This is a genomic window from Candidatus Hydrogenedentota bacterium, from assembly GCA_019637335.1.
Taxonomy (GTDB): domain Bacteria; phylum Hydrogenedentota; class Hydrogenedentia; order Hydrogenedentales; family JAEUWI01; genus JAEUWI01.
In genome coordinates, this window is the sequence record JAHBVV010000018.1 from 1 (window position 1) to 57,671 (window position 57,671).

Here is a 57,671-nt window from a genome sequence, read left to right on the forward strand (position 1 = left end):
ACGGATAGTAGTACGGATGACACAGGTAGAAAATCGTTCCGGTCGTTGTGGCCCGCCGGTGGTTGTGTGCGATTTCCGGCGCAGCCTGCGCGGATTGTCAAGCGTCGGAATTGTAGCGGGGTTGATCGGGCGGCTACTCCGTCAATCGGCTATGGCGTCATGCGGTAATTGCGCTGATGGTTGCGGGACGCGGTGAATGGTGAAGTTTTCGGATGCGAATACCCGATCGAGGCCCGGGAACCTTTCTTCCGTGATCCAGTCTCGTTGTTCGGCTTCGGCGAGGACGTGGGTCACGCCCCAGGCCGCCGCGAGATCGTGGAAGGCGTCCGCGCCGTTTTCGCGCAGGGCGGTCCAGAGCTGTTCGCGCGCCGCCGCGCCGGGCTCCCAGGGTACGTAGAGATTCCAGAAGAAGGGATCGCAGGACACCACGCGCGCACCCGCCGGGGCGACGCAGTAGATTCCGGGGCGGTCGTTGCAGAGGAAGACCGCTCCCTTTCCGGCATTCGCCACGATCCAGCGGTATGGCGCGAAATGGTCCGTCTGATCGAGGCGGCGCAAGGCCACGCCGCGGTCGCGGGTGAAGCCGTGCCAGACGCGGAAGTCGCGGTAGTGGGCCGCGAACAGCACGGCGATGGCAACGAGCAGGATCCCCTGCCGGAGGCGCGCACGCACTCTGGCGTCGTCCGGGATGTGCGCGCGATTGGCGAGGGCGGTCGCGCTGGCCCGGGCGATTCCGGCGATTCCCAAGCCCGTGTAGAGGTGTCCCGCGGCGAGCAGGTAGAGCACGTAGTGGTATCCCGGGTTGATCTGGCGGAGCGTGATGCCGTGGGATTCGGCCCATTGCGCCAGGTAGCTGTAGGCCAGGAAGGCTCCCGAGACGGCCGGCCAGGCGATCAGGACTTGCTTCACCGCGCGCGGGGCTTTGCTTCGCCAGAGCGCCACGGCGCCCGCCAGCATGAGCGCGGTTTGCCAGTGGAGGAGCCCCCACAGTGTCTGGGGGAGGCGTCCCAGCGCGGCGCCCTCCCAGATCCAGGTCGTCGGGGTGGGATTTTTGATCTGGAGTTGGTATCGGAACAGGATGGATATGGTGAACGGCAGGCCGGCGACAAAGGCGGCGCCGAGCGCCAACGCCAGGAGCCGGAGGTGGCGGGCGCGGTCCGCGCCGGCAAGGGCGGACGTGAGGACCATGACGCACCCCAGCAATACGGCTGGCGCGGTGTGCCCCAGGAACGTAAGGCCGAGCATCAGCCCCGCGAGCAGGGCGGTGTGGGCCCGGGGGCGCTTCAGGTGGCGCATCCAAACGAGCAGGGACGCGTAGAACACTGCCTGGGTGAGGTGCGGGGCCAGCAGCCAGGGCGAGTAGCTTGCGGAGACGTAGCTGGGCCGCTCCTGCGGGAGGAAGAAGAGAAACGAGAGCAGCGCGGCCAGTGCGGCGCCCGGACCGGCGACGCGCCACGCCAGGGCGAAGAAGAGGAGGGGCGGCAGCAGGTTGATCCACGGCGCCATCCGGACGTTGGCCTGTGGTGGCGCGAGGCCGGTGGCGCGCGATACACCGGCGATGAGCGCGCCGGTAAGGGGGTTGTACCAGAGCCAGGCGTCGGGTACGAGGTAGTCCGCCGGATAGTCGCCGTCGAGGATGATCTGGGCGAGCGCAATGTCCCGGTAGGCGTCGGATCCGGGGTGCCAGTCCAAGCCGCGCGTGGCCTTGAGCCCGTGGTAGAGCGCGACGGCGCAGAAGAAAAGCGCGCAGGCCAGCGCCACCGCCGTGGGGCGGGGCCAGGGTGTTGTGGGAAGCTTCATGGCGTGTCTCGCGGCGGGCGCCCGCCGGGGCGAATCGGGTGCGCGTCACGGTACGTCGCGCCGGAGACTGGATGCAAGCAGGGCAATCGCATTTAAACTTCGTGTCCGAGTTAATCGCCCGATCAGCCACCTGCATTTCAGAAAAAGGCGCGTGTTGGAGCGCTGGCATTTCGCCTGCGGCGAATCCCTGACCCTGCCGGCAGAGATGCCGGCGCTCCAGCACGCTCACATTCCTTGATTCGAGGTTTCCAATCCTCACCCGCAAACGATCATCTATCCCGATCCGGTTTACATGCGATTGTCCTGCGGATTCAAGCGTTCGCTTCGCGTCCGGCGCCGGAATGCGGTACGATACGCCCGCCCCATCCGGGCTGGTGGATTCCGATGAACAACCCACGAAATCAGGCGCTTCTCTTTGCGGCCGTGTCGGCGGCGGCGCTGGCGCTGTGCGCGCTTCCCGGAACGGCCGACGTGAACGTCTGGCGGGCGTGGTCCGAGGGCCTTGCCGAGGCGGGCTTCCTTACGGGTTACAACGCGGGCGTCGGCCACATCCTCCATCCCCCGCTCGGCATGCTCCTGCTCCATGCAGCGCACGAAATCGCTCCAATTCTGGGCCTTCCGGCGCACGTCTGGCCGGAATACGGGTGGACCGGCTTCAAATTGGCCGTCTGGGTCTTTCTCGTCGGGGGCGGCCTCACCTTCTGGCGCATTTCGGGCGATGGGCGCTGGGCTCTGGCGTTTCTGTTCGGCTACCTGCTGAACAGCGTCGTATATGGCGCGTTCGACCTGTTCGGGATCCCCTTTCTGATTCTGGCGATCCATGCTTTCTCCCAACGACGGACGGCCTGGGCCCTGGCCTGGTATTCGCTGGCGGCTCTGATCAAGTTCCAGTTTCTGATCTTCGCGCCGTTCATCGCGTTGTATGTGATTCGACCGGCAAGGACTTCCGATTTTCCCGCGCCCTGGCGCTGGCGCAATTACCTGCCCGCCGCGCTGATCTGGGCCGTTGTGTTGGTGTTCGCCGGGCGGGGAACGCTTCTGGCCCTCGAACGCGGGATTGCGCACGATACCCTGAGCGGATACGCCTTGAACAGCGGCTGGATATTGACCTGGGCCATGCACGTACGCTGGCCCGAGAGCTATGGCCCGCTGCAGGATGGCCTGATCGAGGTCCTGCGCACCCGGGACACCCGGATCCTGGCGCTCGTGCGCATTACGTTCGGCGCGGCCTTCCTGTTCGCGCTATGGCGGCAGTGGCGGGGGCCGCGGACGACCGACGGGCTGCTCCGGGCGATGCTCGCCGGCTACCTGGCCTATTTCCTGTTCAACAAGGGCGTGCACGAGAACCACCTGGCTCCCGCGGTGGCCGTAGCGGGGTATCTCGCGTGGCGGGATCGCGGCTGGCTTTGGGACGCGGTTTTCCTGGCGTTCGCGTTTAATTTGAACATGTTCTTTTTCTATGCGATCAATGGAATAGACCGCGGGGACGCGCGCGTTGTCGCCGGATTCGACGTGTCTCTGCTCTTGGCGTTTGTGTATGTGGCGGTGCTCGGCCTTATTTACGCGCGCCTGCTGGGGTTCGGGAGGACCCACTGGCCTCCGGGGGCCGCGCACGGGTATGATGACGCCCTAACCACGCCGGGGAGCCGGACTTGAAGACTTCGGGAGGAAGACCGTGCGCGTTACCTTGAGCCAGGCCGCGAAACGAGAGTGCGCGCTGGTGGCCTGCGTGTTTCTCACGGCGGCGATCGCCGGAATGGTCTACGTCTCCACGTGGGGCCAGACGGCGGACATCCTCCAGGCGAGCTTTGGCCCGTCGGTTATGCTCGCGTGCGGGCAGGGCTTTGTAAACCCGAAAGCGGCCGATGTTCCCGAACTTGCGGCGTTCCTCCAGCCGGAGCTCCACCGGGATGGCCCGCCGCTGATCGACGCCTTTGATTGCGCGCTGTTGCCGCCCGATCTCGAGACCGTGCCGTTTACGGGGATTCACCGGCGGACCTGGCACATGTTCTACATCGCCGGCTGGGTCTGGCGCGTTTTTGGCGTGGCGTGGTCGTCGCTCACGCCGCTCTACGGACTGCTCTACGGGCTCTCGGCCGCCGCGGCCTACGGGTTGTTTCGGCTGCTGCTCAACCGCCCGCTGGCGCTGTTCTGTGCGGGGCTGTTTCTGATGTCCCCGGTGCAGCTGCACTTCCTACCGCGCCTGCGTGATTTCGCCAAGGCCCCCTTCATGTTGATAGCGCTATTCTGCCTGGTGCTGCTCTTGACGCGCCCGGCGGGCTGGCGGCGCGCGCTGTGGTGCGGCGCGGCGGCGGGCGCGGCGATCGGGCTCGCCACGGGGTTTCGCGCCGAGGCGGTCATGTACTTGTTCGTGTTTGTCCCGGCGGTCCTGCTGTTCTACCCGGGCTGGCGCCCGCCGGCGATGGGCTGCCGCGCGATCGCCGTTACCGCCTTTCTGATTTGCTTTCTACTGGCCGGGTGGCCCGTGCTCATGAAATTCCAGACCTACGGCGAGCGCACGCACCCGTTTCTGATGGGGTTCGCCGGCATCTACGACGCCCGTCTCGGCGTGGACCACCCCGCCTACCAGGTCGCGTGGACCGACCTCGACACCGAGGCGCTCGCGATGCACAATGCGCACAACCGCTACCTCGACGACGCCGCGAAGCCGATCATTTACGAGACACCGGGGTACGAGGCGGTGGGGGACGATTACTTTTTCCGGAACCTGCTGTGGACGCTCCCGGGCGACCTGGCGACGCGGACGGCGGCGGCGGGCCTGCGTATTCTGGACGAGCTCCGGCCAAATCCCGAGGCGTATATGCCCCGCGAGATTACGCACCACCTGCTTGAACCAATCTACGCGGCGCGGGCGCGGCTGATGGAGACCGTTTTCAGCCGCACCCGGTATGTCGCGCTGGCGCTGCTGCTCATTCTCGGCGCGATCCGCCCCCGGCTTGGGTTCCTCGCCCTGTACCTTGCCTTCTGTCTGGCGGGGATGGCTTCGGTGCAATTCGCTTCGCGCCACTACTTTCACCTTGAGGTCTTTCCGCTGCTCGCGGGGGGACTCGTGCTGCAATTCGGGTGGTGGGTATGCACGTTGGTACGCAAAACCGAACGCGTTCGGTTCTTGAATTGGATCGCGGTGCAGCCCGAAGATCCCACGCATCGCGCGATCGCCGCCGCGCTGCCCCCGGGCCACCGGGCACGGCTCTGGGCGCGCCACACCGTGAAGCAGGGGCTGTACTTCGCCATCGGCGCCGCCGCGTTGGTTCTCGTGCCGTGGTACGTGCTCTGCTGGCATCAGGACCGGCAGTTGCAAGCGCTTTTCGACGCTTACGCGGCCTCCGAGCGCGATACGGTGTGGCCGGTGGTTCGCGAAGTCGCTCCCGGGGAGGATGGCCCCCGCGTTCTGCTCGCCCTGGACCCGGTTACGCGTCCGGGCGGCCTGCCGGAGGCGGGGCCCGCGGGGTATTTCGATGTGGACATGCTGGTGCTGCGGGTGGCGTCCGGCGATGCGCCGGTGCGCCTGACGTTCCGCTACGCCGGGGACACCTCCGAACGCGACCTGACCTGGTATACGGACATCCCGCCCGCGCCGGACGGGGCGCCGGTCGAATTCTACGCGCCGGTGTACAACGCGATCTGGCCGGACACGCCCGACAATGCGACGTGGGGCGATCTGCCGCCCGCGTGGACCCGGTTTGAGGGGATCGAGGTCTCGGCCGGCGATTTGCCCCGGCTGGCGGGGGTCGAGCGGTTTCGGTATGCCGCCGGGTACACGCCGCTGATTGGCGTGCAGTTGAATGGCGCGGCGGGTGCGCCGTGGGTGCAGCGTTTTACGCGATAGCGACCACCGTCTTTCGATTATCGCGCTCGCCCGGGCCAGCATCGGGCGCCAACGTGGGCTGCAAGTCCGCCGCAGGCGGAATAAGCATTCCTGCTTGACGCAAGGCGCGCTCCGGGGTATGAAGGGCGCTTCACGCTGGGCTCAGCCGCATGCCTCAAGCAGGAAAATGGCAACATTCCATTGCCCGGGGTTCTGAACATGGGCGGTTGGAAGAACCAGTAGCCAGCGTTGGCGGTTCGCGCGCCCGACGTGTCAACCGGGGACGGTTAACCAGCCTTCGGCGGACTTCCAGCCCACATTGTCGCCCTTCGGAATGGAGCGCTTCCCTGGAATGTTTGAGGTGGCCTCGCGTGGGCGTGGCATCGCCAGATCACGTGGCATTGCGGTCTACCCCAACCAGTACGGGCTGCTCGGAAACCGGTGTCCCTCAGGCGGTATATTATACGTGGTAGTACGCAAGGCCCCGTGGCAAGTGCGCCGAAACCGAGGATCAATCACCATGCCCGTCATCAGCATTCTACTCGCTTCACTTGCCGGCCTTTCGGCTGCCGTGCAGGTCACGCCCCTGCCCGATGGAGATGAGCACGCAGAAGCGCTTAAGGCGGTACACAGCGACTTTCTTCAGCTTGGGAATACGCCCACGGTCGGCGAGCTTGTCCGGCTGGATGGAGAAATTCGGGTCCTGCGGGAGGCCGTCTCGAACATCGAGCAGAACGTGTTCGGCCCTTTCTACTTCAGAGAGGAATATGCCGTCTTGGGGCTGTCCGCCAACTTCTGGAGCGGAACGCTTGAGTATGACGGGAAACTGCTGAAACTCGCGCATGCGATTAACCCGCATTCGGAATTCCGCGATCGGACACTGTATTCTCAAATCGAGATCGGGTATTGGCGCGAAGGCCTGCCTGGTGTAGCAATTGCGCATCGATATGCGACGGAGTTTCCCGACGGGCCGTTTATCTTCGAGGTGTACGAAATTCTGGCGACGTTCTATGACGATTTGTACAAGTGCGTCCGGTACAACGTTGCGCCGCTGAAGAATGATTCGAGCATATATCGAATGGAATGTTACGAGCCCTATTTCTCGTCCATACCGCTGGACCAGCAGATGTTGCAGTATCAGGCGCTGGCGACGGTTTTCTACGGGCAAGCCCTGGCGCTATTGGACGATGCCAGCGAAAAGTCGGCTGAACTTCGGGCGCAATGCGAGGCGCTACGGCGGGGTTCAACGAAAGATTTCTATTGGTGTGTGGGCTGCTGACGCGCGCACCGACGCAGCGGAAAAACAGCCATCCGGAGGCCGCTTGATGTCATTGACGCCGTGCCTGATTCTGAGCCTGCTCGCCCTGCCTGGCGCCGCGCCGCGGGCGGAGCTTCCGCAGGATAGCGGATATGCGCGGGAGCTGGAGCACATCTACTCGGAGTACGTTCAGCTTGGAAGCCCACCGGAAATCGCGGCTCTGGTGCGGCTCGATAGACTGCTGCGCGACATCACCGCGCGAATCGCGGAGGATGTGAGGGCGAACAGAAGCCTGGAATCCAATTCCGCGTATCGGGAGGCGTTCCGGGATATGGGATTGTACATTGGTCATTGGAGCGGCTACATGCAATACTCCGGGGCGCTCCTGGCCAGGGCGCACCGGCAGGATCCGAATTCACGTCTCCGGCCGCACACGCTGTACGCCGCCATCTCGTCGTCTGACCCGGCGCGTGAACCGCACGGCATGCCGGACATGAACGCGGCATTCCAGTATGCCGCCGAGTTTCCCAATGGGCCATTCATCGCGCAAACCTACGAGGTGATCGCGACTTTCCACGACGATCTCTATAAGGCGCTCCGGAAGTTCATGGCGGAGAAGATCTACGACGACGATGTCTATATGGCGTGCTTCAGGCAGTACATGACGGATCAACCGTACGAGAATCAACGGGTCCAGGCGCAGGTTCTGGCGCACCACTTCTACGAGAAGGCGTTGCTGGCGTCCGGAGAGAACGCGGACCTGTCCGAGTCCATAACGCGGAAACTCGAGAACTTCAGGGAAATGCTCGGGGCGGCGGACCAACACCGTTATGAAGTATGGTACTGGTGCTCCGCATGCTGAAGGGCGCTCGCCGCCCCTTGCCCAAGGGACGTACCCGCGCACGTACGCTTGATCCTGGAAAACACACCCACACGTAAACCGGACTTGTGTTTCCCAAACGGCAAGCGCTCCAGGGCGGGGGTATGTCCCGGCCGGGGTAGCGTTGGACTATGCGGCGGCATCACGGCATTGCTGTCTACCCGGACCGGGACGGGCACGCGCCCTGCGGCCCTTGTGGGTGGCGGCTGGGCCGGTTGATGGACGCGATCGGGCGCCGGGCGCGGGAGGTTACGCGCGCGCGTCCGTCCCTTGCTGACGGAACGGTCACGCGCCCTGCGGCGCTTGCGGGTGGCGGCTGGGCCGGTTGATGGACGCGATCGGGCGCCGGGAGCGGGAGGTTACGCGCGCGCGTCCGTCCCTTGGGCCGGGGACGCGCCCGCGCCAAAAGTTTTACTTTGCCGCCGATCTGTAGTAGGGTAACGCGCAACCCAAGCGGGGATTGCGCGAGGTTTGTCGAAAGAGGAGGCGTCGAGCCATGACCAAATCGGGTGTTGCGTGTGGGATGCTGTGGGCTTGCGGTCTGTTGGTGGCTGCCGGCGCGGAAGGGTCGGCCATGGGAATTCAGGTGGCGCCGTATGGCGAAACGAAGGATGGCGGGGCCGTATCGCAGTACACATTGACCAACGCGAACGGGCTGAAGGCGGTGTTGATCGACTATGGCGCGACGCTGGTGTCGCTGGAGACGCCGGATCGGGAAGGCAACTTCGCCAACATCACGCTGGGCTGCCCGAATCTCCAGAGCTACGAGGAAAACAGCCCGTATTTTGGCTGCGTGGCGGGCCGTTGCGCCAACCGCATCGCCCTGGGGAAGTTCACGCTGGACGGGACCGAGTACACCCTGGCCACGAACAATCCGCCGAACCACCTTCACGGGGGGGAGAAGGGATTCGACAAGAAAGTCTGGACGTCGGAGGGCTTCACGACGGCGCAGGGCGTGGGTGTGAAATTCACGTACCAGAGCGCCGACATGGAGGAGGGGTATCCCGGCAACCTTCTGAGCACGGTGAAGTACACGCTCGGAAACGACAATTCGTTGAGTTTTGAATACGAGGCGACGACGGACAAGCCGACGGTGGTGAATCTCACGCAGCACAGCTACTGGAACCTGGGCGGCCACGGCGCGGGGACGATCCTGGATCACGTCCTGAAGTTGCACGCCAGCCGCTACACGCCGGCGGACGAAACGCTGATCCCCACCGGTGAGATTGCGCCGGTCGCGGACACACCCTTTGATTTTACGGCGCCGGCGGCGATCGGCGCGCGGATCGACCAGGTGGAGGGGGGCTACGATCTGAACTTCGTGCTTGACGAATCGCCCGAGCCGCTCAAGCCCGCCGCGCGGGTCTCCGATCCGAAGACGGGCCGCGTGATGGAGATTTACACGACGGAGCCCGGCATCCAATTCTACTCCGGAAACTTCCTCGACGGCAGCTTTGAGGGTCTGGACGGGGTGATTTACCCGAAGCACAGCGGGTTCTGCCTGGAGACGCAGCATTTTCCGGACAGCATCAACAAGCCCGAGTGGCCGTCGGTTGTGTTGCGCCCCGGCGAGGTCTACCGCCACCACACCGTGCACCGCTTCTCCGCCGAATAGCCGGCGCGCCGGGTCAGATGTAGTACATGTCGATGTTCGACGCCTTTTCCATGAGATTGCGCACGGTGGTTTCGGCGAGGACGGCGCGGATACGATCGGCGACCTCCTCCCAGGCGCGCTTGAGCGCGTCGCTGTGCGGATCGTCCACGGGGAGGGGGTCCAGGGTGGGGCCGTCAATGGCTTCGACGATGTCGAGCAGGCGGACGTCCTCCGGCGGGCGGGCCAGGAGGTAGCCGCCCTGGGCGCCGCGCACGCTGCGCACGATGCCGGAGCGCTTGAGCTGGAGCAGGATGTGGACCAGGTATTTCTCCGGGATGCTCCGCCGCTCGGCGATGTCCTGCGAGGTCATGGTGGTTTGCGCGCCATGGCGGAGTCCCAACTCCACCGCCGCCCGGCAGGCGTATTCACATCGTGCGGATATATTCATCGGAATCCCGTTACAGCGCTGAAATTGGCCAACTGGTTGCGGCAGGGCGCATCCCGGAGCCAGCCCGGAGCCATGGTAGGCGACCCGTGTGGGGAAATCAACGTGGGGCCCGTCCCGGCAGCGCGTCCCTTGACGGCGCGGCGTTGGTTTCGCCACACTGGGCATTGAAACGCGAAACCCCGGAATTCCTGACCCGGCAGCTGGAAGGCGCCGGCGGATCGCGCGCCCGCCGGCGGGGTCCGATTCTTCTTTCCGGGGTGGTATACTTACCACTGCGTATGTGAACCAACCTCGAACCGCGGAGAGCGCCAATGCAGGGCGAGTCAGTTCTGGTCGTGGACGACGACCCGGTGAACCGGATGACCATACAGCAGCTGATACGGCGCCGGAACGACTTCAAGATTCTGGAAGCCGTGGACGGCAAGTCGGCCCTGGATTTTGCGCAGGCGGATCCGGGCCTTGCGGCGATTCTGTTGGACGTTCAAATGCCCGATATTTCCGGGATCGAGGTGTGCCGGCTTCTGAAGCACAACCCGCGCACCCGCGCGGTGCCGATAATCCTGATTTCCGCCGTGCACACGGATGATACGAGTATTGCGGAGGGTCTGGAAGCGGGAGCCGACGGGTATCTGACGAAACCGGTTGCGGAGAATATGCTTAACGCGTGGCTTAATGCGGTCACGCGGATCAACGCGCTGAACCGGGCGCTCGCGGAGAACGCCGGCGGGGCCCCGGGCGGCCAGGTTGAGTTGCTCGCGGACATGGCCCAGCTTTCCCACAACATCAACAATCCCCTGCAAGCCATCATGGCGACGAGCGACCTGCTCGACCTGGACTACGAAGCCGACGCGCGCGTCCGCGAGGCGGTGCGCCAGATCCAAGACAGCGCCGAGAGAATCGCGCAGCTTGTTGGCCAGGTGAGCCAGCGCGCGAAGGCGGTGCGCCAGGCGGGCGGGCAATACTGAGCGGGCTGTCGCGCCGCCGGGAGATACCTTGGAAAACCAGCCCAACACCGCGCTTCCGGGGGCCGTTGCCGTCATTCCCTGCTACAACGCCGGCGGCCGGGTGCGTCCGGTTGCCGAGGGGGTGCTTTCGCGTCTGCCGAACCTGATCGTGGTTGATGATGGATCCACCGATGGGTCGATTGCCTCGCTTGAGGGACTCACGTTCCAGCTGGTGCGTTTGCCCGAGAATCGGGGCAAGGGGCATGCGTTGCTTGCGGGCTTTCGGGCCGCGCTGGCGGATCCGGCGATGGACTGCGTTTGCGCGCTTGACGCGGACGGGCAGCATGACCCCGCGGAGATTCCGCGGCTGGTGGGGGCCTTCCGGGAGACCGGCGCGGACCTGGTCATCGGCAGCCGTGTGTTCGACGGCGCACACGTGCCGTGGCGGAGCCGGTTTGGCAATACGTTGACGGTGACGGTCACCGCGTGGCTACTGGGGCGCCGCCTGCCGGATACCCAGTGCGGCTTCCGGGTGCTGTCGCGCGCCTTTATTGAAGACATCGTCGCGTCGGTCGATGGCGGGCGTTACGAAACCGAAATGGCGATCATTGTGAAGGCCATCCGGGAAGACTGGCGCATCGAATCCGTGCCCATTCAAACCATCTACGAGAAGGGGAACGCGTCGTCGCACTTCCGTAAAATTCAGGACTCGTACCGGATCTACCGGCGATTGATTGGCGCGGCGCGCATGCGTCCCCGAAACTCCCGTTGATTGCGCCGCCGTCCCGGCGTTTTGTAACGCGGCGGGCGGCGGCGGTATTGTGTAGTATTGGGGCGATACCCCCCGACACGAGATTGAGGTAGCCCATAATGCCCGCAGGTGGAACGAACAGGTTGATGGCCGTGCTGCTGGGGTTTCTGGCGGCGCTTCTGCCGCAGGGATGCCCGCTCCCACCCATTTCCAACGCGGAGAATCCCGCGGGCATTGCGATGCAGCGGATTCTGCCGTCCGCCTACTACCCGGGCGATGATTTGTTGGTGACGATTCGTATCACCGCGGAGGATCCGAAGAAGATCAGCGCGATCGGCGTAACCGAGATGCTTCCCGTGGGGTGGGTGTTCGTTTCGGCCGAAGGCCCGCCGCTCTCGCCGCCCGCCGGGGCCGCCGGCACGATCGATTTTGCGTGGATCGCGCCGCCCTCGTTTCCGATCGAATTCCGATACCGGGCGCGGTCGCCGCGCGAGGCCGCGGGCAGCGCCACGTTCAGGGGATCGGTGCAGTACCGCGAAGGGGCGGGCCCGCACACGATCGGGGACGTGATCTCGACGGTTTCGCCCGCGAATCCGGCGGGCGTGTCCCTGGAACGGGCCCACAGCACGGCCTATAGCCCCGGTGGCGTTTTCACGGTGGATATCGGCATTGACGCCGACGATCCGGCGGGCATTTCCGCGATCGGATTGTCCGAGACCATTCCCGAGGGCTGGTCGCTGCGCGCCGTATCGGGCGGGGGCGGCTCCGCGCCGGAGGTTTTTCCCGCGCCGGGCCAGCAGGGCGCCATCGATTTCGCCTGGATCGATCTGCCCGCGTTTCCCGTCCATTTTCGGTACACGCTGGACGTGCCGGAGGACGCGGCGGGCCCGGTGTCCATCTCGGGCTACGCCGCGTACCGCCAGAACAGTGGCCCGCTCGGCACGGAGTTGCTGGTCTCGGAAATTGAAGCCTCCCGTCGGTAGCTCCGGCGGCGTGTCACGGCTGGAGTGGAATGGGTGATGGATCGGGATAACACAATGCAGTCTCTGGCCGCAACCGAATAGATTTGAACCGCGAATGAACGCGAATGAACGCGAATTGTATGGTGGTTCAAGGCGCGGCGATGATGAATGTAGTGGACTCGGGATTCCCGCTCTTCCGGCCCGAAGGGCCAATGCAGCTTCGAGCCCTGGGCAACGCCCAGGGAAGCGTGGTGTAGTTTTTGTTCGCCCTGAAAGGGCAGCGCAGTTCAGCGCGGGAGCAAAAACTCCGCCGTCCGCCTTCGGCGCATCTTCGACCCTTTCAGGGCTCACAGGAAATCTATTCCGTTAACCCCGGGCGTTGCCCGGGGCTCGAAGCTGCCGTGCCCCTTCGGGGCGTTTTCTCAAGGCTTTGCCGATAGATGGCGCCGAATCTCGAACCCGCGCGCCGGCCACGTAACCTGTTTTGTATGAATGGATTACCGCGTGACTTTCCAATAAACTTGCTAAAAAAAACAAGAAAATGACGGATAGTAACACAATGCCATACGCCTCCCCTGGCGGCGGGCCGTTTCGCGCCGCCCTGGCGCTGGCCGCCGTGATGCTGGCCAGCGCGGCGGGGCTTGCGCGGGCCGCGGCCGCCCAGGGAGCGCACAATCCCGCCGGTGTGGTGATCAACCGCGAACACGATGGTCCCTACAAGGGTGGCCGCACGGCGTCGGTCACCGTCTTCATTGCGGCCGCGCAGTGGGATGGGATGACGGCCATGGGGCTCTACGAACGCGTTCCTTCGGGCTGGGCGCTGGTTGACCTCCAGACGATCGCCGGCCCCGCGCCGGCCGTCACGCCCGAACCGGGCTCCGGCGGCGTGCTTCAGTTCATCTGGATTACCCCGCCCCGCGCGCCGCTGGCGCTGCGCTATACCCTCCAGGTTCCCCCGCGCGATGCGGGTCCCAAGCCGTTTTCCGGGCAGGTGGAATACCGGCTGGACGCGGGCAAGCTGGTCTCGGGCGTGGCGCTGTCCCAGGCCGATGGCGTCGCGGACGCGCCGCCGGTGATTCAGTTGCGGGGGAGCGTGGAAATGGCGGTTGCGGCGGGGGGCGAATTCGTTGACCCCGGGGCCAGCGCAACGGACGCGGAGGACGGTGACCTCAGCGCGCGGGTGGAGCGTACCGGGCAGGTGGATACGGATACGCCGGGGGCCTACACGCTGGTCTACAACGTAGCCGACAGCGTGGGAAACCAGGCGGAACCGGTGGAGCGGGCCGTTCGCGTGACCCCGGAAGCGCCTTCCGGGAGTGGATCGGATGCCGGCGGAACGGCCCCACCCGGGCCGGGCGCGCCGGAGAGCTCCGGAGTGCGCCCCGCCGGAAGCCGCCCGCCGCTGCCCGAGGCGCCGCCGGATTCACCCGGGTATAGCGGTCCGCTGCCGGATATCGTGATCCCCGAGGATGCGGGGGACTATACGTTGCCAAGACAGGAAGGCTCAGCAGAGACCAGGCCGGCGAACGCGGCGGAGACGCCGGGCGTTGCCGGGTCCCCCACCGGCGCTTCCGGCGGGGCGTGGCGGGCCGGAGACGCGAGCGCGAGTACCGTGGCCGGCGCGAACGCCGGCGACCGCGCGGGCGGGGCGCGGGAAGGAACGCGGGCGATACCGGCGATCGTGGCCGCCTCCGTCGCCTTCGGGGTGGTGGTGCTTGTGGCTGCGGGTTGCTGGACGGCGCGCGCGGCATCGCGCAGGAGTCGAACGCGTTCATAAAATAGCTTTGGGTGTAGTTTCGGGTGGCCACAGCGAACGCAGGGTCAGCCGCTGGGCGCAACGAAAGAAATGATCACCACGAAGGGCCCAGGGCCGCCCCTGGCCGCAACCAAGAAAATGATCACCACGAAGGGCACGGAGGGCACGAAGAGAAATGGAGAAGGGCTTTAACCGCAGAGAACGAAGAGGGCGCATAGGGTGATTTTTTGTGTGCGGATGGTGTGGGTGGTTGAGTGGCGGCGCGAGTTTTTAACCACGAATGGACACCAATGCACACGAATGCTTTGGGAGCGGCGGCGATTAAGAATTGTGACCACGGATTCCACGGATGACACGGATAGAGAATGATGTCGGTTGTTGGTGTGTGCAGGCGGCTGCGTGCTCTTTCCAAGGTGGCCTGTTCGGATTGTTCAGCATCGGAATGGTAGCGGAGTTGATCGGATGGCGGGCTGTGCGATCTCATCTGGTTGGAGCGTCGCTTCAATCCGTGTCATCGGTGTAATCCGTGGTCAAGAAAAGAATACCAACCACGAAATTCACGGATAGGCCTAGGACTTCTCTCCGGAGATTCCGATTCGCAAATGCTTATACACCAGATGGTTATGGAGTAATTGGAACCTGCGGAAAAAACAAGAAGTTGACGGATAAGTAAAAAACGGATAGAGACAGGTTTTGGCGTTGGCGCGTTTTGACGGCCCGCGCGCCGCTTGCACAATGACACTACGGAATCGGGAGGGGGCTCGCACGTAATCCCGTTGTAAGGCCAACGCTGTGCGTTCGCCATCCTCCACGCTTAACCCTTGTGGGAGCGTGTTCTTGCCGCCTTTAGCGGTAGGGCTCCCACTCGGGTTCGTTCTGGAAGATCCAGTCGTAGTAGCCGCGGTTTTCGAGCTTTGCGGCGGCGGCTTCATCGCAGATGACGGTGCATCGGGGGTGCAGCTGGAGTGCGGTGGCGGAGATCATGGAGGTGATCGGCCCCTCGACGGCCTTCGAGAGGATATTCGCCTTGGCTTCGCCGGTCACGAGCATGATGCAGCGGCGGGAGTCGAGTATGGTGCCGACGCCCATGGTGATCGCGCGGCGGGGCATCTCTTCGGGGTTGTCGAAGAGGGGCGAATTCTGGGCGATGGTGCCGGGGGTGAGGGCCTTGCAGCGGGTGCGGCTTCGGAGGGCGGACAGGGGCTCGTTGAAGCCGATGTGGCCGGTGCTGCCGATCCCGAGCAACTGGAGGTCGATTCCGCCGGCGGCTTCGATGCGATCCTCGTAGTCCTGGCATTCCCGGTCGAGGTCGGGGGCGGCGCCATTGGGGAGGTGGGTCCGCTCGATGGGTATATTGATCCGGTTGAAGAGGTGGCGGTTCATATAGGTGCGGTAGGAGTTTGGGTTTTCCGGCGGAAGCCCGATGTACTCGTCGAGATTGAAGGTGGTGGCTTTGGAGAAATCCAGTTCGCCGGCCTCGAATTTCGCCGCGAGGAGCGCGTAGAGGCTTTCCATGGTGCGCCCGGTGGCCAGGCCCAGCACCAGCCGCGGGTTTGCGACGAGCGCGCTCCCGATCAGATCCGCGGCCAGGCGGGAGGCTTCTTCCTCGGTCCCTCGAATGATAACTTCCATCGGTGTCAACTCTCTCCCACGGCGGACGGCCGAAGCGCCGGAATCCGCCGCAACCGGACATGCTCCGCGAGCGGTGGGGCTTCCCCGGACTCCATTCGCCGGGCGGATTGCCATGCCGGGCCGCCCATCGAGGCGCGCGTCCGGCGGCGTGGCGCGGGCGCAACGGAACAGCTGGGAAACCCGGTACGGGAAGGCCCCCAGCATACCGGCTTCCGCGCTGGAATCGCAACTTTTCGGGCCTTGGGGCTTGCAAGATCGGCGCGTATAGCCGATAATTAGCGTGTAGACGGCGGCGTTGGGCCATACGCGGCCCGGCGCCGTCCGGGCGGCAGCAATACGAAGAAGGGCCGCGGATTTGCGGGTCCCCGGTGAACCTATGAAGCAACATCTACTGGTATGGCTGGCCGCGCTGATTGCGGTGGCGCTGGCGTCCGTCGTGTATATTTCGCGGCAGACGACCGCGCGCACGTCCGATGCACTTGCGAGCCCGGCGGCGGCGGTGGATCAGGCGCTGGCGCTGCTGGAGGTGGATCCCAATGCGCTCCGGGTGGCGACGCAGCGCGCTATCCGTGCGGCGTCGGTACTCGCGGAGGGGGGATCCGTCCCGGGGGCGAAGGGGGCCTTCTTGTTGGGGTACCAGTATATGCGCGAGCACAACTTCCACGCGGCGGAGGGGCAGTTCAAGAAGGCGATCGCGCTTGATCCGGCGTGGAGCTGGCCCTACGCCAATTTGGGGAACCTTCTGGGGCTCCACAGTTTCGGGCGGACGGCCGAGGCGATGGACGTGCTTCAGAAGAGCGTTTCGCTCGACCCCGAATGGGGGCGGCCCTACGGGATTATGGCGGTAATATTGCGCGCGGAGGGGAAGTTCGACGAGGCGCTGGTGCAGGCGGAGCTTGCGCTGAAGTACATGCCGGAGAATATCTCCCCGCTGAACAACTACGCGAATCTGTTGGTCGACCTGAAGCGCTTTGACGAGGCGGAGGTGTATTACCGCCGCGCGATCGAGAGCTTTCCCGAGCATCCGAAGCCCTATTACAACCTCGCGTGCCTTTACGCGCTCGTGGGCCGCAAGGCGGAATCGCTGGACAACCTCCAGGAGGCCTTCCGCCGTTCCGACGTGCTCCGCTACGAGGCCGTGGACGACGCCGATCTCGCCAACCTCCGGGGGGACCCGCTTTTCGAGTCCCTTGTCCACCGCGACCGCGCCGGCGACCGTCCGTCCGGCCACGACGCCGGGTTGGATTGGGAATAGGCGTAATTCTTTAGCCGTCTGAAGTAAGGCGTTCGCCGATACGAGATTCCTTACTTACACTGGATGTATTCGTCATTCCCGCGAAGGCGGGAATCCAGAGGGTTTCCGAGGTTAACGTTGCATGGTCTCTGGATCCCCACTTTCGTGGGGATGACGGTGCTCGATCACCGAGAGCCGCCACCGTTGGGTGCGACGAGGGCGACTACTTCAGACGGCTAAAGTGTTACGAATAGGCGAAGGCGGCGCGGGGGCCCCGGCGTCCCGAATTTCCGGCGACCGGGCGCAAGTTGCCGTCCGGTCCGGGAGTTTGTACACTACGTCGCATTGAGGAACGCGCCGGGTGGCGCGCCACGGCGGGACGGGACGATGAGTCAACGAATCACCAAACGCTGGATTGCGGGGGGCGCGGCCCTGGCCTTGGCCCTTTCGGGCTGTGAAACCCTGCCGGCCCCCGGCGCGCAGGCGGCGTACGAGGCGTACCGAAACGAAGGGGTCCGGCCGGCGTTCAACGTGGGTTTTAACTACAACGACGGTCTGGTCGTCGACAACGCGTTTGTGGCGTCCCAGTACTACGAGGGAACGGCCCGGGCGGGCCGGGCGGAGGTGGCGTTTCAGGCGGGTCTGAAGGAGCAGGCGGGGGCGCTCGCCGTGGAGATCGAGCAGCACCTTGCGCATGTCGAGCAGGCGCTCGGGCGCGACTATCCGCTGCCGGTGCGCGCGTATCTCCTCCGGCGCGATCGTATGCCGGGGACGATTGCGGGGAGCTTCCAGAAGACCAGCGAGGTCTTCCAGTTTCCCCTGTTCGCGGTGGACGGGGAGGAGTCCTTTGAGACGATCCGGTCGACGAATCCATTCTACCCGTACATGTTTGTGCACGAGCTCACGAAGCTGAGCCTGGTCGACCCGGCGCGCCCGCCGCTGGTGCTGGCGGATCAGAGAAGCAATCCGCTGGTGAAGATCGAGTACAACACGCGCTGGTTCCGGGAGGGGCTCGCGAACTACGCCGAGTATCTCGTGTATGAGCGCTTGCGCGCCCGCGCCGAAGCCGAGGGCGACCCGCTGGCCCTCTCGCCGTTTGAATCGTCCCACGTGTACCAGAAACCCCTCAGCGCGCTGGCGGCGCTTGGGCCCGCGGTGCTCGACTGGCCGGCCTTCGGCGAAACCGCCCGGGATCCCGATTACTTCAACGCGAGCCTGGGGCTGTTCCTGCTGGTTGAGGACCAGTTTGGCGAGGGGGCGGTGCGCCGGGTGCTGGATGAGCTGGAGACGGCCGAGTACGTGGATGGGACGGTAATCGAGACGGCGTTCAACCGGGCGCTGAACACGGACATCCGCCGGCTCGCCACCGACTTCGCGCTGCCCGCGCCGGGCGCCGAAACCAGCACGCTGACGCCGGCCACCGCGAAGAACTATGGCCTGCGCGCCGGCAGCGGGCTCTACGTGAACAATGTTGCCGAGGGGGGCCTCGCGAAGGCGGCGGGGCTCCAGCGCGGGGACGTTATCGTCCAGATCAACCGCCGTCCGGTCGCCAATACGCTTGACGCGGAACTCGCGATGCTGGAGGCGAAACGTCACGGAAACGTGTATTTCACGATTGACCGGATGGGCGAGCGGCAGACGCTGGGCACGCGCTTTAACGTGCCGGCGGCGCCGGGAACGGGGCAGAGCGGCGTCGGGCCCGGCCTCGTCACCGGCGATGTTCTGGGGTTCAGCGGCACGGAGTAACCGGGCCGCATTGACCCATTTTCCAGCCCTTTGCTAGACTTCGTGCCGTTGTGTGGGCGCTATTTGTGGGGCGGCCCCGTATTCTCGCAATCATCCGGACGCCGCCGCGCGCGCCGGCACACCCCGAGTGGAAGGACCGTGGACATGGCTGGGAAGACTCCCCTGGTGAAGGCGCAGACGTTGAAGGGGTTTCAGGATTTTCTCCCGGCCGGCGCGATGATGCGCGCGGGGGCCATGCGGCGGATCGAGGCGATTTTCCAGCAATATGGCTTCTCCCCCGTGGAAACGCCCGCGCTCGAATACCTCGACGTGCTGCTCGGCGCCGGGGGCGAGGAGACCAACAAGGAGCTATTCCGCCTCGAAAGCCCCGAGGGCGAGCCGATCGCGTTGCGCTTCGACCTCACGGTGCCGTTTGCGCGGCTGCTCGCGCAGTACCCCGACCAGATCAAGGCGCCCTTCCGCCGCTACGCGATGGGGCCGGTCTGGCGCGCCGACAAGCCGGGCCCGGGGCGCTTCCGGCAGTTCACGCAGGTGGATATCGACGCCGCCGGAGCCGCCACGGTCGCCGTGGACGCCGAGATCATCGCCGTGATGTGCGCGGTAATGGATGCCCTGGGCGCGCCCGAGTACCTGGTATTGATCAATAACCGGAAGCTCATCGACGCGCTCCTCGAGGATTGCGGCATCGTGGAGAGCGGTCGCCAGAAGCATGTGCTGCGCGTGATCGACAAGCTCGGCAAGGTGGGCGTTGAGAACGTGCGGCTTGAGCTGGGCGGCGGGCGCATCGACGATTCCGGCGACCCCATTCCCGGGGTACAGCTCCCGCCTGAGACGATAGAGCGGATACTCGGGTTTGTCGCTATCGGCGGCAATACGCGCGCGGCGGTGGTGGCCGGGATGCGCGCGGCGCTCTCCGGCAGCGCGCTGGCCACCGAGGGGCTGGCCGAAATGGAAGAGCTCGCGGAGTCGCTCGACGCCCTGGGCGTTGCGGACGCGCACACGCGGTTCGACCCGAGCCTGGCGCGTGGGCTGGATTACTATACCGGCCCGGTGTTCGAGATGATCTTGCCGGGGGCGCCGGAATTCGGCACGGTGATGGGCGGCGGGCGCTACAACCAGCTCGTCGAGCGGTTCATGCACCAGGCGATCCCCTGCACGGGCATGTCCGTCGGCCTCGATCGCCTGCTGGCCGCCCTGGGCCGGCTGGACCTCGTGCAGGCCCCCTCAACGCCGGTCGAGGCGCTTGTCGTGACGATGGGGAACGTGCCGAAGGCCGAGACCCTGCGGGTCGCCCAGGAGCTCCGCCTTGCCGGCATACGTACCGAGACGTTCTTCGCGAGCAAGAAGAAAATGCAGATGGGCAACCAGCTGAGCCACGCGGACCACTACGGGATCCCGGTTGCGGTTATCATTGGGGAAGACGAGATCGCGCGGGGTGTCGTGTCCGTCAAGGATCTTGAGGCGGGGAAGGCGGGCCGGGAAGGGATCGACGATCGGGACGCGTACCGCGAGGCGGGCAAGACCGGGCAGGTGACGGTGCCGCGTACCACGATGGTGGCGACGGTACTGGCGTGTCTTGGGCGCACGGGTTGAAGGCGGTCGGGAAAAAGTTGATCTGTCCAACCGTATCCGCGAAGAATACAGGGCGCCGGTAAACGCAGGTTCACGCGGGAACGCGCGCGAAAAGCGTTTTTCCGGGCGAAGATCGGTTGTTTTTGTCAGTTTGCGTCGCTGGCTGTTAAGAAAACACTTGCGGTGAAGCGCCTTAACGTATATGCTGGTCAGAGTACGGAGAGCTATACATTGAGCGGGCCAGGGACTGCACATGCAGGAATCGGTACAAGATTTCCTGTAAGATGTGTCGGGCTGAGTGGCGGCAATGACGGCGTGCTTCACATTGGGAACGGATCAAATCTGGCAACGGTGTAAGGTGTAAACATGTACAGACTACTTAGTGAGAGAACTCTCGGGGCAAGATTCTGGACGGCTGCTATTCTTGGATCGTTCGCCTGCACCGGCGCCATAGCGTATGCGGAGACGTTCACCGTCAACTTTCTCTCCGTCGTAGAGGTGGGGAATGACGATTGGGCGGATGACCCGGATGCGCGGCCTGGCGACGGGATCGCGGAGCGGGTGGTGGGATCCGGCGAGGTAACGTTGCGATCCGCCATCGAGGAAGCCAACGCCCTGCCGGGGCACGACATCATCTTGCTGCCCGGCGGCATGTCGACGAAGCACTACACCCACTACCCGCCACTGACGGATCCGGCGGGTGTGACGATCATGTCAATCGGCGAGGGGCGGTTCACGGTGGATGGAACGAGCGCCGGGGATCGGATCTCGGGCTATGCGAGCCTTCTGAACAGTGCGTTTGCGGCCTTGGATGTGTCTCCCACGGACGACCGATTGAGCATTTCCGAGGCGCGGGGGATCTTCAGCGAAAACCCGGATGGCGTGGCGGACCTCTTCGAAAACCAGCGCTTTGAGCGGGGCCTTAGCGACGAAGACTTCTCGGATCTGGACTTGAATGGAGATGGCTTTCTGACGGCGGAGGAATTGCAGGATGTGAACCCCCGGGAAGGCGGGTTTGTGATTGCGAGCCCGAACAACAAGATCATCAATGTAGCCTTTGCGAACCTACCGGGTGTTGCGATTGAACTCCGGGGCCCCACCGCAAGCAACAATATTATCCAAGGCTGCTATATCGGAACCAATGGTTCGAGCGACGCGAACAACGACGAGCACGGCATTCTGATCACGGGCGGCGCGCACAGCAATTTGATAGGCGGGACAACGGAGGAGGCGCGCAACATCATCTCGGGCAACGGCGACTCCGATGTGGACGCCAACATGGTGGCCAAAGACTACGGGCACGGGATCCTGATCACGGGCGCCGGCACCACCAACAATACGATCATTGGAAACTATATCGGCACGGATGAAACCGGCGAAACGGCGGTTCCCAACGCCTTCAGCGGAATCGCCATCATCAATGGAGCGCACGGAAACATCATCGGCGGGCCGGGCGAGGGTGAGCGGAACATTATCTCGGGCAACGGGATGACCAGCGATGGTTGCGACGACAATTGCGGGTACGGGTTCTATTCGCTTTACGGCCACGGCATTTTTATCGCCAATTCGGCCAACAATCGAATCCAGGGCAACTGGATCGGCGTGAACAGCGCGGGCGAACGGCTGGGCAATTATGTTACCGGCATCCGGATTATTAATTCGGTCAATGATCTTATCGGCGGGCCGACACCCGAGGAGGGGAATGTGATTGCCGGGCACAACGTCTCGGGAATTCGAAACTGGAGCCCCGGCGGGGTGCGGCTTTTAGTTACGACAGCGACGCGGCTCCAAAACAACGTCATCGGTCTCCTGCCAGACGGCGAATCCTTTGGCGGCAATTACCGGGGCCTGCTCGCGGACTTCTGCCTGGACCTCGAAGTCGGCGCGCCCGGCGCCGGCAATGTGATTTCCGGCAACGGTACGCGCGGCATGACAATCATTGACAGCGCGGGCGCGCTCATTCAGGGCAATTTCATCGGGACCGACGTGACGGGGTCCACGGCGATTCCCAATGACGATTCCGGCCTTCAGATTATCGGAAACTTCTTCGGCGTGGACCGGAATCTCGTCGGCGGCTCGGGGGCGGGAGAAGGCAACGTTATCTCAGGCAATTTCGATGATGGCATCATCCTGCTGGACGCCTCGGGGGTGGATATCGAAGGAAACCATATCGGCGTGAGCGCGTCGGGCACGCAGGCTGTGCCCAACTCCGTGATCGGCATCCTGGTGAATTCCGGGTCTCGGGATATACGTATTGGTGGAAGCGGCGCTGGCCAGGGTAATGTTATATCGGCGAACGAGTGGGACGGCATTCGAATTGCGCGCAGCGTCATAGGATCGGCCACGCGGGATATCATCGTGCAGGGCAACCGGATCGGGGTGGCGGCGACGGGGACCGCGGCGCTGCCGAACCGCCTTAACGGCATAACGCTGCTTGAGGGCGCGATCGACAATATCATCGGTGGCGTTGGGCCGGGGGAAGGCAACATCATCGCGTTCAGCGGCGTTGGATTCACGGATGACACGGGCCAGAGCGGCTTCGGGGTTCGAATCAAGGGCGGTAGCCAGCGCACCACGGAGCGGAACACGGTGCGCGGCAACTCGATTTTCAGCAACCGTGAGAAGGGGATCGTCCTCCAGAAGGAAGCGCTTCCCGGCGCGACTCCCGTGAACAATGACATCGCCCCGCCGGTTATCAATTCCATCGGCCCGGTAATCGGGACGGGCCCGGCGAATTCGTTTATTGACCTGTATGGCGACAATGCGGACGAAGGGAGGCTGTATCTGGGTACGGGCGTCTCGGACGGCGCCGGCAACTTCTCGTTTGACCTCGATCTTTCCGCTGTCGCCGCGGCCAATCTCAGCCACATAACGGCGACGGCAACCGACAGCGACGGCAACACGTCCGAATTCTCGGCGCCGATGGTAGTCGCTCCACCCTCGATCGTCACCCCCCCATCGGCGTTGCGCGTTGCGGAAGGCGATCCATTCAGCCTCACAATCGAGGCGGCCGGGTCCGAGCTGCTGGTCTACACCTGGGAGTACGTGGAGGACGGCAGTGACTTTGTTCCAGTGGCCGACGACGGTGTATTCAGCGGATCGAATACGAATCAGCTCCAGAACAACGGCGCAAGAATCGAAGACGGAGGAATCTACCGTTGCGTCGTGACCAACGCCGTTGGAACGGTGTCCACCACGCCGGTAATCGTGGAGGTCATTCCGCTGAACACCGACGTATCCACGGTATCGACGCTGCAGGATGTTGTGGACGGCAACACCATGTCGCCGGCGCACCTGATTGCGAATCCCGGCGCGGACGGCGCGATATCGCTTCGGGAAGCGATCATCGCGGCGAACAACCGGGCGGGCGCGGACACGATCAACTTCGGCGTGACGGGAACGATCCTGCTTAGCGGCGGCCTGCCGAACCTGGCCGATGGCGAGACGACCATCAATGGCGGGGGGCAGATCACCCTGGACGGCAACAGCCTGGCCGGCTCGATCGCGGGTCTCCGGATCGTCTCGGCGGACAACGTGGTCCGCGGGCTGGCGATAGTTCGGTTCCCGGGCAGCGGCGTCGAGATTGACGGCGCTGCGGCCACGGGCAACCTGATCGCGGATTGCTTCATCGGCACCAACGGCCAGGCGCCGCTGGGGAACAACAACCACGGCGTCCTGATCCAGAATGGCGCCTCGGATAACCTCGTTGGCGGGGCGGACGCGGGCGACCGGAACATACTTTCCGGGAACATCCGCAGCGGCGTCTTCCTGACGGGAACCGGGACGTCGGGCAACCGAATTCTCGGCAACTACATCGGTCTTGACAGCGCGGGCGTTGCGGCGGTCGCGAATGGCGCCACCGGCGTCAGCCTGGTGGCCGGCGCCAGCGACAACGCGGTTGGCGGCGTCGAGGAAGGCGAAGGCAACGTCATCTCGTCGAACATCACGACGGGCGTGTTCGTTTCGGGCGCCGGTACGTCGGGCAACCTGATCGCCGCGAACCTTATCGGCCTGGACGCGAATGGCGCCGGGAGCCTGGGCAACGTGCGCAACGGCGTGGCCATCCTGGACGGCGCGACGGACACGACGGTCGGCGGCGACGATCCGCTGGCGGCGAACACGATCAGCGGCAACGGCAACGCCGGCGTTCTGGTCGATGGCGCGGCGAGCCTCCGGAATACGGTGCGCCTCAACAGCATACACGGGAATTTCGCCACGGGCATCGCGCTGACGTCGGGTGCGAACGCGGACATCGCCGCGCCTGAAATCACGATGCTCGGATCGGTGATCGGCACGGCCGCGCCGGGCGCCACGGTGGATATTTACGCAAGCGAGGACGGCCAGGGCCGCCTCTACCTGGATACGGTTGCCGCCGATGGCGACGGGGCATTCTTCAGCGCGATTGATCTGGCTGAAGTGGTTGGCCTCAATGTGACCGCCACGGCGACGGACGCGGACGGCAATACGTCCGCCTTCAGCCCGGCTGTCTTTGTGGATCTTGCTCCGCCCGTCCTGACGCTGAACGGATCCGCGGAAGTTACCGCGCAATGCGGCTCCCCCTATACCGACGCGGGAGTAACGGCGATCGACGATGTGGATGGCGATCTCTCCGGCCAGGTGGTTGTGACGGTCACGCGGAACGGCGTCGCGGTTTCCTCGGTCGACACGTCCGTGCTCGGCGTCTACACCCTGGTTTACGAAGTGTCGGACAGCGGCGGCCAGGCCGCGGTTCCGGTCACGCGGACGGTGACCGTTGTGGATACGGCGGCGCCGGTCATCACGCTCAACGGCAGCGCGAGCGTCACGGTAGAGTGCAACACGGGCTTCACGGACCCCGGCGCCACCGCGATCGACGCGTGCGAAGGTAGTGTGGCTGTATCGGTGGCCGGTGTGGTCGACGTGACTACCCCGGGCGTATACCCGATTGTGTACTCCGCATCCGATGGGCAGGGCAATACCGCGACGCCGGTCACGCGAACCGTCACCGTGCGCGATACGGCGGCGCCGGTTATCACGCTGAACGGGGCGGCTTCCGTCACGATCGAGTGCGGTACGCCGTACCTGGATCCGGGCGCCACCGCGACGGATGCGTGCGACACGGCGGTTGAAGTTGTGGTTGACAACCCGGTCGAGCCGGGCGTTGCGGGCCTCTATACCGTGCTGTACGACGCGGTGGACGCGTCGGGCAACCGCGCGACCCAGGCCTTCCGCGTTGTTGAAGTGGTGGATACGCGCGCGCCGGTAATCCAATTGCTTGGCGCGGCCGACCTCACGGTCGAGTGCGGCGTACCCTTTGTCGATCCGGGCGTTGTGGTGACCGACGCCTGCGATGGCGGGCTACCCGCGATAGTTTCCGGCGGTGTGAACACCGATGTGCCGGGCAACTATACGGTTGTTTACTCCGCCAGCGACAGCGCCGGCAACGCCGCGGAGAGCGTAACGCGTATCGTGCGCGTGGCGGACAACGCCGTGCCGGAGATTCTGCTTAACGGCCCGGCCACGGTGAACGTGCCGTGCGGCGGCGTTTATGAAGAGCTGGGCGCCACCGCGATAGACGGCTGCGAAGGCAACCTGACGGACGAGATCGCCATCGGCGGGTCCGTCAACACGGGCGTTGCGGGCCGCTACACCATTACCTACGACGTGCAGGACAGCCGCGGGAACGTTGCGGCGCGGCGCACGCGCACGGTGATAGTGGCCACGTGCCCGGCGCCGTGTGAGGATCAGTGCGCGACCGACCCGGCCAACCAGGTGGATGAAGACGGCGACGGGCTCTCGGCCTGCGTCGAGGCCTGCCTGGGCACGGACGACACCCTGATCGACACCGACGGCGATGGGGTGCCGGATAATGTGGAAGTGGCGACCGGCACCGACCCGACCGTTCCGGATTCCGATCTGGATCTGGATGGCGACGGGCTGACGCAGCTTGAGGAGTTCATCTTCGATTCGGATCCGCTGGATCCGAACAGCCCGGCGGTATCCTTCTTCGTGGCTCCGAACGGGGCCAACCTGGAGGCGGGCGGCGACTCGGGCGCGCCGTGGGCGACGATCGCCTACGCGATCGAGCAGGCCAACCCGTCGGTCGCGAATCCGGTGCGCATCGTGCTGGCCGACGGCAACTATCCGGAGGATGTGGAGCTTGTGCCGGGCGTTACGCTGGTCGGCGCGGTGGGCAGCCTGCCGCGCATCGAAGGCGCCGTCTTCGGCGCGGACAACAGCGCGCTGATCAATGTCGAGCTGGCGGCCTTCACCAGCGACGACGTGTTGCTGGTCATTGACAATGTGGCGATGTCCGTGGAGAACGTGGTTTTCCGCGGATCGGCGGCGCGCCCCGCGGCGGGTATCCTGGCGATTGGCGCCCGCGCCCGCGGCAGCATGATCGACGGCTGCCTGTTCACGAGCCTTTCCATCGGGATTGACGTGGAGGGCGGGCTGCCGGCCATCCGCCGCTGCACCTTCGAGAATACGTCCATCGCGGGCGTGTTCCTGCGGAGTTCGGCGTCGATCGCCTCCGGGGTTTCGCTGGGCAACGCCAACGATCCATCGACCGGATCCAACCTGTTCAGCGGCGTGACGGAAGGCCGCGCGGTAATCAACGACACCAACACGCTGCTGCTCGCGCAGCAGAACGACTGGGGCGCCGCCGATGTCAACTTCATCGAGCAAAACCTGGTCCGCGGACGGGTCGAAGTGTCGCCGGTGCTTGCGCCGGGAACGGCAGTGAATACCGGCAGCCTGTATGTCACGGTGTGGACCGCCGCGACGCAGTCCCGGATCTCCACGGCCACCGTGGTGGTGACGGGTTCCGGGGGCGCGTCGGTCACGATACCGCTGGCGCGCAACGGCGTCTACGCCGTGCCGGTGTTGCGTTCCGGGACCTATACCCTTGCGGTGAGCGCGCCGCTCTTCGAGGCCAGGACGCAGACGATAACGCTGGAGCCCGGCGAATTGGGATCGCGCATTGTGGCGCTCAGCGCTTCGGCCGTGAAGCCGGGCGGGCCGAGTTGCAGCGCGGCGTCGGGAAGCCTTGGCGCTTTCGGATGGATGGATGGCCTGCTGGCGGCGCTCATGCTCGCGCTGCTGCTGTGGCTGCCCGTTCGGAGGAGCGCCCGCGGCTGAGGCCCGCAGATCAGTTGTAGTGTCCAAAGCGGAGCATGGGCGCCATGCTCCGCTTTGTTCTTATATTGGAGTGCACGAGCACGAATTTGTATAGTCGGGTATAATCCATCCGGGTAGTAACTACCCCGCCCGCACGGGAGTCTGCACTGAACCGAGGCTTGCGCAGGTGCGCCTGGCCCGGAACATTGCTCCGGACGGCCCGGGCTTTGCTCTTTTTTGAGCGGGGCGGGCGCGCCGGGGCCGCGTGGAATAGCGCGCGCCCCGGGCCACAGGGTGTGCGCCGGGCGAACCGGCACGAGAGGAAGAAATTACTATGTTATTCTTGCGTCCAGCAGTGTATTTGTTTGTTCCGGCCGCCCTGTTGATTTCAGCGCCGGCGCCGGCGTTGGCGAAGGGCGCGGCAGCCGCGACGGTCACCGTCACGACGGAATCCGATGTTGCCGACGGCGATACCAGTTCAGTGGACGCGCTGCTGGGCAACAGCGGGCCCGATGGCGAGATATCCCTCCGCGAGGCGATAGAAGCCGCGAACGCGACCGGCGATGTCCTCATCCAGTTCAGCGGCGTCAGCGAAATTCGCGTGACCGCTGCTTTGCCCGGCATTGTGGGCCCGCTCACCCTGGATGGGGGCTCCGGAATCCTGATCGAAAACGGATCGGGCAATTCCGCGTTGGACGGCATCCGGATCACGGGGAGCTTCAACACGGTCCGGGGGCTGGTAATTCGGGGATTCCGCAACGGAATCCTGATTACCGGCGAGGGCGCCACCAACAATTTTGTGGATCGCTGCCGCATCGGCGCCGGCTCGCCGGGCGACGGCGGTAACACGAACGGCATCGCCCTTGAGGCGTTGGCCTCGGTCAACACGATCGGGTCGAACCTCTTTCAGGGGGGCAACGTTATCGCCGGCAACACCGGAGACGGGATTGTACTCCGGAATTCCAGCGGCAACAGCATCCAGAACAACTTTATCGGCACCAGCTCGAGTTTTGTTGCCGATATCGGGAATGGCGGCGCCGGTATCCGGCTTGAAGGCGCCTCGGAAAGCAATGTCCTCGGCAGTCCAGGCGGCTTTGGCAATACCGTCTGGTACAACGGGGCCGGTATCGTTCTGGACGGTGGCGGCGCGCGCCATAACGCGATTCGAAACAATTCCCTGTCGGAGAACGGGGGCCCCGGCATCGCGCTTCTGAATGGCGCGCAGCAGGGTATACTCCCGCCGGTGCTGGATCCGGTTTTCCCCGACGCGCCTGTCACCGGAACCGCCGCGCCCAATGGCGTTGTCGAAGTTTTTCAGACGCTCGACGGCGAGGAGGGCTATTTCGTGCTGGCGACCGCCACGGCGGACGGCGATGGGCTGTTCTCCACCGGATCGCCGCTCTTTCTGAGCAGCGCCGCAACCATCACCGCGACTGTGACGGACCCGGACCTCAACACCTCCGCTTTTTCGAGCGGGGTGCTCGCGCCCATAACCTTCACCGGCGACGCGGATCAGCTCGCGCCGCTCTTCCACCAATTTGACGCCAACCAGGACGGGCGATTCACCGAATCCGAGTTCACCGCCGCAACCGGCCGGGACGCGACCGCGTTCGCGTCGGCAGACGCGAATAGCGACGGTTTTGTTGGGTTCCTTGAGCTGCTCGATCTTTCCGAAAGCGAGGCCGGCTACACGGCCGTGCAGGTCACCACGCTCAGCGACGTCGCCGACGCGCCCTCCACCGCGACGGTGCAGGATCTGCTTGCCGACCCCGGCGCGGACGGCGCCATTTCGCTCCGTGAAGCGCTGCTCGCCGCCAGCGCGCAGTCGCGCGTACGGATTGGATTCGATCCCAGCGGCACGATCCGCCCGGATAGCGCGCTTCCGCCGCTTCCGCAAGGGAGTTTCCGTGTGAATATCCGCGGCGGGGGGCGTATCACGATCGACGGGTCGAATCTCGCGGAGACGGAGAGCGGGCTAACCCTTTCCGGTTCGAGCATCCTGGTGGAAGGTCTTACGATTGTCGGTTTCCCCGGCGCCGGCGTGCACATAACCGGCAGCGGCGCGAATGGGAACACACTGCTCGGCAATCGCCTCGGCAACACGGGATCCTCGGCCTTCGGCAATGCCGTTGCCGGGGTCTGGATTAATGGGAACGCCTCCGGAAACGCGGTCGGGGCGGGGATCGCGGGCGTGTACAACACGATCTCCGGCAACACTCAGGGTATCCTGATCGAGGGCGCGTCGACCTCGGGCAACATTATCGCAGGCAACTACATCGGCCTGGACAGTAACGGCTTGACCGCGCTTCCCAATTCTGGCGGCGGCATACTGATCGACAACGGGGCAAGCTTCAATTTTGTTGCGGGTTTTGGCGTGACCGGCGGAGACAACCTGATCGCCGGCAACGGGAACGGGAGCGCGGGCGGGGGCGTCCACGTCACGGGGGGCGCCCGATCGACGTTCATCCTGGGCAATCACATCGGCCTTAACGCCGAGGGGAACCCCGTTGCGAACAACCCGCACGGGGTGCTGGTGGATGGCGGCGCCACCGACACATCGATTGGCATTTTCGTCTTTTCCGAGTTCCAGAAGGGCGTAATTGACGGGCGCCTGGGCTTGCGCGCCGCCATGAAGGGCGTATCGCCGCCGCAATTGCCGTTCCCCAACACAATCTCCGGCAACGTGGCGGACGGAATTCATGTCGAAGGTGAAGCCACTGTGCGCACGCTTATTTCCGGCAATTCCATCCATGACAACGGCGGCGCCGCGATCGCGTTGTTGAACGGCGCCAACGGCGGAATACTCCCGCCCTCCATCGCGAGCGTCAGCGGAGGCCAGCTTATTGGAACCGCGATCCCCAATGGCGCTGTGGAAGTGTATACGGATGACAGCGACGAAGCCCGGGATTTCCTGGGCGTGGCGTCCGCCGATCCGGCGGGCGGGTGGGTTTTTGACATTCCCGCCACGGGCCTGCGCGCGAATCTCACGGCGCTTCAGATCGACATTGGAACGGACCTCCGATCTTCGGCGCTCAGCGCGCCCGTGCCCGCTCCGGCTGGCGGCGAGGGCGAAGGCGAGGGTGAAGGCGAAGGCGAAGGCGAATGTGACGACCCCGAGCTGGATTCGGATGGCGACGGCTTGACCGATTGCGAAGAACTGGCGCTTGGGACTGATCCGCATTCGCCGGATACCGACGGGGATGGCTTGCCCGATGCCTACGAGGTAATGTTCGGGCTGGATCCGTTGAACCCCGCGGATGCGCTCATCGACACCGACCTGGACGGCATCAACAACCTGCGCGAGTTCCTGAACGGCACCGATCCCACGGATCCCAACGATCCGGGCGCCGCGTTCTTCGTTTCCGCCGCCGGCCTCGATCAGCCGGGGCGCGGCAGCGCATCGCAGCCTTTCCTGACCATCGGCTTCGCGATCAGCCAGGTATCCAGCCTGGGGTTGAGCAACGCGTCGATAGTACTCGAATCGGCCATCTATACCGGCGAAATCGAGCTCCCGCCCGGGGTGACGCTGCGCGGCCGCGAAGGCGCGGAAGCCATCATCGACGGCAACGTATTCGGCGCGGAAGGCGCGGGATTGGAGAACCTCACGATCCGGTCGGTGTCCGGCGGGGAGGTCCTGCTGCACGTAGATGATGTGAAGATGGAAATCCGCCAGGTACGTTTTGTCGGGTTGGCCCGCAAGCGCGACGCGACCGGCATTCTGGCGGAGGGAAGCCGCGCCCGTGAAACCCTGATCGCGGAGTGCGACTTCATAGACCTGCGCATCGGGATCGACATCAAGGATGGCGTGCCGGTGATCCGGCGCAATGTGTTCGATAATCCCTCGGAAGCGGGCATCTACCTGCGATCCTCCGCGCAGGTAATGGACCGTCCCCTGAGCGACGCGGAGGACGCGGAGAGCGGCTTCAACACGTTCGCGATCTTCCCCCTCCCGGAAGACGACAAGGGCGACAACGACCCGGTGGCTGTAATCAATGAGACCGATGTCGACGTGATGATGCAGAACAACGACTGGGGCACGGAAGATCCCGCCGAAATCGATGCGCTTATCGACGGCCCGGGCCAATTCGAGCCCTTCCTGGCGCGGGGTTCCGCCATTCTGGCGGGCAGCGTCTTTTGCACCATCTGGGATGGCATCGATCAGAAGCGCCTCCTCGAAGTCTCGGTGGACCTGAATGTCAGCTCCTTCAAGTCCGTCACCAACAACACCGACGGGGTGTATGCCTTCCCCACGGTGCTTCCGGACGCCTATACCATCGTCTGCCGGACCAACGGGTACGTGGACGCCTCGCAATCAGTCAATGTCGGACCAGGCGAGATCAAGTCGGTGGTCATCCCGATGCGCGCAACCGCCGGTGGCGAGGGCGAAGGGGAAGGTGAGGGCGAAGGGGAGGGCGAAGGCGAAAAGCCCGCGGGTACGCCCGCGATTTGCGGGCCTGGCAGTGGCGCGGGCGGTGGCGGGTTCGCGGGCGACCTCCTGCTCGTGCTGGCCATCATTGCGGCCCTCGCCGGGGCCAGCCGGGGCCAGCGCGCCCGGGCATAGTCTATTTCCGCCACGCCGCGGCGCCCAACTCGGCCGCTGCGGCGCTCTTTCTTGGCTCATCCGGTTTGAGCGTACGGGACTATTCACAGGCGTTTCTCCGTGCCCGAATTATCCGGAACCGTCAATGTATGCCGGTAAGAGCCTCTGTTGGCGAGATCGTTTCCTCTGGTCTTTCGGCCCGAAGGGCCAGTGCAGCTCCCAGCCCTGGGCAACGCCCAGGGAACACTGCGCTGCCCTTTCAGGGCGTACAAGAAACCCGCCGCTCAAACCCCGGGCGTTGCCCGGGGCTGAAAACTCCGTTGGCCCTTCGGGCCGAAAGAGTGCGTTCGCATTCAGTTCTGCTGCCGAATATACCGTCTGCGCTGCAGACACGATCCAAGGGATCTCGTATCCGCTCACAGCATCGCCGCCCGGAAATGAGAACCGAGCAACCTACTCCTATTTGCCGTTCTCGTTGCCGACGTACCTTCAATCTGGATGAGCCTCTTTTTTTCCCGGCGGGCGGAGTCTTTCCGCCGCCGCGTCAGGACTTATTCAGCAGTCCCCGCGTCAGCGCCAGTAGGACGAGCGCGGCCAGGGCGATCGCGAAGGAGGCCATCAGGACCTGCTGTAACGCGCCGTCCCGGCCCAGGTGCGCGAGCCCCCACAACACCCCGGAAAAGGCCATCCGCCCGGCCAGGCTTTCCAGGGAGAGAAAGGTTGCCCGGTGTTCCCGCGCGATAAGCGGCGCCACCGCCGCGTTGCGCGGCGCCGTCATGATCGCGCGCGGGCAACTGCGCAATAGAATGAGCGCCACGATAAGGGGATGGGTGAAGAAGGCCATGGTGCCGATGATCAAGGTCTGAAGTCCCGTGCCCGCGAGGAGGGTGGGCCCGAGCCCGATCCGATCGCGCAAGCGAATGCTCCGCGCCGCGACCTGCCCCGCGATGAGCATGGTGGCGAGGGTGATCACGCCCGAGAGCGCCGGCGCGGATCCCGACCCCGCCCTGGTCTCCCGCAGGAGGCTGTCCAGGTAGGGCTGGTAGAATTCGTAGGGCAGGTGGTTCAGCACCACCATCAACACGGCGTATCCGGAAAGCCAGCTCAGCGCGGGCTGGCGCAACTCGCGCAGCGCCCGCCCGATCTGCTTGAGAAACCCGGCGGGACTCAAGATCGCCCGCGCGCCCGGGCTCTCCGGCTCCAGCATCCGCCAGACGATCGCCAGGGACGCCAGCGCCCCCGCCAGCGAGAGGGCATAGGCAATGCGCAGGTCCAGGGCGGCGCCGAGCCCGCCCGCGAGCGCCGCTATCCCGCTCAACCGGAACGACCACCCCGCGACGAGCGCTTCCCGCTCGCCATATTCCGCTTTTCGGTTCAGCGCCGCCAGGGTGTCGTAGTGCAGCGCCGTGTCCGTTCCCGAGTTAAAGGCGATGCCTCCCGCGAGAAGTATCTGCGCGGCGGCGAAGAACAGGAAGGTATCGCTGAACAGAAACAGCGCGTGGGCGGCGGCGGTGGAGAGGGCCGCGATGATGAGCGTGACCCGCCGCCCCACCGCGTCCGAGAAATAGCCGGAAGGGACTTCCAGCAGCACGACGGCGAAATAGTAGATGGCCTCCAGGCGCAGAACATCGGCCAGCGTGAAGTGGGATTGAAAGAAGAGGAAGAACACCGGGAGCCAGAAATGGGCGGCAAAGAGCGCGGCGTAGGCCGGGTACAGGCTCAGGTTGCGATCCAGCGAGCGTGGCATGCCGAAACACGTGCTCCTTCCAGCGCCACCATAGCACATGGAAAAAGCGCGGGTCACCAAAGGGCGCCTCCCACTGCGAAGCGGGCGCCGGATCCGTGCGGCCAAAGCGCTACTGATTCGCGAAAGGGCTTGCACAATTGCCGCGCCCGCCGTACGGCCCGCCTTGGCAAGTGCGGCGGCCAGCCGCCTCTTTTCTCGCCCCGCCGGGGCTCTGTTTTTCGGCGCGGGCAGCCCGGGGTGCGTTCGTTCGCGCGGCCGCGCGATCTTCCTTCCCCCATCCGCCGGCGCGGGCTGTCTCAGGCGGGAATGCCGAGTCCCCGGGGTTGCCATGGTGGCGGTTGCGTGTTATGCTCGCCCTGGTGGCTGGCGGACTGGGCGCCGGCCTTACAGCGGCAAGAGCGTTTCACGGGCGCGGTTCCCGAGTCGGGGCGGGGCGCCGTGGGAGCGGCCTTACGGAGGGACGTATGGACGCCACTATTTCCTGGCGATTCGGGTTGATTGCGCTGGCGTTGGGCGTGTGTGGCGGAGGCTTGGCGCAACCGGCGAACCACTATTTCAGCGGCGCGGTGTTGGATGCGCAGGGGAATCCGATAGCGGGGGCGGTGGTGACGCTGGGGACGCCGCCGGTGCTTTTCGAGCGGGAGGCGAACCGTCTGACGCAAAGCGGCGAAGACGGACGGTTCCGGATAGGGGTTCCGTATGCGGGGGACGCGACGCTGGCCTTCTGGCACCCGGACTACATCAGCGCGACGCTCCGGGCGGACACGGGAGCGAAGGCCGATGTCGCGCTGCGGCGGGGCGAGGTGCTGGAGGGCGCGGTTACGGCGCCGGCGTCCGTGAAGGGGCGCATCGTGGTGTCGGTGCTTTCGCGGGGAGACGGGTTTCGCGATTATACGCGCGCGGACGCGGACGGGCGCTTTCGGTTTGGCAATCTGGCGTCGGGCCCGTGCGCGGTGGAGGCGCGGGCGGAGTCTCGCGATGGGACGATCCGACTGGCGGCGTGGACGTCGGCGACGGTGCGCACGGGCGGCGGGGGCGGCACGCTCGATATCTCGCTGCCGGGCGGCGCGTCGGCGATTGCGGGATCGCTCGCGGACGCAACGGGTTTTCCGGTGATGGGCGAGGCCACGCTGTACATGAACAGCGAGGCGGGCAGCTTCATCGCGACAGGCCGCTGCGGCGCGACGGGGGAGTTTTTGATCTCGGGGGCGCCGTCCGGCGAGGGCGTACTCGTGCTTTCCGCCCGGGACCGTGGCAGCCTGGTGCGGGAGGTGTCCCTGGACGGCGGCGAGCTGCGTCTCGATCCGGTGATTCTTGGTAATGGCCTTCCGCTGCGGTGTTCGTTCCTGAACACGCCGGCGGGGACCCGCGCGATTCACGTGCTGGTGATGCCCGGTAAGGTCGCGCGGCCCGACGGTGGCATCGCGAGCGTACGCGCGCTGCTGGATTCACCGGCGGTTTGGACCGGGGCGCTTCGCGGCAAGAGCGAGAAACTGGATGTGCTACAGCCGGGGGAGTACACGCTGCTGGCGTATCCGCTGGACTCCAGCACGCGGGATCTTTCGGTTTTCGAGCGCGCGGAGCTGATGCAGAATGCCCCAGTGTACATGAACACGTTTACGGTGGCGGCGCACAGTACGGGGGCGACGGTTGCGGCGGCGTTTCCGGCTGACCAGCGCCCCATGATGGAGGCCGCGCGTGCTCCGATGCACCCGATTATCGGCCGCTGGGCCTACACCCACGAGGGCAGCGTCTGGACACGGATCTTCACGGCGGACGGGCGCTGCATCCTGACCGAGGGTCCCGCGACGCACTGGACGCACCCCTATGTCATTCTGGGGGAGAACCGGGTGGCGGTGCTGGTGGACGAGAAGCGGCGGATTCACGTGATCCGGGATGACGGGAAACTGGATATCGAGGGGCAGTTCGTCGCCACGAAGGCGCCGTAGGCGGCTCGAGCTCGAGCCCGGGTGGTAGCTCGCTTTGACGCGGAATGTCCGCGATCCTTGCGCCTGCGGCGCGGTGGACAGCCGGGACGGCTATCCTACATTTGCGCCTTGCAGCGCTGAACACAGGCGAGACGCCTGTGCCACTTTCTTTTTGAGGTGGTTTTGGTGGGGGGCGGCGGGCCTGTTGAAGGTGGGCTCACGTTGCCGCGGAATGTCCGCGATCCTTTGCGGCGGATTCACGAGATCCGGGACTACTCCAGGTTTACGCGCACGGCGACGACCGGGCTTTCGGGCCAGTCGGCGGGCAGGGTTATGGCGTTGGTTTGCGCCGCGACGGCGAGTTCTTCTCCCGTGGCGAGGACTGAGGCGCTCTTGATCGACTGATCGAGGCCGATCAGGGAGACGGTGTCGCCGGGGCGGGATTCGAGGAGGAGGTAGATCGCGTCGCCCTTGCGCGTGAGCTTGCCGGCGGAGGCCTCGACGCCGTGTACGCGGCGGGTCCCGTAGATGGCTTCGCCGTTGACGTCGAGCCAGGCGCCGATGTCGCGCAGGCGTTCCGCGAGGTGATCCGGGATTGTGCCGTCGGGTTTCGGACCGACGTTCAGCAGGAGGTTGCCGCCGCGGCTGACCACGTCGGCGAGGGTGCGGATGAGTTCCGCGCTGCTCTTGGGTTCGCCGTCGTCCTGGCGGTAGCCCCAGGAGGTTCCGATGGTGAGGCAGGCCTCCCACGGGCGAATATCCTTGTCTTCGGTGTCGGTTTTCTTGCCGATTTCGGACATCTGCTCGCGCGTGTAGAAGTCGGCGAGGGGCGTAACGCCGCGCTCGCCCTTACCGAGCCGGTCGTTAACGAGCGCGTGGGGCTGAAGGGTGTGAATCATGCGCACGAGATCCTCCGCGCGCCAGGTTTCCGCCGGGTGATCCCATTCGCCGTCAAACCAGAGGCCGTCGATGGGTCCATAGTTCGTGCAGAGTTCGCGCACCTGGCCGAAGAGGAACTCGTCGACGTATTTCGGGAGATCCGCCTGGAAAACGGGGTGATACCAGTCGAGTGTGGAGTAGTAAAACGAAATCTTCACGCCGTTCGCGCGGGCCGCGTCGACCAGTTCCCGCACGAGGTCGCGCTTTGCGGCGCGATCCATGCTGTCGTAGTCGGTGAGGGCGCTGTCGAACATGGAGAAGCCCTCGTGGTGCTTGCTGGTGAAGGTGAGGTAGCGCGCGCCGGCCTCGCGTACCAATTTCATCCAGGCGTCCGCGTCGAATTTGTCGGGATTAAACCGATCGGCGTACGGGGCGTATTCGGCGGCGGGTATGCCTTCGTTTTCCATGGCCCAGGAGACATAGGGGCCCTTGTCGTTCTTGCCGTGCAGCGCGTAGAGTCCCCAGTGGACGAAGATACCGAACTTGGCGTCCTGGAACCAGGCGCTGTCGGGCCGGGGCGGCATGGGATCGGCCTGCGCAACGGCGGCGGGCGCGAGGAATATGAACGCGGGGAGGAAGGCGATGCGAAGCCAGGCGAACATGGGCGGGTACTCCTGAATGGGCTGCGGAAAACAGCGCGGGCTCCCGAAGCCGAGGCCGGGAGCCCGCGAGAATGTCGAATTCGAGCGGGCCCCTACTGGGCCGCCTTTTCTATAGCCTCGCCGCCCTTCTTGATGTCTTTCCCGACGCCGCGCACGGTGTTGCAACCGGTCACGGAGAGGACCACGAGCACGGCAAGCGTGGCGAGTACAGCGCGATTTATCAGCTTCATGGCAAGCATCCTTCTAACACGTCTCGGCGCGCCGTCCAGCCATCGCGGCGCCCGGGTATCGTACTGCGCCGGCGCGCCGGGGTGCAAGGCGGCGGCGGAAGTTGTGCCGGCAGGGATGCCGGCGCTCCATCGGGCTCGCTTTTCTTGTTGCGAGCTTCTGTTCGGTCGTGCGCGCGCGTCCATAAAGCGTGGCGGACGGCGCCCGTTGCGAGATTGGGCGATGCGCGGCATGCAGGTCGCGGATAGGAAGGGTTCTCGTGCATGCCGGCAGGGATGCCAGCGCTCCATCGGGCTCGCTTTTCTTGATGCAGGCGGCTGTTCGGTCGTGCGCGCGCGCCGATACGCGGCGTATTGATCACGATGCGGCCACGTCTGGCGGGCCTATTCCGCCGGCGGCGCCTCGTTCGCCTGGATGAAGGCGAAGAGATCGCGCAGGTCCTGGTCGGACATGCCGGTGAGGATGCCTTCGGGCATGACGGAGAGGGCCATGGGCTCCATGGATTTCACCTTTTCGAGGGGCACGGTCATTTCGTTGCCCGCGGAATCCACGAGCATCATTTCCGTATCGGTCTTGCGGAGGAGGAACCCGGTGATGACCCGCTCCGTCTCGCCGAGGCCGTCGTCCTCGCCGAGGATGGTGAAGGTGGCGCCGGTGTATTCGGGCAGCACGGAGCGGCTGGGGTCGATCACGTTGGTGACGAAGTCCCAGAGGTCCTTGCGGTTGAGGCCGGTGATTTCCGGGCCGACCTGGCGGCCGAAGCCGTGGTGCACGTGGCATTTGCCGCAGTTCTCCGCGTAGATCGGGATGCCGCGACGCGCGTCGCCCGGGCCGTTTTTCACGGTCGCCCAGACCGCGTTCACCTGCGCCATTTTCTCGTCGGGGCTGGTTCGGATGGCGCCCCAGTATTTCTGTACGAGGCGGTCGATCTCGGGATCGTTGAGCGCGGCGAGGTTCATGAGGAGCACGCGGTCGACATCGCTGGCGGGGACCTGGCCCGCATCCACGGCCTTCAGCAGGGCGGTGGCCCAGGGCTTGCGCGACACGAGCGCGCTGGCGATCCGGCCCTTGAGGTCGCCCGCTTCCGGGAGCGCCGCGAGCAGGGCGGCGCCCACGTCGGCGTCGCCAAAGCGCTGGAGCGCGCCGAGGGCGTCCGCGCGGAGATCGGGGCTGTTCTGGAAGAGATCGAGCAGCACCGGTTTCGCCGGGGCGTGGGTCTCTTCGCCGAGGAGGGTGATGAGGGCCTTCCGCTGCGCGGCGGGGACCTCGGGATCGGCGATCATCGCCGTCGCCTTCTCGTACACCTCGGTATTGCCCAGGCGCGCCGCGATGATCAGGAGCTGCGTGTTATTCGGGTCATTTTCGAGGAGGCGGGCGAGCTCCGCATTGAGCGCGGCGGGGACAGTTGCGTTTGTGCCGGACCCGAGGCCCTTCGCAATGCCGGCGAGCAACTGCTGGCGCTGCGCGGGGGATTGCATGGCCGCGAGCACCGCCGCGCAGGCATTGAAGTCTTCGTCGCGCCGGTCCTGCGTGAAGCGCTGGCCGAGGCGGGCGACGATGGTCTGATCGAAGATCGCGCTGCTTGCCTGGACGGCGTCGTTCACCCACGCGACGGCTGTGGCGCGGTCCCGGCGGATCTGGGCTTCGACGGCCCACCAAAGGAGCATGGGGATATGGGTATCGTCCACATCCTTCCCCGAGCGGAGCATGGCGAGGACGACGGCGAGGCCCTCTTCGGCATTCAGGCGGCCGGCCGTGCTTGCGAGCTGGCTGCGCACCTGGGGATCCTCCTCCACGAGGCCGAGCGCGACAAGTTTCCGGGCGATCAGATCGTTCGTGGCGCCGTCGTTGCCGATGATGCGCACCGTCCACTCGCGGACGGCGGGGTTCGGGTGATCGAGCGCGCGGGCGGCGAAATCCGGCGTGAAGCCGCCGGACGCGTTGATGGCCCAGAGCATCCAGAGGGAGCGCGCCTCGACGCGGTTCGGCTCCCAGAAGATGGCTTCGAGCGCGGGGATTGCGCTGGCGTCCTTCCGGTCGTACAGCACGCGGAGTGCGGTCTCCCGGTACCACTTGTTCGGGTGGTTGAGCGCGTTGATCAGGTCTTCGGTGGACGCCGCACCGAGATCGAAAGGGCGGTAGGGCGTGTTCTCACCCCAGGTCACGCGGTAGATGCGGCCCGTTTCGCGCAGGATGCGGTCGGTCTCCGCCGAAACGCTCCAGGTGATGTTGGTGTCGTGCCAGTCGGCGATGTAGAGGGCGCCGTCGGGCCCCTGGGCCATGTCGACGGGCCGGAAGTGCTGATCCTCGGTCTGGAGTATTTGGGCGGTTTCGTGCGCGGCGTAGGTCGAGCCTTTGGGCTTGAGTTCGGCGGTGCTGATGCAGCGTTTCAGGGCGCGCGCGGTGAAGAGGTTGTCCTGGAATTGCGCGGGGAAGTTTGGCGCGTGGTAGGAGACCATGCCCTGCGAGAGCTTGGCGCGGGTGCTGTGGTCCTCCATGCCCTCGAACCAGCCGTAAGCGTAGGGGTTGGTGAGTTCGCCGTGCTTGCCCCAGCTTTTCCAGTAGTAGCCGCCCTGGACGTTGTGAAAGCCGATGAGCCCGCCGTTGCTGCCGGTGAACATGCGGCCCTCGGCGTCCATGGCGATGCCGAAGTTGTTGTGGCCGCCCTCGGCGAAGAGTTCGAAGCGGCGGTCCTCGGTGTTGTAGCGCCAGAGGTTCTGGCCCTTGAAGTGGAGGCCTTCCTCGTCGATGCCGGGGCGCGTGACGGTGGCGGTGGTGGTGGAACCCTGGTAGCCGTAGAGCCAGCCGTCGGGCCCCCAGGTGAGGCTGCTGGCGACGGCGTGGAGATCTTCGAGGCCGAAACCGGCGAGGTGTACTTCCGGATCGCCATCGGGTACGTCGTCGCGATCCGCGTCCGGGTAGAAGAGCAGGTAGGGCGGGTTCATCACCCAGACGCCGCCGCGGCCGGGCAGGGCGGAGGTTGTGACGCTGAGTCCCTCCACGAAGACTTTCATGTGGTCGAAGGTCCCGTCGCCGTCGGTGTCTTCGTGGATGGTGATGCGGTCTTTGCCCCGGACGTGGTTGGGCGGGGCGGCTGGGGGGAAGTTCTCGTACTGGATGCGCCAGTATTCGTCGTGGCCGATGACCGTGAGTCCCTCGGGAAAGGGGAATTGGAGGTACTGCGTGATCCAGAGGCGTCCGCGCTCGTCGAAATTCACGTCGAGCGGCTGGCGCACGTCGGGCTCGCGGAGCACGGTCTCGAGTTGGAAGCCCTCGGCGATGGTGAAGTCGATGTCCTGGCCGACCTGGGCGGGGGCGTGGAGCGCGGTAAGAAGGACGATCAGGCACGGAAACAAACGGGTGGGCACGTTGGATTCTCCTGCGATTGCGGCTGCCGCCGGCGCCACCGGCGGGTGAGTCCGTTATTGTGGCGGATTCGCGGGGGACTATCAAGGCGGGGGTGCGGGAGGCGGCGGAGGGACGCGGCAGATGCGGGGTCGCGCGCCAAGCCAACGCAACCGTTGGCCCCGTCACTCCAGTTGCGACCAGCCCTTGTTCGAGTCACCGATCTGGAGGAGGCCATATAAGATGGCAACGCCCGCCAATCCTCCGATAATCGGGCCGATTCCCACACCGATGTATAGGTTGATGACCGCAGCTACGGCAGCGGTTACACAAAAGCCCCAGAATCCCCATTTCTTCCAGCGAAACAGGGCAATGGCGAAAATCACATTGCAGAGAGCGAAGAACGTCAGTATCGTCGCGCCATAGAGTCCGTACGTGAAAGCGGTGGCTGAATTGGCAACTATCACGAATGCCAGCCATGCCGTGAGACAACCGTGCCTGCCCTTTTCTTCCGCCACAATAAGTTCCTTCTCCCTGGTCCGAATCAATCGGTCCCAACAAACCCCACTGGAGCACTTCGGATGCACGATGCCTCCAGAATTATGTCCCAATTGTCAAGGGGCTCTAACTGGCTGCAAACCACTTTAAGTCTTCCAAGGGCAGGATAGCGAGACTCACCACGACTGTCAATAACAGGTAACGGAGCGGTACACCCACCGGCTGGTGCTACGCGCAACAGCCAGGCGTGTGGCGCACTTGCCAGCCGGAGGCAGTCCCCCGGGTGCGGGTACAGCCTTTTATGACGCTTCGCGTCACCCGTTAAGGTTGAAAATGGACGGCAGCTTCGCCGCCTGGCAGGCGGGGACGCCTGCGCTCCCAGCCTTTGCCGCTTCTTTGGGAGAGATACTGTATTCTGGTTTGTGTGTGGCGGTTGTGGTGAAGCTGAGGCGTGTTTTTTCGGAGCAGATTTCAGAGCAGCCAGAGGCAGTCCCCTGTGGATCGCATCGTGCATTTGCCAGGCGGAGCCGGCCCCCCTGATCAGGTTGCGAGGAGGCGTGCGACGCGGAGGAGGTCTTGATCAAATTCGGTGCGGTGTTCCCAGGCCTCGCTGAGGGGGCAGAGGATCATTTTGAGGTGGCTGATGCCGACCATTTTGCCGGTTTCGCCTTCGAGCAGGGCTTCGACGGCGCGGACGCCCATGCGGCTGGCGAGGACGCGGTCGAAGGCGGTGGGGCTGCCGCCGCGCTGGAGGTGCCCGATGATGGTGACGCGGGACTGCTTGAATTCGGAGACTTTTTCGACCTCGTTGGCGATGGTGATGGCGTTGCCGGCGTCATCGCCCTCGGCGACGACGACGACCATGGAGGTTTTTCCGTTGTCGCGGCCGTAGCGGAGCATGTCGACGAGCGCGGGGATGTCGGTTGGCTCTTCGGGCACGAGCACCTCCTCGGCGCCACCCGCCATGCCGGCGATGATGGAGATGTAGCCGCTGTGGCGTCCCATCATTTCGACGAAGAAGATGCGATCATGCGAGGCGGCGGTGTCGCGCACGCGATCGAGGGCGTCCATGGCGGTGTTGATGGCGGTGTCGAATCCGATGGTGTAGTCGGTGCCGCCGATGTCGTTGTCGATGGTGCCGGGGAGGCCGATGCAGGGGATGCCGTGTTCCTGGTGCAGGAGGTGGGCGCCCCGGTAGGAGCCGTCGCCGCCGATGACGACGAGGCCCTCGATGCCCTGCTCCCGGAGCTGCGCGGCGGCGCGGGCGCGTCCCTCGGGCTGCATGAATTCCTTGCAGCGGGCGGAGTGCAGGATGGTGCCGCCGCGGTTGATGATGCCGCTGACGGAGCGGGCTCCCAGCGGCTCGAACTGGCCCTCGATCATGCCGTGGTAGCCCCGGTGAATGCCGGTGACCTCCAGGCCGTGGTGGATTCCGGCCCGCACGACCGCGCGGATGGCGGCATTCATTCCCGGCGAGTCCCCGCCGCTCGTCAACACCCCGATGCGTTTCATTTCTTCTTCCCCTTCGCGTTTGCGGTTGGCTTTGGTTCTTCCTGCTTTTCCGGCTCGGGCAGGGCCATCTGGTCGCTGAGCGGGCCGGCCTTCACTGCGTGTTCCAGCCCCCGCGCGCGCCATTCGGCCAGGGCGGCGACGGCGTCCGCCTCGGCCTTGGCGCCGGCCGCGAGGAGCCATTCTACCTCGTCCATGAGGCGCCGCACTTCTCCGACGAGCCAGTCGCCCCGGGCGCGCGCCTGCGGGGTGGCGGTGGCGCCGGTGAGGTAGGCGCTGACGAACTCGTCGCAGCGGGCGAGGGTGTCCTGGATGGGCTCGATGAAGGTGGCGCCGCGGGCTCCTTCGAGGCGGCAGAGCGTCCGGGTGAGGCGGGCGAGCTCGGCCATGGCTCCGACGGCGGCGGGCCTGGGGATGCGCCCGGCGTGCCAGCGATCCTCGATATCGGGGAAGCCCCGCAGGAGCGCGAAGAAGTGTACGCGGCTGGTTTCGCCGTCGGGCGCATCGCCCGCCGCGGCGAGGGTTTCGCGCTGCGCTTCGGTCCAGGCGGGTGCGAGGTCGCGGCGCGCGAGAATCGCCCGGACGGTGGATTTGGTCTCGGCGACGAGCGCGGCTTCGAGCAGCGGCCCGCCAGCGCCCGTCAGGAATTGAATGGAGGCGCCGGCGGTTCCGGCCCAGCGCTCGCCATCGGGATCGCCGAACGTCCGCGGGTTGCCCCAGGCGTCCCGCAGGGTGAAGGGGGCGCTTTCGCTCCAGGGGAGGGCAATTTCGGTGTCGCCGCCGGTGCTCCATAGGGCCATGGTCCACGCGGGGCCGCGCGCGAAGAGGCGCGCGCGGGCGGCGCCGGGCTGCGGGAGGATGGCGGCGAAACCGGCGGGTGGAATGGCATGGGCGAGGGTGTTTGCGTAGCCGATCCCGGATTGCAGCGCGCCATCGGCCACGAACAAGCGGGCGGGGATGCCGATCCGGACCGCGCCGCGCGCCCGGGCCTCGAAACAGGCGGGCAGCAGCCCCGCGGGGTCCTCCCCGGCGTGGAGGTACTCCAGCGTGGCGGCTTCGATGCCCCGAACCTGAAACGCGATGCGGATCAGGGCGAGCGCGTCGGGGCCGGCGGCGTCGCCGCGAAGGACGAGGTGCTCGGCGTCGCGGACATCCACGGCGGCGAGTACGGCGTCCAGGTCGGCGGCGTCGCCAATGGCGAGCATGACGGGGAGGCTGCACGGCAGCGCCTGTAGCGCTTCGATGGCGGCGGGGAGCGCGGGTGCGTTTTCCGGCGTGGCGGCGAGTTCCCAGCGTGCGATGGCGCCGCAACCCAGTTCGCCCAGGCGGGCCCCGGTGCGCGCGGCGTTTTCGACATCGTCGAGGACCACGAGGGCCTGCATGCCGAGCGCGGCCAGGCCGGTGAAGAGGACCTCCGGTTCGGGGTGGCTTGCGGGCACGCGCACCCGATCGATGGCGGCGGCGCGCAGCGCGAGGAGGGTATCGCGGCTGATTTCGTCGCCCCAGGCATAGACGGGATGGGGTTCCGCCCCGGCGGGCCGATCGATCCGGTACACCGCCGCTTGCCGCTCTTCGATCGCGGCGCCATCGCCCACGCGGACCGTAACCCGCCATTCTCCTCGGATCTCGGGGAGGTTCTTCACGGCGCACCAGCGGTCGATACCGGGTCCGAGACTGACTTCCGGGAAGACCTGGCGCACGGCATCGCCCTCCGCGCCGGGCTCAAGGATCACCTCGACATTCGCCACGGTCGCGGCGTCGCTCCGGATCTCGACGATAAAGGGATCATCGACGTAGCTGTAGGCAAGGGGCTGATCCGGCGAAACGGTGATTTCCACCGCCGCCAGGAGCAGCGCCAGTGCCGCGGCCGCGCCGGTCACAGGCCCCTCAGAAAGGGGTTCGTGGCGCGCTCGCGCCCGATGGTCGTGGTGGGGCCGTGACCGCAGTAGACGACGGTGTCGTCGGGCAGGGGCCAGAGCTTTGTCTTGATGGAGTCTAGCAGCTGTTCGAAACTGCCGCCGGGCAGGTCGGTGCGCCCGATGGAGCCGCTGAAGAGGACGTCGCCGCCGATCACAAAGCCATCGCCGACGAGGACGACGTGTCCCGGCGCGTGGCCGGGCGTGTGCAGCACCTTCATCTCGACCCCGCCGACTTTGATGATGTCACCCTCCTCAATGAAGCGATCGGGATCCGGCGAGGGCGGGCAGGCGACGCCAAACATCATGCCCTGTTGCTCCAGGGATTGCAGGAGCGGGAGGTCGTCGCGGTGGCAGACGAGGGGCGCGCCGGTGGCGGCGACCATGCCGGCGTTTCCGCCGGCGTGATCGATGTGGCAGTGCGTGTTGAAGATCATGGTGACCGTATCATCCGCGACGGAGGCCTTGAGTTCCGCGGTGGCTTCGCCGGGATCGATGACGATGGCCTCGCCGCCGTCCTTGATCACGTAGCAGTTCATGGCGAAGGGGGTCATCTCGAAGGACAGAATTTCCAAACGTAACTCCTTGTAGTGCGGTCCGGCGCGGCCGGGCGTCCCCCAGTATACCCGAAATCGGGGCGCCGCCGCCGGGTTGTGGCGGGCGAATTCAATGGCTTGTGTTTATCTGTCCGGTGATCGCGTATGGCGCGGGACCGCGTTTTGGGGGTAACGGATGAGTGGGCCACGATTGGACACGAATTCACACAGGGCAGCCTCTGGCCGCAACCGAAGAAGGGATCACCACGAAGGTCACGAAGGTCACGAAGAAAAGAAGTCTTTGAAGGGGAGTTCTCCATGCCAAGGTGTAAGGAGGCGACGCGAGGTCTATGCGCGCGGCGGATTGGATTGGGAGCCACAAAGAGCACAGAGAACACAAAAGATTTGTTTGGACCGCGAGTGGACTCCGCGCAGCGTTTGGCCGCGATTTGGAATTTTGACCACGGATTACACTGATTGCACGGATAGAGATGGAATTCGATGAGTTCCAACCGCGATTGGTCACGAGTGAAGAAATGATGTAATTCTTTAGCGGAATGAAGCTGGCTTGATACCTCGACGACACAATCCCGCGCAGCAACGGAAGTGTGGACGAATGGGAGCGCGGGCGGCCCGCCCGCACCGCGCCGAAGGCGCGAATCTAAACAGTGGTAGTCCGGGTCCAATCGTCTCCCCGATCAAGTGTGCCCAAATCGCAAATACGCCATGCACCTCCGGTGCATTGCAGGCGGGGACGCCTGCGCTCCCAGCCTTGCGAGCTCTCGTCGTAGGATCGCGGCATGACAAGAATGGGCTGGCGCTACTTCAGACCGCTAAAGTGTTACGAAATGATTTATTCGTCGTGGGATTCCAAGGCTGAATTCCTGGCTTCCATGGGCCGTTCGAAGGCGCCGCTCGCGCTGAGTCAGCCTGGAAGGCCAGGCCACGATGGCGAGCGCTGAAGGATTGCGGCGATTGTGGATCCGCGACGGGCATCGGGGCTGATCACCGTCAGGCAGGGTCGAAGATGCGCCGTGCGGGATCCCCAACCTCCTGGCGGAAATGGCGGGGTGATGGGACTTTCGAATGCCGCCGCCGGGTTGTGGAACGCGGTCGCGGTTGTGTAGGGTGGCGGGATATATTGCCGCGTTGCGGTAGACCAGGCGGGGGCTGATTCCGCCTGGCGAACCGAGAAGGAACCCCTCCGATGACCACGCTTCCCCTGCTTTTGACCCTCGCGCAGCTTGCCACGGCGGGCGCGCTGCAACTGGATGAATCGCCCGCGGGCCCACAGGACTGGGGCTTCCGCCCGGCGCACGAATCCACGGTGCGGACGACGCCGCCGGCCCTGGTGTGGCGTCCGGTGGAGGGCGCGGCCTATTACGCCGTCGAAATCGCGCGGGACGAGGCATTCACGGCGCAGAAGCGTTTGTATCCGGCGGTGCGCTGGTCTTCGTTTGCGCCCGACATGGCGCTGGAGCCGGGGGTTTGGTTCTGGCGTTACGCCGCGGCGGACGCGGACGGCGCGCAGAGCGCCTGGAGCCGGACGCGGCGCTTTGAGGTGGCGGCGGACGCCCGGCCCTACCCGAAACCGGCTATCGGGGAGCTGGCGGGGCGTATTCCGGCGTCGCACCCGAAGCTTTTTCTGCGGCCGGAGGAGATCCCCGCGTTTCAGGAGGCCGCGCAGGGCCGCCAGGCCGCGCAGTGGGCGGACCTGGTGAAGAGTGCGGACGGGCTGCTGAAGTCCCCGCCGGACACGACCGAGCCGCCGAAGTATCCCGAGGGTACGGTGCACAAGAGCGACGCCTGGAAAAAGATCTGGTGGGGCAACAGGCGGCGCGCCATCGCGGTGGCGGATGGGGCGGCGACGCTGGCCTTTGTGTACCGGCTCACGGGCGAGGAGAAGTATGGCGACGCGGCGAAGGATCTCATGATGGCCTTTGCGGCGTGGGACCCGCGCGGTGCGACGAGCTACAAGTACAACGACGAGGCGGCGATGCCGCTGCTGTACTTCCCGGCGCGCGCGTATACGTGGGCGCATGATCGCTTCAGCCCGGCGGAGCGCAAGAAGATCGTGGAGGTCATGCGGGTTCGCGCGGCGGAGTGCTTTAACCACCTGAACGGGCGTCAGCACCTCTGGCGGCCCTACGCGAGCCACTCCAACCGCGCGTGGCACTTCCTCGGCGAGGTGGCGATCGCGTTCCACGGTGAGATTCCCGAGGCGGAGACCTGGCTGGACTACGCGATGACGATCTTCTACACATGCTACCCGGTGTGGGGCGGCGAGGATGGCGGCTGGCACGAGGGACTCGCGTACTGGTCGAGCTATATGGGCCGGTTCATGTACTGGGTGTTCGCCTCGCAGGCGGCCTTCGGCATCGACCCCTTCGAGAAGCCGTTTTTCGCGTCCACGGGCTACTACGCGATGTATTCGCTGCCGCCGGGCACGAAGGAGGGGGCGTGGGGCGACCAGGCGCAGGGCGCCTCCTCCAGGAGCATTGCCAGCCTGATGCGCACCTTCGCGGCGGGCGCGGGTAACCCGCACTGGAAGTGGTACGCGGAGACGCAGGGGGCCGGCGCGCCGGGCGGCTACATGGGCTTCATCCAGTCCTACCGGGGCGGTGACATCGCGGCGGCGGCGCCGGCCGATCTGCCCTCGTCGCGCGCTTTCCCGGCGGCGGGCCTGGCCGTGCTGAATTCGGACCTGATGGACGGCGAGAACAACGTCCAGATCCAGCTGAAGAGCAGCCCCTTCGGCCGCCAGAGCCACGGCTACAACGCGAACAACGCCTTCCTGCTGCACCTGGGCGGGGAGCGCGTTTTCCGGAAGAGCGGGAAGCGCGACGTCCACGGAAGCCCGCACCACACGAAGTGGATGTGGGAGACGAAGTCGGACAACGCGATCCTCGTGAACGGGAAGGGCCAGCCGCCGCATTCCGCCGCCGCGCGCGGACATATTGCGCATTTCCAGACCTCGAAGACCCTCGATGTCGTTGTGGGCGAGGCCGGCGCTTCCTACGAATCGCTCGACCGCTGGACGCGCCGGATCTTCTTCCTGAAGCCGCACGCCGCCGTGATCCACGACGTGCTGGAGGCGCGGGAGCCGTCGGACTACCAGTGGCTCCTGCACGCCACGGGATCGTTCACGATCGACGAGGGCGGCGTGTTCTGGGAAGGCGAACAGGGCAGCGTCGACGTGGAATTCATCCACCCGCCGAAGCTCGCCATTTCCCAGACGAAGGAATACGACACCCCGCCGCATGAGTGGGCCAATTTCGACCTCGACGAGGTGCACCTGACCGCCGCGACCACCAAAAAGGCCGCGCGCCAGGAGTTCATCACGCTGATGACCTTCGACGACGCCCCGGTGGAGTTCAAGCACGAGCGCAAGCAGGACCAGACGACACTCGCCATCGCCCTGCCCGACCGTATCGTCGCCCTCCAACTGAGCCCGGATCGCTTCGAGGTGCGCGAGGAGTAGGCGGAGTATTTAGGTCCGTCCGTGTCCGGATGGCCGATTAATCGATTTCGGAACCCTGAGATCAAGAAATCACGGATGGTATAAAACCTTAACTGGAACTGACCTCTCGTCGTCTGTCTTGAACAACAATCCCCCACTTCCTCGCTCGCTTAACGGTACCGTGGGTTTGTAAGTCACTTTGTACTTTTTGGCCTTGGAGTCGCCTGCCAAGATTTCCTCAATATATAGCCCTTCGAGCCCGAATGATTCTATTGACGTTACCTCGACTTCTCCACCTGATCGTCGTCGTATACTCGTTTCTGCAACCAACTTGCTTGATCCTAACAATAATACTGCGGGATTTGCCTGAATATCTCTAACTATCTCCCCATTTATTCCCACTCTTATGGGTTGCTCCCCCGCATTCTTGCTTGTCATGACTTCTAGTATTGCGTCTAAATGACCCTCGACAGATTCCGACTCGACGGTAGCTGTCAAATCTATGACCCAATCCCTCTTCGTTGCCATTGGCAGGCCTGTTCGCGTCGGTTCATTCCTTCCAAAACGCACTTTTATTGTGACTGCTTCCACGGGCACCTCTGAATTCTTTGTCCCGACAGTTCGAACATCAATGATTTGAAAGGATTCATCTGCTGGCGCAAATACCGCAAGATGCCTGGAGATAGTCTGGCCAATGGACATGGGTCCGAAGTTAATCTCTGTCGGATTCGTGATTTGGGGATTGGAAACATGGCCGCTTATGCGCAAATATGAACTGGGACAATCCAAATCGTTTGACGTCACATAAATTGAAGTGAAAAAGTCTCCACGATCATTGCTGAGATCTAGTACGGCTCGAAGTTGGGTCGTTTCACCAGGCTTTACAACCTTGCTGTCTATGCCAGCAGACGTGCATGAACATCCCACCTTTCCTAGCTCAAGGGTCAGACACTCGTTGCCAAGATTGCTAGCATTAAATGCGACTTCCAGTGACTTGCTGGGTTTCACAACTCCAAAGTCGACCGACGCAGTCTCCCAACTCAAACGCGGACCAATTCTTGAGTATTCAATCGCTGGACGCTTCAAGAGCAGAGCCTCGCCGTTCCACATTCGGGATAACTCATCCTGCGCAAGCAGGCGGGCGGTGTCTTCGGGATCGTAAACGTATACCTTACTCGGAATTACATCACTGACCTCCCTAGGGTCACAGGCTACGAAGTGATTTCCGTTCACCCAAAGCACTGCAGTTCCCTTGAATCGTACCAGCTCTTGCCATGTTGTTTCTCGCAACTCAGCATTCGCACCGAATTGTTCTGCTCTTGACTTCAATTCAGCAAAGGAATTCCCCTTGTCGCTTATTGTCATCAATGAAGCAATTTGGCGGAGATCCACTGGATAACCTATACGGCTCAGCGCGACCATAAGTGAACGAGGCCCGCAGAGTTTTTCGTGACTGTCCTGCTCTCCAAGTGATTGTGCATCCATTACGTTTTCTAACGGGTGATCGGCAGAACAAGATGCAAGCTGAAATACTACCCAAATAGCGATACAAATCGCACTGTGGGAAAGCACCACTTTAGGCCGATATTTACTACACCCATGTCGCACTTTTATTCCATCTCCGAGTCTGAATCGACTCATCTTCAAATGCTCAGTTGGCCGCCGAACGTTCCAATTGCAATTCGGGCGTCACATAGTCCGGCATCCGCTCTCCAATCCCGAGTTCCATAACTAGAGGGATTGACGGGTTTCGGTGGTCGATCAGCGTCGTTTGTCGGGCGTACGGGCCATAGGAATGCTCCAAAGCCTGCCGGAGAAGTTCGGCGTTCTCCGATGGCGCGATCGTCTCAAACGTTATCGTCACCGACTCACCTTCTTTCATGGAAGGGGTCCGCCAGCGGCCCCATTCCGGAATGAAGCGGCCCTCTGTGACGCGCGCGCCATGGTTCTCCATGTGCAGGAACGCGATCCCGGCACGTTCATCCTCCGCGCTCTGGTAGAAGGATGCGCTCCTTACCATCCAGTGCTTTTCGGGCTCTATGGTCAAGCGCCACCATCCGATCTGGGAATCTAACAGCCCCCTTCCGCTCCCACGGACATCGAGCGTTCCTTCGCCGACTTCGGAGACCGACTCTACCGCGTCGATGTGGGATGCGAACCCCCTGCCCATGGACCATAGCACCCTTTTCACCGGCTCGGAAAATGCCTGGCTGTCCCCGCTCTGAATGGAAACGATTGCCTGCTGTTTGTCCAGGGGTATGTCGTCTGCTCTCGCTGCGGTACTATTCGGGTCTGCCTTTATTTCCACAATGGTTGCCAGAACTTCCGTTACAAGGGTTGTGGTGCCTACATAGGCCATCCATTCCCTGGCATCGCCAACATGCGCGGGGAATTCCCGGGCTCTGCTCACAACCGCCACATACCCATTTCCCGCAGAGAATTGCCAGGTTCGCTCCAGTTCCGGACTGACTCGTGTTGAAAGTCTTTGATCCGTTCCGGAAACGCTCACGGAACTCGTATAGGCGGAATCAAAGTCGCGAAGTTGCGGGAGAATGTCACTCGGACGGTGGGGCTCACCTGCGCCGGCCTGTAGAGCGACTCCCGCCAGAATTAAGCCTGTCAATTGAACGTGAAACCTTGTCGAATTGCGCATGATTTGTGCCTCCGGATTTCAAACACCAAATCCTCGTTGCCGTTGCCAATTGAAGAGGAGCCTCGTGACAAGATATGGTTCGGTCCAGAACGCTCCATTGCTCGAGCACTTTCACTTCAAGAGAATTCTTTCTCCGCATCCGCAGGGAATTATGGAGAAACAACGCGGGTCTTTATCGCCGCCACCTTAGAATGGACTGCTGAGACCCAGGCGCGTCTCCCCAATAGACCGCATAGATGAGAATGTCGTTGAATTTTGGCGCGCCCCCTCTTTAACCGCAGACCACTCTGCCCAGTTGAGTTTCAACAGTAACATAGCTACCGCCATCGCAGTTCGCTCGTAGACATTTATATTCAATCGCGTAAGCGTTGCACCACAGTGGATCGTTAAAGGATACAACAGCAGGGTCGCATCCAGTAAATGAACCTTCGTACTGAATCTGGTACGTCATTATCTTGGAGGAATCTTGGCGCAAGACGCATGGAACCGGATTGGTTTGCTCTTCCACGGGACATCTGGCGTAGAGTTCGATGTTTAGGAGGCATTTCGTTGCGTCGCACAGCGTTAATGGATTCATGTTCGCATGATCGCATTCAGCTTGAACTTTTTCCGGGTGGATGAGTCCGCCAGAGTCGATACACTCCCCGCATCCGGTTTCGCCTCCTCGAAGGCGCTCTAAGTTGCCAACAGCCTTTTCACTCAATCGGTTTTCCGATGTTGTCAAACCGGTGAATCCTGAAATTGCGATTACAACGAGGGAGATACCATAGCAGAAATGGATTACTATCCGCTTTTTTGTTCCTCTAGGTATATTTGAGAACTCCATAATTTATACCTTTGAAAGTAGTTAAAGATACACACCACGACAGGTTTACTAATCTACAAGCCAGATGTCCAAAATACATGGAATCTGAGGCACATCTCCGTTGCTGGGGATTCATCGCTTCAAGAGGTCAAGTTAGTTCGTCTGCTTGGGGTGAGAAGAGGTATTGAATTTGCCCGTGTGAGAGCAAGCCGACATAGCCACTCACTTATATCACTGTATAGCGCGAGACTTTGTTTCTCGTGTACACTGTGCTGCCGTCCTTTTGAAAGGATAACTTAGATCGACCGTATTGTCAAGATAAATATTCGGCGGAGCCTGCGATGAAACCAGGGTGAATTCCCGATCCGGTTTTTCTGGATTTGCCTGGGCGATACGCGCGATTTGTCCCAAAATGGGATTGGAGGAAACGTGGCGCGGGCTGGAAACTGGGGCGCATTCCGCCGCCGCGCGCGGACATATTGCGCATTTCCAGACCTCGAAGACCCTCGATGTCGTTGTGGGCGAGGCCGGCGCTTCCTACGAATCGCTCGACCGCTGGACGCGCCGGATCTTCTTCCTGAAGCCGCACGCCGCCGTGATCCACGACGTGCTGGAGGCGCGGGAGCCGTCGGACTACCAGTGGCTCCTGCACGCCACGGGATCGTTCACGATCGACGAGGGCGGCGTGTTCTGGGAAGGCGAACAGGGCAGCGTCGACGTGGAATTCATCCACCCGCCGAAGCTCGCCATCTCGCAGACGAAGGAATACGACACGCCGCCGCATGAGTGGGCCAATTTCGACCTCGACGAGGTGCACCTGACCGCCGCGACCACCAAAAAGGCCGCGCGCCAGGAGTTCATCACGCTGATGACCTTCGACGACGCCCCGGTGGAGTTCAAGCACGAGCGCAAGAAGGAACAGACGACACTCGCCATCGCCCTGCCCGACCGTATCGTCGCGCTCCAACTGAGCCCGGACCGCTTCGAGGTGCGCGAGGAGTAGGCGGAGGGGCGGGCGCTGTCCGAATCGGCGCGGGTGTAATGGCCGTTGGTTCAGCGTTGCCGCGCGTCGCGGCGGCGGGCTGACCCCTGCGCATTGCGTTGTTGATTCGCTTAAGGGAATTCTCCGGGCGACCAGAATCCCAAGACGAGATACCCGTATAGGAGTGCGTGTGCCAGTAGCGGCGCGAGAAAGAGCGGGTAACGTGTGCTTTCAAATGCGAATTCCACGGGGTCTTCCCTTGCATCTCGCTCGAGGCGCTTCAGCCGACCGGCTGGGCTCTTCCAAGGGTGCGCGATCGGGGTCTGCGGTTTGGCAATTGTTTTGGCCGAATGCACTGTTGGCCGGCTTTCTTGCAGGTAAGGCCTACAGAATTCGCGAGACAAACCCCAGAAATACACAACCACAAAAATACCGCTGAATACTCCCAGACTATAGAGAAGATATGGAAGGGGGTTTTCCAGATCATAACGAATCGGATACTCGTAGGCGAGGAAAGTATAGAGAACCGCATGCCAGCATGCCGCCCAGAAGAACGCGGGAATGATCGAAAGAAGCGAGAACATAACGTTAAGCGCGATTACACGCCGTACTCGTTGGTTGGTTTCCGGTATAGGCATGGCTATCCAATTCAGCGGCCAACTGTTTCCACACGGTCCTGTCTGACCGAATCGCTGTTCCGGGCGCGAGACTTGCGTGGTTAGTACTTGTGGGATTTCGGTCGAATGCCCGCGTTGAAATTGTGTTGAATCAACCCTACATCAGATTGGCCGGGAGGTCAAGCGAAGAAGCCCGCTCGCGGACCGGCTTTGTTCGTGATTAGGCCGGGAAGCCCGGGGCTCCGGAAGAACGGGCAGGCGCTGTCCGAATGGGGGCGTTCGCTGCGCGGAATGTCCGCGATCCTTTCCGCCTTTGGCGCAGGGGACAGCAGGGACGCCTATCCTACGTTTTTCGCGGACAGGCCGAGGGTGCGTCTTGGCGGGAATGTCTGAGTCCGCCCGCAAAAATAATCCGCCCCCGGGCCGGGGTTGGCGGCGCGGGGGCGGATGGGTGTCGGGCGGTGTGTGTGCGCGTCAGACGAATTCGGTCTCGCCGGGGCGGGCGATGGGCCGGACGGCGAGGGGGCCCCATTCGAGCCTGGGCAGCAGGTCGAGCTGCGAGTTGGACACCTCGTCCCAGGTGAGGGTTTTGCCGGTGTAGGCGGAGAGGCGCCCCATGATGGCCATGAGCGTGCTGTCGCACATGTACTGGCCGTCGTTGATGGGCTCGCCCTGGCGGATGCTCGCGAAGAGGGCGTTGTGCTCGTTCTGGTACATGTTGTCGTCGGGCGCCTTTTCGTGCTTCCACTCGCCGAGTTTGGCGGATTTAATCGTGTGGCTCTGGAGCTCGGCGACGCCCTCGGTCCCGTAGATCCAGTCGGACACGTCGGTGCTGGTGCTGGCCCACTGGCGGCAGCTGCTGAAGCACTTCGTGCCGTCGGCCCATTCGTAGACCGTGTTGAAGTGGTCGAAGATATTGCCGAACTTCTCGTCGGTGCGGACGGCGCGCCCGCCGCTGGAGGTGGCTTTCACGGGGTAGACGTTGCCCATGACCCAGCCGATCTTGTCGAGGCTGTGGATGTGCTGCTCGTTGATGTGGTCGCCGGAGAGCCAGTCGTGGTAGAGCCAGTTGCGCACCTGGAACTCCATATCGGTCCAGTCGGGCTGGCGATCATGGAACCAGAGTGCGCCGGTGTTGTAGGTGGTCTGCATGGTGAGGATCCGGCCGACGGCGCCGTCCTGGATGCGCCCGATGGTGTCGCGCTTGGCGTTTTCATAGCGGTAGCACAGGCCGGAGACGATCGAGAGGCCCTTCTGCTCGGCGAGCTTGCAGGTTTCGCGCACGGAGCGCACGCCGGTCGGGTCGACGGCGATGGGCTTTTCGCAGAAGACGTGGCAGCCCTTTTCCACCGCCGCGCGCAGGTGCTCGGGGCGGAAGGCGGGCGGCGCCGCCAGCACGACGACATCGCACAGCGCGATGACGTCCTTGTAGCCGTCGAATCCGGCGAACTTGTGGGCCTCGTCCACGGCGACCTGGTTTTCCACGCCGCTGCCGGCGGCCTGAAGCCGCTTGTGCACGTCGTCGATGCGGTCGGCGAAGGTGTCGGCCATGGCGACCAGCTTCGTGTTCGGATCGGCCAGCAGCGCCTCGCGGATGGCGCCGCGCCCGCGCCCGCCGCAGCCGATAATGCCGACCTTGAGCACCTCCGCCTCGCTGTCGCCCGCGGCCGCCCGCGCGCTGGAGGCGACGTGGAACGTGGCCGCGGCCACGGCCGCCGCGCCGGAATGGCGCATGAAATCACGGCGGGAAGCGCCCGCCCCGGGAATGTGTGTCATGGAATGGCTCCTTCGGATCGGCCCCCGGCGCGCCCGGACGCCCCGCAATATGGCGAGAAAGCCGGCCGGGCCAGCGGCCGCGTGTTCATCGTGTGGGGTTGCCGGCGGCCCGGTCCCCAAGGCGTCATGATAGCGCAAAGCGCCCCCGCTCGCCAAGCCCGCCCGCGGGCCGTTTGACTCATTTTCCCGCCATGTGCTACGCTCTTCCGAATTGTCCCCACTGTATGCGTGGACCGGCGCGCGCCCCAGCCCTATCGGCGCGGGTGCGCGATATCCGGCGGTGTAAATGGTGGTGGCGGTTGGGTCCTACTCAACGTATGGTTGGCGAACCCGGTCAGGTCCTGACGGAAGCAGCCGTAGTCTTCTCATGCGTGTGCTGTAGGGGCGCCTGGCCGCCATCACCCTTTGCACCGCCGCTTGTTCCCGCGCCGCCGGCGCGGCGCCAGCGCGGAGGCTTGCATGGCAGACAACCAATACCTGGTGCTTGCCCGGAAGTGGCGCCCCCAGGCCTTCGACAGCGTTGTGGGCCAGGAGCACATCACGCGGACGCTGAAGAACGCGATCAGCTCCGGGCGCATCCACCACGCCTTCCTCTTCATCGGCTCGCGCGGCATCGGCAAGACGACCACGGCGCGCATCCTCGCCAAGGCCCTCAACTGCCTGGAGAGCGACAAGCCCACGCCCGAGCCCTGCGGCCAGTGCAGCAACTGCACTTCGATCGGCGCGGGCAACAACCTCGATGTCATCGAGATCGACGGCGCGTCCAACAACGGCGTGGACGATATCCGCGAATTGCGCGACAACATCCGCATGGTGCCCACGAACGCGCGCTATAAGGTCTACATCATTGACGAGGTGCACCAGCTCTCCACGGGCGCCTTCAATGCGCTGCTGAAGACCCTCGAAGAGCCGCCGCCCCACGCCATCTTCGTGCTGGCCACGACCGAGGCCCACAAGATCCCCGCCACGGTCGTCTCGCGCTGCCAGCGCTACGACTTCCGGCGCGTGCCCGTGCCGAAGCTGATGGCGCTGCTGCGCGGCATCCTCGACAAGGAAGGCCTCCAGGCCACCGACGAGGCGCTCAACGCCATCGCGCGCGCGGCCGAGGGCGGTGTCCGCGATTCCGAGAGTATCCTCGACGAGCTCATCACCTACTGCGAGGGTGAAATCACCTTCCAGGACGTTTCCGACGTCCTCGGCCTGGTTGACTGGCAGATCATGCACGACCTGTGCGACGCCATCCTTGCGAAGGACGTCACCGCGCAGCTCCTCCTCGTCGAGCGCGTCACCGCCGCCGGCAAGGACCTCTCCCAGTTCATCCAGGAGCTCCTGCGCTACTTCCGCAACCTCCTCGTCTGCAAGACGGCCAACGTCAAGGAACTGCTCCACCTCCCCGAGGAAGAGCTTGAAGCGCTCCAGGCCCGCGCGGCCCGCGTCTCGCTCACGCACCTCATCCAGCTCGTGGAGCAATTCGCCGAACTGGCCAACCGCTTCGATTCCCAGATCGCCCAGCGCATCGCCCTGGAAGCCCTGCTTATCCGCATCTCCAAGGTCGGCGTGGAGGTGTCCATCGACACCGTCCTCGAAAAGCTCGTGGCCCTGGGCCAGGGCGGGCTTGGCGCGGGCGCGGTCCCGGCCGAAATCGAGGCGCCCCCCGCGACCCCGGCCCCGAAGCGGCCCGACCCCAGCCCGCCAAACCCTCCGCAGGCCGGGCCGGCTGAACCAGCGCCCGCGGCACCGGCAACAACACGGCGCATCTCGGTCACCCCGGAGAACCTCCAGCGCGCCTGGACCGCCATCCTGGAAGAGGTCAACCTGCGCGACCTCAACCTCGGCATCTGGTTCAGCCAGACGACGCCCCGCGCAATCGATGGCGCCGAACTGACCGTGGTCTACGCCGAAAAGGGCGACACCGCGTCCGGCTTTCTCCGCGAGAAGAGGAATCTCGACGCCCTCGGCGAGGTCCTCCGCGCGTGCACCAGCACCCTGGAGTCCGTCCGCGTCGAATTCGAGGCCGCCCCCCGGGAAGCCGCCCCCGCCGCCAAGGCCCCGGCCCAGGGCGAACTCCCCATCTATCCCGCCGTCA

Annotated in this window: 32 protein-coding genes, 1 other RNA gene and 1 pseudogene (1 of these 34 running past the window's edge); 19 read left to right on the forward strand and 15 right to left on the reverse strand. The window is 64.3% G+C overall.

Going from position 1 to position 57,671, the window contains the following annotated elements:
* Positions 1 to 141: 141 nt before the first annotated feature.
* Entirely contained in the window at positions 142 to 1,800 is a 1,659-nt protein-coding gene (locus tag KF886_17565) for a hypothetical protein (GenBank protein MBX3179167.1), read from the reverse strand.
* A gap of 384 nt (positions 1,801 to 2,184) precedes the next feature.
* Between KF886_17565 and KF886_17570 the strand changes: the two genes are divergently transcribed.
* The 5 genes from KF886_17570 (at position 2,185) to KF886_17590 (ending at position 9,382) form a co-directional block, all read left to right on the forward strand.
* Positions 2,185 to 3,456 carry a hypothetical protein gene (locus KF886_17570; GenBank protein ID MBX3179168.1) on the forward strand — a complete coding sequence of 424 codons (1,272 nt, stop codon included), beginning with the start codon at positions 2,185 to 2,187 and terminating at the stop codon, positions 3,454 to 3,456.
* 19 nt (positions 3,457 to 3,475) lie between these two features.
* Positions 3,476 to 5,650, forward strand: coding sequence for a hypothetical protein (locus KF886_17575; protein MBX3179169.1), 2,175 nt, complete (start codon positions 3,476 to 3,478; stop codon positions 5,648 to 5,650).
* Positions 5,651 to 6,149: 499 nt separating this feature from the next.
* Positions 6,150 to 6,908: a hypothetical protein gene (locus tag KF886_17580; GenBank protein MBX3179170.1), complete on the forward strand. Its 759-nt coding sequence runs from the start codon at positions 6,150 to 6,152 to the stop codon at positions 6,906 to 6,908.
* Between the two features lie 46 nt (positions 6,909 to 6,954).
* Positions 6,955 to 7,749 carry a hypothetical protein gene (locus KF886_17585; GenBank protein ID MBX3179171.1) on the forward strand — a complete coding sequence of 265 codons (795 nt, stop codon included), beginning with the start codon at positions 6,955 to 6,957 and terminating at the stop codon, positions 7,747 to 7,749.
* Positions 7,750 to 8,290: 541 nt separating this feature from the next.
* Positions 8,291 to 9,382, forward strand: a complete 1,092-nt coding sequence (locus KF886_17590) for a galactose mutarotase (GenBank protein MBX3179172.1) — start codon at positions 8,291 to 8,293, stop codon at positions 9,380 to 9,382.
* A gap of 13 nt (positions 9,383 to 9,395) precedes the next feature.
* Here KF886_17590 and KF886_17595 read toward each other — a convergent pair whose 3' ends face one another.
* Positions 9,396 to 9,809: an Rrf2 family transcriptional regulator gene (locus KF886_17595; GenBank protein MBX3179173.1), complete on the reverse strand. Its 414-nt coding sequence runs from the start codon at positions 9,807 to 9,809 to the stop codon at positions 9,396 to 9,398.
* A gap of 311 nt (positions 9,810 to 10,120) precedes the next feature.
* Here KF886_17595 and KF886_17600 point away from each other — a divergent pair, with 311 nt between their 5' ends.
* The 4 genes and pseudogenes from KF886_17600 (at position 10,121) to KF886_17615 (ending at position 13,760) form a co-directional block, all read left to right on the forward strand.
* On the forward strand, positions 10,121 to 10,774 hold the full coding sequence (locus KF886_17600; protein ID MBX3179174.1) for a response regulator: 654 nt from the start codon (positions 10,121 to 10,123) through the stop codon (positions 10,772 to 10,774).
* A 28-nt stretch (positions 10,775 to 10,802) separates the two neighbouring features.
* Positions 10,803 to 11,525, forward strand: coding sequence for a glycosyltransferase family 2 protein (locus KF886_17605; protein ID MBX3179175.1), 723 nt, complete (start codon positions 10,803 to 10,805; stop codon positions 11,523 to 11,525).
* Between the two features lie 125 nt (positions 11,526 to 11,650).
* Positions 11,651 to 12,487, forward strand: a complete 837-nt coding sequence (locus tag KF886_17610) for a hypothetical protein (protein MBX3179176.1) — start codon at positions 11,651 to 11,653, stop codon at positions 12,485 to 12,487.
* 520 nt (positions 12,488 to 13,007) lie between these two features.
* Positions 13,008 to 13,760: pseudogene (locus tag KF886_17615) on the forward strand (DUF5011 domain-containing protein).
* A gap of 1,308 nt (positions 13,761 to 15,068) precedes the next feature.
* Here KF886_17615 and nagB read toward each other — a convergent pair.
* Positions 15,069 to 15,854, reverse strand: a complete 786-nt coding sequence (gene nagB, locus KF886_17620) for a glucosamine-6-phosphate deaminase (GenBank protein MBX3179177.1) — start codon at positions 15,852 to 15,854, stop codon at positions 15,069 to 15,071.
* Positions 15,855 to 16,230: 376 nt separating this feature from the next.
* Between nagB and KF886_17625 the strand changes: the two genes are divergently transcribed.
* The 5 genes from KF886_17625 (at position 16,231) to KF886_17645 (ending at position 32,065) form a co-directional block, all read left to right on the forward strand.
* A complete protein-coding gene (locus KF886_17625) occupies positions 16,231 to 17,109 on the forward strand; it encodes a tetratricopeptide repeat protein (protein MBX3179178.1) in 879 nt (292 codons plus the stop codon).
* 366 nt (positions 17,110 to 17,475) lie between these two features.
* Positions 17,476 to 18,834, forward strand: coding sequence for a PDZ domain-containing protein (locus KF886_17630; protein ID MBX3179179.1), 1,359 nt, complete (start codon positions 17,476 to 17,478; stop codon positions 18,832 to 18,834).
* Between the two features lie 144 nt (positions 18,835 to 18,978).
* On the forward strand, positions 18,979 to 20,427 hold the full coding sequence (gene hisS, locus KF886_17635; protein ID MBX3179180.1) for a histidine--tRNA ligase: 1,449 nt from the start codon (positions 18,979 to 18,981) through the stop codon (positions 20,425 to 20,427).
* Positions 20,428 to 20,772: 345 nt separating this feature from the next.
* Positions 20,773 to 27,525, forward strand: coding sequence for a DUF5011 domain-containing protein (locus KF886_17640; protein MBX3179181.1), 6,753 nt, complete (start codon positions 20,773 to 20,775; stop codon positions 27,523 to 27,525).
* 313 nt (positions 27,526 to 27,838) lie between these two features.
* Positions 27,839 to 32,065: a hypothetical protein gene (locus KF886_17645; GenBank protein ID MBX3179182.1), complete on the forward strand. Its 4,227-nt coding sequence runs from the start codon at positions 27,839 to 27,841 to the stop codon at positions 32,063 to 32,065.
* Between the two features lie 523 nt (positions 32,066 to 32,588).
* On the opposite strand, the gene KF886_17650 is transcribed toward KF886_17645, so the two are convergent.
* Positions 32,589 to 33,791: an MFS transporter gene (locus tag KF886_17650; protein MBX3179183.1), complete on the reverse strand. Its 1,203-nt coding sequence runs from the start codon at positions 33,789 to 33,791 to the stop codon at positions 32,589 to 32,591.
* 464 nt (positions 33,792 to 34,255) lie between these two features.
* Here KF886_17650 and KF886_17655 point away from each other — a divergent pair, with 464 nt between their 5' ends.
* Positions 34,256 to 35,740: a carboxypeptidase regulatory-like domain-containing protein gene (locus KF886_17655; protein ID MBX3179184.1), complete on the forward strand. Its 1,485-nt coding sequence runs from the start codon at positions 34,256 to 34,258 to the stop codon at positions 35,738 to 35,740.
* 251 nt (positions 35,741 to 35,991) lie between these two features.
* Here KF886_17655 and KF886_17660 read toward each other — a convergent pair whose 3' ends face one another.
* The 7 genes from KF886_17660 to KF886_17690 all read right to left on the reverse strand — a co-directional run bounded on the left by KF886_17660 (position 35,992) and on the right by KF886_17690 (position 45,331).
* Positions 35,992 to 37,260: an alpha-L-fucosidase gene (locus KF886_17660; GenBank protein ID MBX3179185.1), complete on the reverse strand. Its 1,269-nt coding sequence runs from the start codon at positions 37,258 to 37,260 to the stop codon at positions 35,992 to 35,994.
* A gap of 92 nt (positions 37,261 to 37,352) precedes the next feature.
* Positions 37,353 to 37,490, reverse strand: a complete 138-nt coding sequence (locus tag KF886_17665) for an entericidin A/B family lipoprotein (protein ID MBX3179186.1) — start codon at positions 37,488 to 37,490, stop codon at positions 37,353 to 37,355.
* Between the two features lie 381 nt (positions 37,491 to 37,871).
* On the reverse strand, positions 37,872 to 40,856 hold the full coding sequence (locus KF886_17670; GenBank protein MBX3179187.1) for a hypothetical protein: 2,985 nt from the start codon (positions 40,854 to 40,856) through the stop codon (positions 37,872 to 37,874).
* 162 nt (positions 40,857 to 41,018) lie between these two features.
* Positions 41,019 to 41,351, reverse strand: a complete 333-nt coding sequence (locus KF886_17675; GenBank protein ID MBX3179188.1) for a hypothetical protein — start codon at positions 41,349 to 41,351, stop codon at positions 41,019 to 41,021.
* A 520-nt stretch (positions 41,352 to 41,871) separates the two neighbouring features.
* Positions 41,872 to 42,843: a 6-phosphofructokinase gene (gene pfkA, locus KF886_17680; GenBank protein MBX3179189.1), complete on the reverse strand. Its 972-nt coding sequence runs from the start codon at positions 42,841 to 42,843 to the stop codon at positions 41,872 to 41,874.
* Positions 42,840 to 44,720 (reverse strand): hypothetical protein, encoded by a 1,881-nt coding sequence (locus KF886_17685; protein ID MBX3179190.1) that lies wholly within the window; start codon positions 44,718 to 44,720, stop codon positions 42,840 to 42,842. The genes pfkA and KF886_17685 overlap by 4 nt, the downstream gene beginning before the upstream one ends.
* Complete coding sequence (locus tag KF886_17690; GenBank protein MBX3179191.1) at positions 44,717 to 45,331, reverse strand: MBL fold metallo-hydrolase; 615 nt, start codon at positions 45,329 to 45,331, stop codon at positions 44,717 to 44,719. Before KF886_17690 ends, KF886_17685 begins: the two co-directional genes overlap by 4 nt.
* A 1,168-nt stretch (positions 45,332 to 46,499) precedes the next feature.
* Here KF886_17690 and KF886_17695 point away from each other — a divergent pair.
* Entirely contained in the window at positions 46,500 to 48,773 is a 2,274-nt protein-coding gene (locus KF886_17695) for a DUF4962 domain-containing protein (GenBank protein MBX3179192.1), read from the forward strand.
* Positions 48,774 to 48,842: 69 nt separating this feature from the next.
* Here the strand turns inward: KF886_17695 and KF886_17700 are convergent, their stop codons facing one another.
* Together KF886_17700 and KF886_17705 are read right to left on the reverse strand one after the other, a co-directional pair.
* Positions 48,843 to 50,237, reverse strand: a complete 1,395-nt coding sequence (locus KF886_17700) for a DUF1573 domain-containing protein (GenBank protein MBX3179193.1) — start codon at positions 50,235 to 50,237, stop codon at positions 48,843 to 48,845.
* Between the two features lie 166 nt (positions 50,238 to 50,403).
* Positions 50,404 to 51,405 carry a hypothetical protein gene (locus KF886_17705; GenBank protein ID MBX3179194.1) on the reverse strand — a complete coding sequence of 334 codons (1,002 nt, stop codon included), beginning with the start codon at positions 51,403 to 51,405 and terminating at the stop codon, positions 50,404 to 50,406.
* A 1,217-nt stretch (positions 51,406 to 52,622) separates the two neighbouring features.
* On the opposite strand from KF886_17705, the gene KF886_17710 reads away from it, so the two are divergent.
* Positions 52,623 to 53,213 (forward strand): hypothetical protein, encoded by a 591-nt coding sequence (locus KF886_17710; GenBank protein MBX3179195.1) that lies wholly within the window; start codon positions 52,623 to 52,625, stop codon positions 53,211 to 53,213.
* Between the two features lie 110 nt (positions 53,214 to 53,323).
* Here KF886_17710 and KF886_17715 read toward each other — a convergent pair whose 3' ends face one another.
* Both KF886_17715 and KF886_17720 read right to left on the reverse strand, forming a co-directional pair.
* Positions 53,324 to 53,830, reverse strand: a complete 507-nt coding sequence (locus KF886_17715) for a hypothetical protein (protein MBX3179196.1) — start codon at positions 53,828 to 53,830, stop codon at positions 53,324 to 53,326.
* 453 nt (positions 53,831 to 54,283) lie between these two features.
* The gene (locus tag KF886_17720) at positions 54,284 to 55,585 is read right to left on the reverse strand and encodes a Gfo/Idh/MocA family oxidoreductase (protein MBX3179197.1); all 1,302 of its coding nucleotides are present in this window, start codon (positions 55,583 to 55,585) and stop codon (positions 54,284 to 54,286) included.
* Between the two features lie 297 nt (positions 55,586 to 55,882).
* Here KF886_17720 and ffs point away from each other — a divergent pair.
* Together ffs and dnaX are read left to right on the forward strand one after the other, a co-directional pair.
* Positions 55,883 to 55,982, forward strand: an RNA gene (gene ffs, locus KF886_17725) — signal recognition particle sRNA small type.
* 62 nt (positions 55,983 to 56,044) lie between these two features.
* Positions 56,045 to 57,671 carry the 5' portion of a DNA polymerase III subunit gamma/tau gene (dnaX, locus tag KF886_17730; protein MBX3179198.1) on the forward strand. 158 nt of this gene lie beyond the right edge of the window, so 1,627 of the gene's 1,785 nt are visible here — the first part of the coding sequence; the start codon lies at positions 56,045 to 56,047; its stop codon lies beyond the right edge, outside the window.

Excerpts from the sequence above, each read along its gene's own strand:
- KF886_17695 (MBX3179192.1), top strand. The coding sequence starts at position 46,500 with ATGACCACGCTTCCCCTGCTTTTGACCCTCGCGCAGCTTGCCACGGCG.
- KF886_17570 (MBX3179168.1), top strand. The coding sequence starts at position 2,185 with ATGAACAACCCACGAAATCAGGCGCTTCTCTTTGCGGCCGTGTCGGCG.
- KF886_17565 (MBX3179167.1), bottom strand. The coding sequence starts at position 1,800 with ATGAAGCTTCCCACAACACCCTGGCCCCGCCCCACGGCGGTGGCGCTG.
- KF886_17590 (MBX3179172.1), top strand. The coding sequence starts at position 8,291 with ATGCTGTGGGCTTGCGGTCTGTTGGTGGCTGCCGGCGCGGAAGGGTCG.
- KF886_17700 (MBX3179193.1), bottom strand. The coding sequence starts at position 50,237 with ATGGATGCACAATCACTTGGAGAGCAGGACAGTCACGAAAAACTCTGC.
- KF886_17645 (MBX3179182.1), top strand. The coding sequence starts at position 27,839 with ATGTTATTCTTGCGTCCAGCAGTGTATTTGTTTGTTCCGGCCGCCCTG.
- KF886_17630 (MBX3179179.1), top strand. The coding sequence starts at position 17,476 with ATGAGTCAACGAATCACCAAACGCTGGATTGCGGGGGGCGCGGCCCTG.
- KF886_17595 (MBX3179173.1), bottom strand. The coding sequence starts at position 9,809 with ATGAATATATCCGCACGATGTGAATACGCCTGCCGGGCGGCGGTGGAG.
- KF886_17665 (MBX3179186.1), bottom strand. The coding sequence starts at position 37,490 with ATGAAGCTGATAAATCGCGCTGTACTCGCCACGCTTGCCGTGCTCGTG.
- hisS (MBX3179180.1), top strand. The coding sequence starts at position 18,979 with ATGGCTGGGAAGACTCCCCTGGTGAAGGCGCAGACGTTGAAGGGGTTT.
- pfkA (MBX3179189.1), bottom strand. The coding sequence starts at position 42,843 with ATGAAACGCATCGGGGTGTTGACGAGCGGCGGGGACTCGCCGGGAATG.
- KF886_17660 (MBX3179185.1), bottom strand. The coding sequence starts at position 37,260 with ATGTTCGCCTGGCTTCGCATCGCCTTCCTCCCCGCGTTCATATTCCTC.
- KF886_17655 (MBX3179184.1), top strand. The coding sequence starts at position 34,256 with ATGGACGCCACTATTTCCTGGCGATTCGGGTTGATTGCGCTGGCGTTG.
- KF886_17585 (MBX3179171.1), top strand. The coding sequence starts at position 6,955 with ATGTCATTGACGCCGTGCCTGATTCTGAGCCTGCTCGCCCTGCCTGGC.
- KF886_17715 (MBX3179196.1), bottom strand. The coding sequence starts at position 53,830 with ATGCCTATACCGGAAACCAACCAACGAGTACGGCGTGTAATCGCGCTT.
- KF886_17610 (MBX3179176.1), top strand. The coding sequence starts at position 11,651 with ATGGCCGTGCTGCTGGGGTTTCTGGCGGCGCTTCTGCCGCAGGGATGC.
- nagB (MBX3179177.1), bottom strand. The coding sequence starts at position 15,854 with ATGGAAGTTATCATTCGAGGGACCGAGGAAGAAGCCTCCCGCCTGGCC.
- KF886_17705 (MBX3179194.1), bottom strand. The coding sequence starts at position 51,405 with ATGCGCAATTCGACAAGGTTTCACGTTCAATTGACAGGCTTAATTCTG.
- KF886_17600 (MBX3179174.1), top strand. The coding sequence starts at position 10,121 with ATGCAGGGCGAGTCAGTTCTGGTCGTGGACGACGACCCGGTGAACCGG.
- KF886_17720 (MBX3179197.1), bottom strand. The coding sequence starts at position 55,585 with ATGACACACATTCCCGGGGCGGGCGCTTCCCGCCGTGATTTCATGCGC.
- KF886_17650 (MBX3179183.1), bottom strand. The coding sequence starts at position 33,791 with ATGCCACGCTCGCTGGATCGCAACCTGAGCCTGTACCCGGCCTACGCC.
- KF886_17580 (MBX3179170.1), top strand. The coding sequence starts at position 6,150 with ATGCCCGTCATCAGCATTCTACTCGCTTCACTTGCCGGCCTTTCGGCT.
- KF886_17625 (MBX3179178.1), top strand. The coding sequence starts at position 16,231 with ATGAAGCAACATCTACTGGTATGGCTGGCCGCGCTGATTGCGGTGGCG.
- KF886_17640 (MBX3179181.1), top strand. The coding sequence starts at position 20,773 with ATGTACAGACTACTTAGTGAGAGAACTCTCGGGGCAAGATTCTGGACG.
- KF886_17710 (MBX3179195.1), top strand. The coding sequence starts at position 52,623 with ATGGGATTGGAGGAAACGTGGCGCGGGCTGGAAACTGGGGCGCATTCC.